Here is a 54,841-nt window from a genome sequence, read left to right on the forward strand (position 1 = left end):
TCGGTGATCGTCGGCATGTCGCGCAGCTCGATGGTGCCGTCGACCGGCGCCTCGAGGTTCGACACTTCGTTGAGCTGGGCCGCGCCCCCGATGTGGAAGGTCCGCATCGTCAGCTGGGTGCCCGGCTCGCCGATCGACTGGGCGGCGATGACGCCGACCGCTTCGCCGATGTTGACCGGCGTACCGCGGGCAAGGTCACGCCCGTAGCACTTGGCGCAGACGCCCTGCTTGGAGGCGCAGATCAGCGGCGAGCGGATCTTGATGCCCTGCAGGCCGATTTCCTCGAGTTGGGCGACCATCGCCTCGTCGAGCAGCGCACCCTCGGGAATGAGGGTCTCGTTGGTCTTCGGATCGATGATGTCCTCGGCCGTGGTGCGGCCGAGCACGCGGTCGGCCAGCGAGGCGATGACGGCGCCGCCCTGAATGATGGCGCGCATCTCCAACGCACGGTCGGTACCGCAATCCTCCTCGATGATCACCGCGTCCTGCGACACGTCGACCAGGCGGCGGGTCAGGTAACCCGAGTTCGCCGTCTTGAGCGCCGTGTCGGCCAGGCCCTTGCGGGCGCCGTGGGTCGAGTTGAAATACTCAAGGACGGTCAGGCCTTCCTTGAAGTTCGAGATGATCGGGGTTTCGATGATCTCGCCCGACGGCTTGGCCATCAGGCCGCGCATGCCAGCCAGCTGCTTGATCTGGGCCTGCGAACCACGCGCGCCCGAATGGGCCATCATGTAGATCGAGTTGATCGGCAGCTCGCGGCCGTCGTCACCCTTCTTCACCGACGAGATTTCCTTCATCATCTCGCTCGCGACCTTGTCGCCGCAACGCGACCAGGCGTCGATCACCTTGTTGTACTTTTCCTGCTGGGTGATGAGACCGTCCTGATACTGCTGCTCATAGTCCTTCACCAGCGCGCGGGTCTCGTCGACCAGCCCAACCTTGGTGTCGGGGATCACCATGTCGTCCTTGCCGAACGAAATGCCGGCCTTGAACGCGTGGCGGAAGCCGAGACCCATGATGGCGTCGGCGAACAGCACCGTCTCCTTCTGGCCGGTGTGGCGATAAACGGTGTCGATGACGTCGCCGATTTCCTTCTTGGTGAGAAGTCGGTTGACCGTCTCGAACGGCACCTTGTGGCTCTTCGGCAGAGTCTCGCCGAGCAGCATACGGCCCGGGGTCGTCTCGAAGCGCTTCATCTCCTCTTCGCCGGCCTCGTTCGTTTGCGGAACGCGGCTGATGATCTTCGAATGCAGCGTGACCGCACCGGCAGCGAGCGCCTGGTGAACCTCGGTCATGTCGGCCAGCAGCATGCCCTCGCCGGGCTCGCCTTCCTTCAGCATCGACAGATAGTAAAGGCCGAGCACCATGTCCTGCGACGGAACGATGATCGGCTTGCCGTTGGCGGGCGACAGGATGTTGTTGGTCGACATCATCAGGACGCGCGCTTCCAGCTGGGCTTCGAGGCTCAGCGGGACGTGCACGGCCATCTGGTCACCGTCGAAGTCGGCGTTGAACGCCGAGCAGACCAGCGGGTGAAGCTGGATCGCCTTACCCTCGATCAGCACCGGCTCGAACGCCTGGATGCCGAGACGGTGGAGCGTCGGCGCGCGGTTCAGCAGCACCGGATGTTCGCGGATCACCTCGTCGAGGATGTCCCAGACTTCCTTGCGCTCCTTTTCGACCCACTTCTTGGCTTGCTTGAGGGTCATCGAGAGACCCTTGGCGTCGAGGCGTGAGTAGATGAACGGCTTGAACAGCTCGAGCGCCATCTTCTTCGGCAGGCCGCACTGGTGGAGCTTGAGTTCCGGACCGGTGACGATCACCGAACGGCCCGAATAGTCGACGCGCTTGCCGAGCAAGTTCTGGCGGAAGCGGCCCTGCTTGCCCTTGAGCATGTCGGAAAGCGACTTCAGCGGACGCTTGTTGGCGCCGGTGATGGTGCGGCCGCGGCGGCCGTTGTCGAACAAAGCGTCGACCGCTTCCTGAAGCATGCGCTTTTCGTTGCGGACGATGATGTCCGGCGCGCGCAGCTCCATCAGCCGCTTCAAGCGGTTGTTGCGGTTGATGACGCGGCGATAGAGGTCGTTGAGGTCCGACGTCGCGAACCGGCCGCCGTCGAGCGGCACCAATGGGCGCAGTTCGGGCGGAATGACCGGAATGACTTCGAGGATCATCCATTCCGGGCGGTTGCCGGAATCGATGAAGCTCTCGACGACCTTCAGCCGCTTGATGATCTTCTTGGGCTTCAGCTCCGACTTGGTCTCGCTTAGCTCCTTCAGCAGCTCCTCGCGCTCGCCGACCAGGTCGAGGTCCATCAACATGAGCTTGACGGCCTCGGCGCCGATCCCGGCCGAGAAGGCGTCCTCGCCATATTCGTCCTGCGCAGCGAGCAATTCGTCTTCGCTCAGCAACTGGTACTTTTCGAGCGCGGTCAGGCCCGGCTCAACCACCACATAGCTCTCGAAATAGAGGATCCGTTCAAGCTGCTTCAGCTGCATGTCGAGCAGCAGGCCGATGCGGCTCGGCAGCGACTTCAGGAACCAGATGTGGGCGACCGGAGCAGCCAGCTCGATATGGCCCATGCGCTCGCGGCGAACCTTGGAAACGGTCACCTCGACGCCGCACTTTTCGCAGACGATGCCCTTGTACTTCATCCGCTTGTACTTGCCGCACAGACACTCATAGTCCTTGATCGGACCGAAGATGCGCGCGCAGAACAGGCCATCACGCTCGGGCTTGAACGTGCGGTAGTTGATCGTTTCGGGCTTCTTGATCTCGCCAAACGACCAGGAACGGATCTTGTCGGGCGACGCGATGCCGATCTTGATCTGGTCGAAGGTCTCCGGCTTGGCCACCGGGTTCGCGAAGTTGGTCAGCTCGTTCATATTCATCTTTCTCCATTCCCCTCCCGCGGTCGGGAGGGGCGAGGGAATTTCAGTTACTCGGCGGCGATGGCGGTCGGCTCTTCGTCCTCGTCAACGATCGAATCCAGTTCGACGTTGAGGCCCAGAGAGCGCATTTCCTTGACCAGCACGTTGAAGCTTTCGGGGATGCCGGCTTCGAACGTGTCGTCGCCCTTGACGATCGCTTCGTAGACCTTGGTGCGGCCGATCACGTCGTCCGACTTCACGGTCAGCATTTCCTGAAGCGTGTAGGCAGCGCCATAAGCCTGCAGCGCCCACACCTCCATTTCGCCGAACCGCTGTCCGCCGAACTGCGCCTTGCCGCCCAGCGGCTGCTGGGTGACCAGGCTGTACGGTCCGATCGAGCGGGCGTGGATCTTGTCGTCGACCAAATGGTGGAGCTTCAGCATGTAGATGTAGCCCACGGTCACCTTGCGGTCGAAGGCATCGCCGGTGCGTCCGTCGAACAGGGTTACCTGGCCCGACCTGTCGAGCCCGGCCTTGTCCAGCATCGCCGACACGTCCGCTTCGCGGGCGCCGTCGAACACCGGGGTGCCCATCGGCACGCCGCCGACCAGGTTCGAGGCGAGCTCGAACAGCTGCTCGTCGCTGCGCGCGTCGATATCCTTGGCATAGGCGGCGCCATAGATGTCCTTGAGCTTGGCCCGGACGTCCTTGGCTTCCTTGCCGGCGAAATCGGCACCGCGAGCATGAATGCCTTCCAGCATCTCCTGAATCTGTTTGCCGAGGCCGCGTGCGGCCCAGCCAAGGTGAGTCTCGAAGATCTGACCGACGTTCATGCGGCTCGGCACGCCCAGCGGATTGAGTACGATGTCGACCGGAGTCCCGTCTTCCAGGAAGGGCATGTCTTCCTGCGGCAGGATGCGGCTGATGACGCCCTTGTTGCCGTGACGGCCGGCCATCTTGTCGCCCGGCTGAAGCTTGCGCTTCACCGCGACGAACACCTTGACCATCTTGAGCACGCCCGGGGCGAGCTCGTCGCCGGCCTCGACCTTCTGGACGCGGTCCTCGAACTTGCGGTTGATGACGCCGACGGCCTCATCATACTGCGCCTTCAGCGCCTCGAGATCGGCCTGGCGCTTGTCGTCCTTGACGGCAATTTTCCACCAGTCGTGCTTCTCGGTCGCGTCCAGCGCAGCCGCGTCGATGGTCGAGCCCTTTTTGATGCTCTTCGGCGCCGCGGTCGCGGTCTGCTTCAGAAGCATTTCCGACAAGCGGGCGAAGGTTGCGCGGTTGAGGATCGCCTTTTCGTCGTCGGCGTCCTTCTTCAGCCGCTCCTTCTCCTCGCTCTGGATGGCGCGGGTACGGTCGTCGATGTCGATGCCGTGGCGGTTAAACACGCGCACCTCGACGACGGTGCCCGACACGCCCGGCGGGAGCCGCAGCGAGGTATCGCGGACATCGGAAGCCTTTTCGCCGAAGATGGCGCGAAGCAGCTTTTCTTCCGGAGTCATCGGGCTTTCACCCTTCGGCGTGATCTTGCCGCACAGGATGTCGCCCGGCTCGACTTCGGCGCCGATGTAGACAATGCCTGCCTCGTCGAGGTTGCGCAGCGCTTCCTCGCCGACATTCGGGATGTCGCGGGTGATGTCTTCCGGCCCGAGCTTGGTGTCGCGGGCCATCACCTCGAATTCCTCGATGTGGATCGAGGTGAAGACGTCGTCCTTCACGATGCGTTCGGATATGAGGATCGAGTCCTCATAGTTGTAGCCGTTCCACGGCATGAACGCGACAAGCACGTTACGGCCCAGCGCCAGCTCGCCGAACTGGGTCGACGGGCCGTCGGCGATGATCTCGCCGGCCTCGACCGTGTCACCGACCTTCACCAGCGGGCGCTGGTTGATGCAGGTGTTCTGGTTCGAGCGCTGGAACTTCATCAGCGTGTAGATGTCGACACCCGATTCACCGGCGCGGAGGTCGCTGGTGACGCGCACGACGATGCGGGTCGCGTCGACCTGGTCGACGATGCCGGTGCGGCGGGCGGCGATGGCTGCGCCGGAATCGCGCGCAACCGTCTCTTCCATGCCGGTGCCGACCAGCGGCGCATCGGCCTGGAGGAGCGGCACAGCCTGGCGCTGCATGTTCGAGCCCATCAGCGCGCGGTTGGCGTCGTCATTCTCCAGGAAGGGAATGAGCGAGGCGGCAACCGACACCAGCTGCTTGGGGCTGACGTCCATCAGGGTGATGCTGTCGCGCTGTGCCATCAGGAAGTCGCCGTTGCGGCGGCTCGAGACGATTTCCTCGACGAAGCCGCCCTTCTTCGGGTCGAGCTCGGCGTTGGCCTGCGCAATGGTGTGCTTGGCCTCTTCCATCGCCGACAGGTAGACGACCTCGTTGGTCACCTTGCCGTCGGTCACCTTGCGGTACGGCGTCTCGATGAAGCCATATTTATTGACCCGGCTGAAGCTGGCGAGCGAGTTGATCAGGCCGATGTTCGGGCCTTCCGGGGTCTCGATCGGGCAGATGCGACCATAATGGGTCGGGTGGACGTCGCGGACTTCGAAACCGGCGCGCTCGCGGGTCAGGCCGCCCGGTCCAAGCGCCGACACGCGGCGCTTGTGGGTGACTTCCGACAGCGGGTTGGTCTGGTCCATGAACTGCGACAGCTGCGACGAACCGAAGAACTCGCGCACTGCGGCGACTGCGGGCTTGGCATTGATCAGGTCGTTCGGCATCACCGTCGACACGTCGACCGAGCTCATTCGCTCCTTCACCGCGCGCTCCATGCGCAGCAGGCCGACGCGGTACTGGTTTTCGAGCAGCTCGCCGACCGAACGGACGCGGCGGTTGGCGAGGTTGTCGATGTCGTCGATTTCGCCCTTGCCGTCCTTCAGGTTCACCAGCTCCTGGACGACCGCCAGGATGTCCTCGCGGCGCAGCGTGGTGACGGTGTCCTCGGCGTCGAGGCCAAGGCGCATGTTGAGCTTGACGCGGCCGACCGCCGACAGGTCGTAGCGCTCCGGATCGAAGAACAGGCCGTAGAACAGCGCGTCCGCGGTCTCGCGGGTCGGCGGCTCGCCAGGGCGCATGACGCGGTAAATGTCGGCCAGGGCGCTATCGCCGTCTTCCGACTTGTCGGCCTTCAGCGTGTTGCGGATCCACGGACCGGTGTTGATGTAGTCGATATCGAGCAGCTCGAGCCGGTCGACACCGGCCTTGTCGAGCTTCTCCAGATTCTCGGCGGTAACCTCGTCACCGGCCTCGATGTAAATCTCGCCGGTCTTCTCGTTGATCAGGTCGAACGCCGAGAAGCGGCCGAAGATTTCCTCGGTCGGGATGATCAGGTTCTTGAGACCGTCCTTCGCGGCGGCATTCGCCTTGCGCGGCGTGATCTTCTCATGCGCCTTGAACACAACCTCACCGGTCGCGGCGTCGACCACGTCATGGGTCGGCTTGAGGCCGCGCCATGCGTCGGCGGCATAGGGGACCTGCCAACCGTTCTTGCCGCGGACATAGGTCAGGCGGTTGTAAAAGGTGTTGAGGATTTCCTCGCTCGACAGGCCGAGCGCGTGCAGCAGCGCGGTCACCGGCAGCTTGCGCTTGCGGTCGATACGGACGTTGACGATGTCCTTGGCGTCGAACTCGAAGTCGAGCCAGCTGCCGCGATATGGAATGACGCGGGCAGCAAAGAGATATTTGCCGCTGGCGTGGGTCTTGCCGCGGTCATGGTCGAACAGCACGCCCGGCGAACGGTGCATCTGCGAGACGATGACGCGTTCGGTGCCGTTGATGATGAAGGTGCCGTTCCCGGTCATGAGCGGCATGTCGCCCATGTAAACGTCCTGCTCCTTGATATCGATCACCGACTTGGCCTCGGTGTCGGGGTCGATCTCAAAGGAAGTCAGGCGCAGCGTGACGCGCATCGGCGCGGCAAAAGTCAGGCCGCGTTGGCGGCACTCGTCGGTGTCGAACTTGGGCTCTTCAAGCTCATAGCGGTCGAAGTCGAGGTGGGCGGTGCCGGCGAAATCCTGGATCGGGAAGACCGAACGCAGGGTCTTTTCGAGGCCGGAAACATAGCCGACCGATGGATCGGAACGGAGGAATTGTTCGTAGGACTCGCGCTGAACCTCGATCAGGTTCGGCATATCGCTGATTTCGTGGATGTTTCCGAAAATCTTGCGGATGCGGCGCGAATTGGTGTTGCGGGCCATGGTCGGCACGTCTTTTTGCTTGGTCGCCATCTTATTCCCTGCGCTCCGGGCGCGCGTCGAGGCACGCGGCCCTTGATCAAGTCCGGCGCGGCTCCCGTGATTTCCTCACCATACGTTCGGACCGTTGCGCTGGATCGGTCCGTGTCCCGGTGAGGACAGGAAAAGCCCCGGGCGCACGCTACCGTGCGGCGGAGCCGATATTTGTTGGATAGGGCCGATATAAAGCTTTTCAACGCCGTTGCAAGAGGGCCGGCGCGGTGCCAGTCGCAACGCGGCGAAAAATCCCCAATGGCTTGAAATTGCGACGCCCATTCCGAACTAGCCGGGGTAGGAGCCATTATGTCCGAGCCTCAAATCCGCGATTTTCACGCCCATATCTATTTCGATCCCGAACAGCTTGACCAGGCGCAGGCCCTGGCCGCGGCGACCCAAAAAAGGTTTGGGATTGCGGTTGGGCATTTCCATCAGCGGCCGGTCGGTCCGCATCCGCGCGGCAGTGTCCAGATGACCGTGCCGACCGGGCAGTTCGGCGAAGTCGCAACCTGGCTGGCGGTCAATCGGGCGGGTCTCATCATTTTCGCCCATGCGTCGACCGACGACCACAAGCGCGACCACAGCCATAATGTCGTCTGGTTCGGGCCGAGCGAGACGCTCGACCTGTCGCTGTTCGACTAGCGCTTAGCCGGTCGCGGTTGAGACGGCCTGGGCCGCACGCTGCTGCGCAGTGGCCAGCGATCCGGCGTGGAGCGTTTGCTGGGTGGGCCGCGGCAATGCCATCTGGAAGATTAGCTGGTCGAACATGTGATAGAGCGGCCAGCGGTTGCTGAGCGTGATTTGGTCGCCGCCCAGCTTGGCGAGATCGACGCGCGTCTGCTGAATCAAATGGGCATAGGCTGGAAAGCCCGCATCGTCCGTGCCGAAATGCGCCCATGCGGCCGCCCAGGTATCGATAAACTGTTCAACGCGACCAAGCACCGAGGGAAGCAGCGGATCCTGGTTCACTTGCCCGACGAGAAAGGCGAGATGGCAGCGCATCTCCCACGGCGACATCACCTTGGGCGCATTGACCTGTTCGAACAGCAGCGAAGTGCCGCGGCCCTCACCGGGACGAACCAGCCGTGCCTCCTGGGCTCCGTCTTCCGCCGCCGCCATGAGCGCGGGCAACCGCCCGCCGCCGACGGTATCGATCACCAAATGGATGCGCTGGGCATCGCCCTGGTTCTCGACCCGGTGCCATTGAAAACTGTCGAACAGCCAGCATTCACCGGCCGCCATATGGACGGTTTCCTCGCCGCAGGTGAATCGCACGCCTGGATTGGTAATTACCGGGATGTGGATGCGAAGGTGGGTGCGCCAGTAATAATGGGTGTCGACGTGCAGCGGCACTTCGCGGCCGGCGGCCAGCCCCATCAGGCGGCTGCGGCCCCAGACCGCGCCCAATTCGGCCATGATTTCGCTGATGTACGGGCAGGCGGCGAGATTTTCGGTCGGTCCCATCGGACCCTCGATCTCGTCGGTCGGCTGGCCGCCAGGAGTTACGAGCCGCACCGCCTCATTGCCGACGAACCCGGTCGGATGCGGGACCCAGGCCGATTGCGGCAGTGCTCGCACCTCGGCTGCCAGCGCTTCCGCGTCAAAACGGATCGGGAGCTTCAAGAACGGGCGGGTCATCTGCATGGCGGTGTCATCCCGCCATCGGCCACCATAATCAAGCGCTTAGGCGCGAATAGAAAAAGGGCGACCCCTTGCGAGGCCGCCCTTCCCCTCCACCGGCGCTTCAAGACACCGGCAAAACGCTCAGATCTAGATCCCGGCCTGCGCCGGGATAACTCTACGCAGCCCTGGCGGGTTGCTCGGTTACTTGAGCTCGACGGTGCCGCCGGCTTCCTCGATCTGCTTCTTGATCTTCTCGGCCTCGTCCTTGTTGACGCCTTCCTTGACGGCCTTCGGGGCGCCTTCGACGAGCGCCTTGGCTTCGCCCAGGCCCAGGCCGGTGATGGCGCGGACTTCCTTGATGACGTTGATCTTCTTGCCACCGTCGCCGGTGAGGATCACGTCGAACTCGGTCTGCTCTTCAGCAGCCGGGCCAGCGGCGGCGGCACCAGCGGCCGGGCCAGCGACGGCGACGGCAGCGGCGGCCGAAACGCCCCACTTTTCTTCGAGCAGTTTCGAAAGCTCAGCAGCTTCGAGGACGGTCAGAGCCGACAGTTCGTCGACGATTTTGTTCAGGTCAGCCATTTTAGTCTCCTAGTGGGGCACAAGCCCCAAATGTCGTGCGTGGTTTGAAACGAAAAACTTAAGCTGCGGCCTTGGCGGCGAGAACGCGCGCCAGCTGGCCACCCGGCTCCTTGGCGATGCGGGCAATCTTGGTCGCGGGCGCCTGGATGAGGCCCACGATAGTGCCGCGCAGCTGGTCGAGCGACGGAAGCGCGGCAAGCGCCTTGATCCCGTTCAAATCGAGCAGCGTTTCGCCCATCGCGCCGCCAACGATCTCAAGCCGATCATTGGACTTGGCGAACTCCACTGCGACCTTTGCCGCCGCGACGGGATCGATCGAGGTAGCCAGAGCGGTCGGGCCGGTCAGCATGTCGCCGATCGATCCGTACCTGGTGCCCTCGAGCGCGATCTTGGCAAGCCGGTTCTTCGCAACTTTGAACTGGGCACCGGCATCGCGCATCTTCATGCGCAAGTCGGTCGACTGGGCGACCGACAGGCCGAGATTGCGGGTGATCACCACCACGCTGGTCTCGTTGAAGACGTTCTTCAGCTCGGCAACCAGATCGGCTTTTTGCGAACGATCCATGCCATACTCCTAGTCATTCCCCTGGCCGGACCATCCGGCAAAGGGTTGGAGCCACGGAAAAATCCGTGTCTCCGAGATGTCCGGGGGATGGATCGAGAGGCGTCGGTTAGGCCGACGCACGACCGGGACGACAAGGCGACCCGTTCTTGAATTCCTTATCCCCGTCTAGGCCGCAAATTAAGCCCTCGCGAAAGCGGGGGCAGCGACTGTCTCGGACGAGCGTCTTGTCCCTTGAGGAACGCGACCGCGCGGCCTCTACAGTTTAGTCGGGGAATGTCAAGGCGATGGGGCTAGCGGACGACGATCGTGCCGCTCATCCCGAACATCTTGTGGAAGGCATGGGAGCATTTGAGCTTGTAGCTCCCGGCCGCCGGTGCCGTCAGATGGATCTCGACCGTCTTGCCGGCCGGGACCTCGATCCCGCCCTCGATGATCGATTTGCGATCGGCCGACTCGACATTGGCGGCATCGAAGAATGACTCCGCCACAAAGTCATGGCCGCCATCGGCAACGTTTGTCAGCCTGAGCACATAGGGCTGCCCGTGATCCAGCACGATCGAGTTGGGGGCAAATTTATAATTGGAAAGCTGGACATTGATCGCGGTCGCGGGGGTCTGGGCCGGAACCGAGGTGGCCGCCAGCAGGCCGAGCGGCAGGGTCAGGAAAATGGCAGTGCGCATGGTTCGCTCCTTTGGCCTCTGCCAACGCATAGTCGAGATTAATGGTAGATTGCCGGACGCTTGACAAATCGGGCCGTCGAGTGCCCCTTCGCCACCTGTCTGCCAGGGAGTGCCGATGCCAAGGCTTTGGATCTGGCCCTTGTTCGTCCTTGTTGCGGCCCTGTTTCCCGCTGCGGCCCCGGCAAAGCCCGATCCGGCGCGCATTGTCGCGGTCGGCGACCTTCACGGCGACTATGACGCATGGGAAGCCATCGCGCGTGCCGCAGGCGTGGTTGATGCCAGGGGGCGCTGGTCCGGCGGCTCCGTCACGCTGGTCCAGATGGGCGATGTCGCAGACCGCGGGCCGGACAGCCTCAAGATCATCCGCCAGCTGATGAAGCTGCAGAAGGATGCGCCGAAGCGGGGCGGCAAGGTCATCGCGCTGGTCGGCAACCATGAAGCGATGAACATGACCGGGGACCTGCGTTACGTTCATCCCGGCGAGTATCGGGCCTTTGCCGATCAGGATTCCGAAGCCCGGCGCGACCGCGTTTATGAAGCGAACAAGGCGGCCATCGAAACCGCCTACAAGGCGCGCTACCCGCAGATGAAGACCGATGCTATTCGCGATGCCTGGATGAAGGAGTATCCGGTCGGCAAGCTGGAACATCAATTTGCCTGGAGCCCGAGCGGTGACGTCGGCAAATGGGTCATGGCCAATCCGGCGGTCGTGAAGGTCGGCGACAGCCTGTTCGTGCATGGCGGGATGAGTGCCGCCTACACCCAGTTTTCACCCGAGCAGATCAACCAACGGGTGGCCGGCGCGCTCAAGGCGCAGGACCAGACGCCCACATCAATTATCAACGATCCCGCCGGGCCGCTTTGGTATCGCGGGCTGGTGACTCGCGAGCCCGGTGACGAGGCAACGGTCGCGCCGGTCGGTCCGAGCGGGCAGCCATTGTCGATCGAACAGGAGATCGCCCTGGTTCTCGAGGCATTTCATGTGCAGCGGATTGTCGTCGCGCACACGCCGTCGACGACCGGCATCATAACGGCCGACAAGGGCACGCTGTGGCGGATCGATAGCGCCATCAGCCGGGCCTATAACGGCAAGCTGACCTATTTGGAGATCATCGGCGACAAGGTCACGGCGCATGAAGTGCCGCGGCCGCCCGCCAAGCCATGGGGGTAACGGGATGAAGCATCTGATTGCGCTAACCGCATTGCTGGCGGCTCCGGCCGCCGCCCAGACCACACCCTTGTTCGCCAGCGACGACCCGATCCACGTGACCATTCGCGGGCCGATAGGGGCCATTGCCCGCAATGCCGAGAATTCCACCGAACCACGCGATGGGCAGCTGGTCCTGGCTGGGTCGCCGGAAGTCTATCCGATCCAGCTGTCAGCCCGGGGCATTACGCGGCGTACGAGGGATGTCTGCAGCTTTCCGCCTATCCGCGTTGAATTCATGCAGAAGCCCGCGGCGACATCACTGTTTGCCCACCAGGGCCGCCTCAAGCTGGTGACCCATTGCCAGCCGTCGGAAAATTATCAGCAGCAGCTATTGCTCGAATATTCCGCCTACCGGATTTTCAACCTGCTTAGCCAGACCAGCTTTCGGGCGCGCCTGGCGACCGTCGATTATCAGGAGCCAAACGGTAAGGCCGTCGTGACGCGGTGGGGCTTCTTCCTTGAGGATATCGACGATGTTGCGCACCGGAACGGCATGACCAGGCCTGTGCTCGGCGCCCGGATCCAACCGTCTCAGCTCGAGCCGCGCCAGGCAGCCCGCGTCGGCCTGTTCGAATTTATGATCGGCAACCTCGACTGGTCGATGCGGGCCGGTCCGGAAGGGGAACCCTGCTGCCACAACAGCCGCCTGATCGCCGCCAAGGGAGTCAGCGCTTTAACGTCCGTCCCCTACGACTTCGACTATTCGGGGTTGGTCGACGCTCCCTATGCCGTTCCTCCCGAAGGCTTCCCGATTAACAGTGTGCGAAATCGGTACTTCAACGGCTTTTGCCGGTTGAATGCGGAGACGCTGGCGGCCGCCGCCGAGTTTCGCGCCAAACGGCCAGCGATCGAGGCGCTATACGGCACCATTCCAGGGATGTCCGACCGTATTCGCGCCAAGGCGCTCGCCTATATATCAAGCTTCTATGAGGTCATCGCCACGGACGATTCCGTGAGGACCAAAATCCTCAAGAAATGTGCCGACGAGACTAAGTAGCGGGACCGGATGGCGGCGTTGAAGCGTCAGAGGCGGACGCACTGCCAGGTCCGCGGTCGGGATTGAAGTCGCTCATGTAGCGCTTCATTCCCTCACGCTCGCCATATTCCGTGGTCCACAGCGCCACGAAACAATAGTTGAAGGCCAGGCTCATCACGAGTGCGAGCTCGACCGCACCGATGCCCGACGCCAGGCCGATCCCGACCGAGAGCAGGATGTAGAGCGCGTCGCCCGAGCTCTTGAGGCTGTTCTTGAAGCGAACCGCGCCGGCAATGCCGCCGAGTGCAAACGCCAGCGCCAGGCTGTGCTGCACGACCACCACGATCGAGGTCACGACCGACGGCAGGATCAGGATCGTGCTGATGATCGACTGGTCATATTCGTCGGAGGTACGTGTCGCCATATAGACCCAGGTCACCGGCAGCGACGTGATCAGCGCCCCGATGATGGCCACGAACATCCAGCCGAGGCTTTGTCCCAGCGTCTTGACTTCCGCGACCTTGGCAGCCGCCTCAAAGGCGTTGGATTTGCCTCCGCCGGAATTGATCAGCGCTTCCGCCCCGCCGATCGGCAGGTAGGACTGCATCTCGGGATTGTTATGGATGACCAGCCACGCGCCGCCGAACAGGATCGCATAGTAGACGGTCAGCTGGATAAGTAATTTGGTCGCCCGCATGAGATGCCCCCCCCACCAAGACTCGGTTAGCTTAGGTCAATCATCCCTGTCATGCCAGCGGTAGGACGGAAGCGGCTTCATCACCCCGTAGCGCTCCTTGATCGGATCGTGACCAAGCTTGGGCCAGGGGATGTTCTCCACCGGCAATTTGGTGTCCGGCAGCCGGTCTAGCAGGTCGCGAAGCAACGTCAGGCGGCCAAGCCGTTGGTCGTTGAAATCGACCAGGGTCCAGGGCGCATGCGGCGAATCCGTCGCCGCCAGCATCCGCTCGCGGGCCTCGGTATAGGCGTCATAGAGCGCGCGTGACTTGATATCGACCGGCGACAGCTTCCACCGGCGCAGCGGATTGTTGAGCCGGTCGGCAAAGCGCTCCTCCTGCCGTTCCTGGTCGCAGCACAGCCAATATTTGAACAGGTAGATGCCATCGTCGACGAGCTGCTTTTCAAAGTCCGGCACGGCCTTCAAGAAAGCCGTGACCTGCTGCGACGAACAAAATCCCATCACCGCTTCGACCCCGGCCCGATTGTACCAGCTGCGGTCGAACAGGCTGATTTCTCCCCTGGCCGGCATATGCTCGACGTAGCGTTGGAAATACCATTGGCTCTTCTCCCTCTCGGAGGGTGAAGGCAGCGCGACGACATGGCATTGCCGGGGATTGAGAATGCTCGCGAACATATGGATCGAGCCGCCCTTGCCGGCCGTGTCACGGCCTTCGAATACGACCACCAGGCGCTGCCCGGTTTCCTGGATCCAGCGCGCTGCGTCGCTGAGCTCGTGGAGCAATGGCCCCAGCGCTTCCTCATATTCCTTTTGGCTGAGATGAGCCATTTACGTCCCCCTGCAGCAAGTGCGGGGACCTTATCGTTAATCTCGGATAAGAAAAGGGCCGGGGATTTCGCCCCAGCCCCAAACTCTTGCGCTAAGGCTGCGGCCTAGGCGCCGGCAACCTCGGTCGTGTCGAGGCGAACGCCCGGGCCCATGGTCGAGCTGATGGCGATCTTCTTGACGTACTTGCCCTTGGCGCCCGACGGCTTGGCCTTGACGATGGCGTCGACGAACGCATCGAAATTGGCCTTGAGGTCGGCTTCGGGGAAGCTCGCCTTGCCGATGCCGGCGTGGATGATCCCCGCCTTCTCGACGCGGAACTCGACCTGGCCCGACTTGGCGTCGGAGACGGCCTTGGCGACGTCCATGGTGACGGTGCCGAGCTTCGGGTTCGGCATCAGGCCCTTGGGGCCCAGCACCTTACCGAGGCGGCCGACGACGCCCATCATGTCCGGCGTCGCGATGACGCGGTCATAGTCGAGCTTGCCGGCCTGCATCTCTTCCATCAGGTCCTCGGCACCGACCTTGTCGGCGCCCGCCTTGGTCGCTTCCTCGGCCTTGGCGCCCTTGGCGAACACCGCCACGCGGACGTCCTTGCCGGTGCCCTTGGGCAGGTTGACGACGCCGCGGACCATCTGGTCGGCGTGGCGCGGGTCGACGCCCAGGTTGATGGCGACTTCGACGGTCTCGTCGAACTTGGCGGAGGCCAGGCTCTTCACCAGGCCGATCGCCTCGTCCACGTTATAGTGGGCGTTCGGATTGACCTTGCCGTCGGCGGCCTTCTGCTTCTTGGTCAGCTTCGCCATGTCTTAGCCCTCCACAACCTGGAGGCCCATCGCGCGGGCGGAGCCTTCAATGATCTTGATCGCGGCCTCAAGGTCGTTCGCGTTGAGGTCCTTCATCTTCGCGGTGGCGACTTCGGCCAGCTGCGAGCGGCGGATGGTCCCGGCCGAAACCTTGCCCGGCTCCTTCGAGCCCGACTTGAGCTTCGCGGCCTTCTTCAACAGGAAGCTCGCCGGCGGCGTCTTGGTGGTGAAGGAGAAGCTGCGGTCCGCATAGACGGTGATCACCGTCGGGATCGGAGCGCCCTTTTCGAGGTCCTGCGTCGCGGCGTTGAACGCCTTGCAGAATTCCATGATGTTGACGCCGCGCTGGCCCAGGGCGGGGCCGATCGGCGGTGACGGGTTGGCAATGCCAGCCGGCACCTGGAGCTTGATATAGCCCGTGATTTTCTTAGCCATTTTTCTCACTCTGTAGTGGCCAGGCGGGGCGAACCCCACCCAAGCCGTTCAAGTTTAGCGGTCCAAGCGGCGAGCCGAAGCGCACCTCCCGCAATCCAGTGCTAATGCCTTGGAAGGCGGCGCCTGTAGCAGAAATCAGCGGGGAAGCAAGGCAGGCGACTGGAGAGAGGGGGCCCTAAACTTCACTATTTTCATCGAGACAGGCGCCATTTTTGTGAAGTTAGCGCGGGTTTGGAGATTGGGGTGACTGAGCTGGACGGTGAGACAGAGCCAGAGCTGAGAGGCGTGGCATAGGTTGGGTGCTGTAGGACAGCAGATTCAGCTTCGGCTCGGCGGCTTATGGGTTCAGCTTCTTGCCCAGCTCATCGATCGCCGACTGGATCTCGGTGCGGTCCTCGTCGCCGCATTTGCTGGCGCACTTGGCGAGCTTCCTCTGCAGCGCGGCATATTGCTTGGTGGCGAGGTCCTTGTCGCCCAGCTCGATCGCTACCAGGCCTAGCTGGAGATAGGCCGGGATCGGCGCGTTCTGGGAGCGAACCGCGCCCTGGAACGCCTTCTTGGCCTCGGGCTTCTGGCCGCTGAGGGCATAGGCCATGCCCAGCGCGTAGGGGATGTTGCCGTCGATCGAATTGGCATCATAGGCCTTGCGCAATTCCTTGATCGCCGTCGGGAAATCGCCCGCCTGCAGGGCGGTCACGCCGTTCCGGTAGGGCACGGTCGCGTCGGCCTGGACGGGGGTGGATTCCGGCGCCATGCCGCCGCCCATTTGCGCATGGGCCTGGGAGGCAATCGCAAGGCCGAACGCGGCCGCGGAAATCTGGAGCTTGGACAGTCGCATTGTCGGGGCACCTCTCGAAGAGATCAGGCGGGGGACGATGCTGGCCAACAGGCGGCCTGTCGCGAGCCTTGCCGGTGGAGGTGCGGTTTTTGCCGGTGAATGAAAGCGGGATCCCGGATCAAGTCCGGGATGACGAAAGGTGGGAAGTAAGTGCCGGCGCTAATCGAGAGTGGTGCGGTACTTGGTAACAGCCACGGACGCGACGACGAGGACGAACAGCAGCAGGGCGAGGAGGCTGGGTGCGGCCTCGGCGATGCCGACGCCCTTGAGCATCGCGCCGCGCACAACGCGCAGGACGTGCGTGACCGGGATGACGGAGCCGATCCATTGCGCCCAGTCGGGCATGCCGCGGAACGGGAACAGGAAGCCCGACAGCAGGATCGACGGCAGCATGTAGAAGAAGCTCATCTGCATCGCCTGGAGCTGGTTGCGGGCGAGGGTCGAGATGAGGAAGCCGAGGCTCAGCGAGCCGATGATGAACAACAGCAGGCCAAGGATCAGCGCCGCCCAGCCGCCGGCCATCGGTACCCCGAACAGGATGCGCGCGACGGTGATGATGACGGTCGCCTGGATCGTCCCGACCATGACGTAAGGAGTTAGCTTGCCGATCATCACCTCGATCGGGCGGAGCGGAGTGGCGAGCAATGTCTCCATCGTGCCGCGTTCGGATTCGCGGGTGACGCCGAGCGCGGTCATCATCACCAGGGTCATCGACAGGACGATGCCGAGCAGGCCGGGGACGATATTGTAGCTGGTGATGCCTTCGGGGTTGTAGCGACGCTGGACGACCACCTCGAACGGTTGGGCGGCGGGTTTTGCAGGCGCGATAACGCCCTTCAGATCATGCTTCAGCGCCTCGGCCGGGATGCTGGCCAACGCGCCAACGGCGGGGCCGGTCGCGGCGGGGTCCGAAGCATCGGCCTCGACCAGGATTTGCGCCTTCTCGTGGCGGACGACGCGGCGGGTAAAATCGCCGGGAATGGTGATGGCGAACTGGACCCGGCCGCGCTCGATCAGCGCATCCATTTCGGCCGGCGAGCGGGCGACATAGTCGATCGAGAAATAGTCGCTGCGTTTGAGGGCGCCCAGGACCGAGCGCGAGAATTGGCCCTGGTCCTGGACCAGCACCGCGGTCGGCAGCTGCTTGGGATCGCTGTTGATGGCATAGCCGAACAGCAGCAGCTGGATGACCGGAATGCCGAGCATCATCGCATAGGTCAGCCGGTCGCGGAGGAGCTGCGTGAACTCCTTCTGCAGCACCGCCAGGATGCGCGAGAGCGAAATGCCCATCATGCCGCTTCGTCCACGGACCGCGCACCCTGCTGTCGCATGAGGTGGATGAACACGTCTTCGAGGGTCGGCTCAGCCTCGCGCCACACGTAAGGATCGCGACGCCAGGGCTGGATCGCGGCTTCGAGCTTGCGGCGATCGGTGCCGCTGACGTGGAGCGTCTGGCCGAACGGGGCGACCATATCGACGCCCGGCTTCTGTTCGAGCTCGGACATTAGTTTGTCAGCGCGCGGGCCCTCTGCCTCGAAGGTAATCAGACCCGACTGCTTGATCAGTTCGTCGCCGGTGCCGCGAGCGATGAGGTCGCCGTTGAAGATGTAGGCGATGTCGTGGCAGCGCTCGGCCTCGTCCATATAGTGGGTCGAGACCATCACCGTCATGCCGCCGTCGGCGAAGCGGTGGATCTGGTCCCAGAAATCGCGGCGGGCCTGCGGGTCGACGCCGGCGGTGGGCTCGTCGAGCAGCAGCAGCTTGGGTTCGTGCATCACCGCCGCGGCCAGCGCCATGCGCTGCTTCCAGCCGCCCGAGAGCTGGCCGGCGAGCTGCTTGCGGCGGTGCTGGAGGCCGAGTTTTTCGAGCGATTCATCGACCCGCTGTGCGACCCGATCGAGGCTGTAGACGCGGGCGACGAAGGTCAGATTCTCCGCGATCGTCAGATCCTCGTAGAGCGAGAATTTCTGGGTCATGTAGCCGGTCTGGCGCTTGATTGCCGCCGCCTCACGCGGGAAGTCGAGGCCCAGCACCTGGCCGCTTGCTCCGGGGTCGGGAGTCAGCAGACCGCACAGCATGCGGAGGGACGTGGTCTTGCCCGACCCGTTGGGGCCGAGGAAGCCGGTGATATGACCCTGCTCGATCTGCAGCGCGACGTCCTTGACCACGCGCCGGTCGCCGAAGCGCTTGTTAAGGCCCGCGACGTCAATCGCGAGACTCACGGCAAAGGCTCCACGTCCACGGGAAGGCCCGGCATCAGGCTGGCGGGCTTGGCGGGCAGCGCCTCGACCATGAACACCAGCCGGTCGCGGCTGTCGCGGCTGAAGATCACCGGCGGAGTGAATTCCGAGCGCGGGCTGACATAGCTGATCCTGGCCGTGAGGCCCGAGGCGCAGCTGTCGCAGGAGAAGCGGACCGTCTTGCCGGGCCGGTAGCGGGCGACCTGATGTTCGGGGACGTAGAAACGGACCTTGATCCGCTCGTCGGGCAGCAGGCTGACCACCGCCTGGTTGGCGGCGACCCATTCGCCGGGCCGGTAGAAGATCTCCTCGACGCGGCCGGCGGAAGGGGCCGGTGGGGCCAGCTGGCCGACGCGGATCGCGACTTCGCGCTCGCCGCCCCTGGCGTTGCTCTCCTGGGCGCGGGCGGCGGCAATCTGGGCGTAGCGCGCAGCGGCGGTCTGGCGGGCGGCGTTGAGCCGGGCGCTGGCTTCCTTGAGCGCCGCTTCGGCCGCGTCGATATCCTTGTTGGCGACCGCGGCCGGTTCGTCGCGCTTGACCGACTGCAGGCGATTGAGGTCGCGGCGGGCGCGGTCGGCATCGGCGGCGGCAGCGCGCGCTTCGGCTTCGGCCTGCTCGGCGTTCGCGGCGGCGGACGCGATCTGGGTGCGGGCTTCCGACACCTGGGCACGGGCCTGCTCGCCCTGCGCCGACAATGTTGCCGGATCGATGGTGAACAGCGTGGCTCCGGCCGCGACCCGCTGACCTTCCTCGGCGGTGAGGGTGGCGACGGTTCCCGCCACCGGCGCGGCGAGGAACAGGCTTTCGCCCTCGATATAGCCGGAGAGAGTCCGTTCGCGCTTCTGGCCGCTGATCAGATACCATGCGAGCACCGCCGCGCCGAAAGCCAAGGCGAGGATGAAGATCGGCCGCGCGCGGTTCATTGTCCCGTCTCCGCCAAGTTGCTTTCTGGCCAGCCGCCACCAAGCGCTTTCACCAGCGCCACCGTGTCGCGCGCCAGGGCGCCGCGGGTCTCGATCATCTGTTCCTCCAAGGATAGGCGGCGCTCCTGCGCCTGCAGCACGTCGGCCAGCGTCACCAGCCCGCCGTGGTAACGTGTCTCGGCAATCTCCTCGGCACGAGCGGCATTGGCCCGCGCCTGTTCCAGCTCGGCCAGCTTGCGCCGGCCGCCGTCGACGTTGCCCAGCGCGTCTTCGACGTCCTTGAGGGCGGTGAGGATCGCCTTGCGGTAGGCGATCATCGCCTGCTCCTGCCGGGCGTTCTTGACCTCGATAGTGGCCCGGCGCCGGCCGCCGTCGAAAATCGGCCAGTCGAGCGCGGCGCCGATCGAGAAGCTGCGGCTGCCCCATTCGAGCAGCGAGCCGAGGGCCGTGCTGACCAGTGCCGGGGCGGCGGTCAGGGAGATGCGCGGGTAAAGATCGGCGGTCGCAACACCGATGTCGGCGGTGGCCGCCGCCAGCTCGCGCTCGGCGGAGCGAATGTCCGGCCGCCGCCGGAGCAAGTCCGACGGCAGGCCGGGGGGCACCGAGAGGGCTGGGGGCAAAGTCCCCGGTGCCGCCAACTGATTGGCAAGGGTTTCTGGCTGCTGTCCGGTGAGCACGCCGAGCACATGAATTTCGGCCTTGGCGTCAGCTTGCAGCCCCGGAATCGCGGCCGCGGCGGCAAAGCGTTCCGATTGCTGCTGCTCGAGGATTTGCCCGGTGACCAGTCCGCCCTTGGCCTGGGCGCGGACCAGCTGTTCGTAACGAGCCAAGCGGGCCAGCTCGGCCTCGGCATTGGCGATGCGGCCCTGCAGCGTGCGAAGGCGGAGATAGGCGCTGGCGACCTCGGCCGCGACCGTGACCTCGGCGTCGTGGCGGTTCCAGATGGCAGCGCCGGTGCGGGCCGCCGCAGCCTCGCGCTCGCGCCGGTTGCGGCCGAACAGGTCGAGTTCCCAGCTAGCATCGAAGCCGGCGCGCCAGCTGGTGAATGCGGTGCCGGGGAGGCCGATCGATCCGCCGCCACCCGTACCGGAACCCGGGGTCACGGGAATGGCGTTCTCGCTGATCCGCTGGCGGGTTACGGAGGTCTCGGCGCCAAGTTGGGGAGATGAGCTCGCTCCAGCGACGCCCTCCTCAGCCCGAGCCTCGCGAATCCGCGCCGCGGCCATTTCGATGTCGAGATTTTGCCGAAGCGCCTGCTCGACCAGCGCGGTCAGCTGGGTGTCACCGAAGCCCTGCCACCAGGCGGCAAGATCGCCCTGCTCGGCGTTGCCTGCCTCAAGGTAGCGATCCGGTACCGGCGTTTCGGGCTGCGTGTAGTCCGGCCCGACCGTGGTGCAGCCGGCGAGCAGCAGGGAGAGGAGGAGCGCGCGCCTCATGATGCCTTCTCCAGCAGCAGCCCGGCCAGCGCGGTTTCGGCATGCTGGCGGGCCAGCAACTGCAGATCGAGCGGTTCGCCCCCGGCCGGCTGCAGCACCTCGCGATAGAGCAGGCCCATCAGCATCGGCCCCATCAGGCTGAAGGCATGGTAGCGCGGGTTGCCCGGGCGGACCTCGCCGCGCTGCTGGGCGCGCTCGATCAGCCCGGTCATGATGGCGAAGGCCTTGACCGCGATCTGGTCGTGCCAGACCTTTGCCAGCTCGGGGAAATTGCCGGACTCGCCGATGACCATCTTGACCACGCGGCCGAGCGGCGTGCGGGTGGCCATTTCGGACATGCGGGCGAGGAACATCGGCGCGAGCTGGGCGAAGGGCAGGTCGGCGGCCATGATTGCATCGCGGACCGCGTCGATGTTCGGCGCGATGGTGTTCTTGACGACCGCGCGGAACAGCTCCTCCTTATCCGTGAAGTAGAGGTAGAGCGTGCCCTTCGACACGCCGGCGCGCCGGGCGATGTCGTCCAGCTTGGCCGCCGCGAAGCCTTTTTCAGCAAACACCTCCAACGCCGCCGCGCAAATCTCGCGTGGGCGGTCTTCGGCGCGTCGCTGGAATTTGGGTTGCTTCACGAGTCGTTTCTAACTGACCGGTCAGTTAGTTAAATGGCATTTCAAATGCAAGCGGAATCAACTTTTGGAGGTAGAGCCGGGGGGGCTAGCTCTTCGCTTGTTGCAGCAGTTCGCCCATGCGGCGGTGAACGACTTCGATTGCCTTGAGCGGCCGGACCATGACCTTGAAATAGGCGATCTGCCGTCCGCCAGGCGTGCAGCGAATGATGTCGACGCCATTGACCCTGATGCCGTCGATCTCGCTCTCAAACTCCAGTACCGCCCCCGACGCGTTGCGCCATTCGCCGGTGTAACGGAAATGTTCATTCCCGATCACCTGCATCGCGCCAAGCAGATAGGCCATGGTGATTTCGCGGCCGCGCTGAGGAGTGTGGACGACCGGGCTTTCGAAGGTAACGTCAGGCGCCAGCAACTCTACCAAGAGCGTAGTGTCCCGGGTTTCGACGAAGCGGTGCCAAGCCTTAATTGCATCCATCTGCTGGAGGCTAGGCAAATGCACGCCAAAGAAAAAGGGCCGCCTCTCGGCGACCCCTTTGAAATTCGGTTGCTTGGATCCCGGATCAAGTCCGGGATGACGACCTTAAGGGGTCGTCATTTGACCCGCTCGACCTGCTCGAACTCGAGCTCGACCGGCGTGGCGCGGCCGAAGATCGAGACGCTGACCTTGACGCGGGCACGGTCGAAATCGAGCTCCTCGACGACGCCGTTGAAGCTGGCGAACGGGCCGTCCAGCACCTTGACCGCGTCGCCGATCTCATAATCGACCTTGACCTTGTGCTTGGGCTGCGCGGCGGCCTCTTCCTTGGTGTCGAGCATGCGATGGGCTTGCGCGTCGGGGATCGCCTGCGGCTTGCCGTTCGGGCCGAGGAAGCCGGTCACCTTGGGGGTGTTCTTGACCAGGTGATAGACGTCGTCGTTCAATGCCAGCTTGGCGAGGACATAGCCGGGCATGAACTTGCGCTCGGCCTGGACCTTCTTGCCGCGCTTGATCTCGGTCACGGTCTCGGTCGGGACCTCGACCTGCTCGACCAAGCTTTCGAGGCCGAGGCGCTTGGCTTCGGACATGATCGCGTCGCGAACCTTGTTCTCGAAGCCGGAATAGGCGTGGATGATGTACCAGCGGGACATTGGTTAGCCTTTGAAAATTCTCTAGCCGAGCAGGCCGAGGAGGGATTTGACGATCGCGCTGAAAGCCGAATCGACCCCGAAGAAGAAGATGGCGAGCATGGCGGTCATGATCATCACCATGATGGCGGTGGTGCGCGTTTCCTTCAGCGACGGCCAGACGACCTTGCTGCCTTCGGCGCGCACCTGCCGGATGAATTCGCCTGGATTGACCTTTGCCACTGTTTCGATGCCTTCAAACGGATAGAAAAACGAGGTCCGCGGGCAACCCCGCCGGACCTCGTAACGGGCGGGACTTAGCGCGGGCCGTCACGGGAGTAAATCCCGCGACGTCGATCGGGTTCGCTCACGCGACCCGTCGGCCGGCCTTCGGCGGCTCTTCGCGCTGCTACGCTGCGCTCGGCGCCTTAGGCTTGGCAGGGGCAGAGGGACTCGAACCCACGACCCTCGGTTTTGGAGACCGATGCTCTACCAACTGAGCTATACCCCTAGGCCGTGGCGCGACCTAATGCGCTGAGCTAATGTGCGCAAGGGCCGTCACGGAGTAAATCCGTGACGTCGGTCCTGTCGCTACGCGCAGGCCGTCCGGCTTTCGTGATCTCTGCGCGCTGCTGGCGATTGCGAGCAATCGCGGCGCTGCGCTCGGTCACTCAAGCAGCGATATCGTAGGGGATAATCTCGCCGCTGAGGTAGAGGTTGCGGGCCTTGGTCCGCGACAGCTTGCCGGAGCTGGTGCGGGGCAGGGTGCGTGGTGGGATCAGCTCGACCACCGGCGAGATGCCGGTGATGGCCCGGACCCGCTCGCGGATGTCGTCGCGAAGCTTGCCGCGCTCTTCCGGATCGCTGACCCGGCAATGGACCAGCACCGCCGGCGTTTCCTCGCCTCCGGAGCCGGTGATGGCGAAGGCGGCAATGTCGCCCGACTTGAAGCCCGGCAACTGCTCCACGGCCCATTCGATATCCTGCGGCCAATGGTTCTTGCCGTTGATGATGATCATGTCCTTGGCGCGGCCGACGATGAAGATGTAGCCACCCGACATGTAGCCCATGTCGCCGGTGTCGAGCCAACCGTCCTTCATGCAGGCCTCGGTCGATTCCGGGTCGCGGAAATAGCCGACCATCACGCTCGATCCACGGACCCAGACCTTGCCGATCGACCGGTCGGCCAGCGGGTCGCCGCTAGCGTCGCGGATCTCGATTTCCATGCCCTCGACCGGCTTGCCGCAGTTGACGATCGCGCGGTAACGGCGCGGCCGCTCCTGGGCCGGCGTGCCGGCGCCCGAAAGTTCGCTTTCCTCAACCAGCTCAAGGCGAATGCCCTCGCCCGGCGGCATGATCGACACCGCCAGCGTTGCTTCGGCGAGACCGTAGCTGGGGCAGAAGGCGCCGGCCTTGAAGCCCGCATCGGCAAAGCTGTCGACGAACGCCTGCATCACGTCCGGGCGGATCATGTCGGCGCCGTTGCCGGCCAGACGCCAGCGCGACAGGTCGAAGCGATCGGCGGCGCGAGTTTGTGACGACATGCGGCGCGAGCAAATATCGTAGCCGAAGGTCGGCGAATAGGAGAGGGTGGTGCCGGGGTTGCGACTGACGAGGTCGAGCCAGGCCAGCGGCCGGCGCGCGAAATCCTCGGTCTTCAGAAAATCGACCGATACCTGCATCGCCAGCGGCGACAGCATGCAGCCGACCAAGCCCATGTCATGGTACCAGGGCAGCCAGGAGATGACCCGGTCGGTCGGCTGGATGTCGGTGCCGATGCCATGGGCGTGCAAATTGTCGAGCAGCGCGCGATGCGTGATTGCTACGCCGTGCGGGAAGCGGGTCGAGCCGGAACTGTACTGAAGGTAAGCGATCTCATGCTCGCCGGCTGACGGGAGCTCGCCAACGGTGGGCTCGATTTCGAGCAGGCTCTCCCAGTTGCGGACCTCAATGCCGCGCTTTTCGGCGGCCGCGGTGGCGAAGTCGGTCAGCTCGGCCGGATAGAGGAACAGCTTCGGATCGCTGCTGGTCAGCATCACCACCAGCTGCTCGACATAGGCGTCACGCCCGCCGAAGCTGGTCGGCAGCGGCAGTGGAACTGGCCACAAGCCGGCACAGATGGCTCCGAAAAAGCAGGCGGCGAATTCGGGGCCGGTCTCCGCGATCAGCGCCAGCCGGTCGCCCTTTTCGAGACCCAGTGCGACAAAGCGGTGAGCATGGCGCATCGCATCTTCACGCAGCTCGGCATAGGGATAGGCGCGAACCAACGTGCCCCGCGCGTCGTGGAAGTTCATTCCACGGTGGCCGCGAGCGGCATAGTCGAGCGCATCGCCGAGCGTCGGAAAATCGGCAATGCGCCGCTCCAGCCGATCAAGGGTGGGCGTGTATCCGTCGAGCGTCAGGGTAGCGTCGATCCTGTCGTTGCGGTCGAGCACGCAGCAATTCCTGTCTGTTGGTCCACGGCGCGGCCACAGGCCGGCGAACCCGCCTCAGGCGGGTCTTTTTGCCTGATGCTGGGCGAGTGTGGCACAAACATGGCCATGGCTGCCATGGGGTTCAGTCCCCACTACCAGCGAGGCCGTGATGGAAACGAAAAGGCGTTCTGGGAGTGAGCGAGTGCAGCCAGATAGTCGGCGCTATCTGGCAATTGAGCGAGCGTGCCGGGGCGACTTTGCGTCCCACGCTCTGGGCATGGCCCTGCCGGCGCATTGCTTCGTCGAAGCGCTCGACCGGTGGTCCTGCACCGCTCTTCGCACTTCTCCTAGCCCTGCAACCGGCAGGAGCCATGTCACGACTCTCGCTGGTAGTGGGGACTGAACCCTAATGTCCCGCAAGCCCATCGACCCGGCGCGGCTCGACGAGCTGGCGCTTTCATACGTCAGCCGCTTCGCGACCAGCCGGTCAAAGCTAAAGAGCTACCTGGTTCGAAAGCTGCGCGAACGCGGCTGGACCGGGGAAGGCGAACCGCCGATCGATGCGCTTGCCGACCGGATGACGCGATTGGGTTATTTCGACGATCGTGCTTATGCGCTTTCCAAGGCCCGCTCGCTGACCGCGCGAGGCTATGGCGCCGGCCGGGTCAGGCAGGCGCTGGCGCAAGCCGGCATCGCGGACGAACATTCCAGCGATGCGCGCGAGCTGGCCGCGAGCGAAGCCCTTGACGCGGCGCTCCGCTTTGCGCGCCGGCGATCGCTGGGCCCCTACGCCGCGGCCAGGCCAGAAGGCCGCGACCGGGAAAAGGCCATCGCCGCCATGCTGCGTGCCGGCCATGAATATGGGATTGTCCGCACGCTGATCGACCTCGGACCCGGGGAATTCCCCGAAAATGACGCCGTTAAACGCTCGGATTAATCACGTTAATGTCGGTTTCCCGACAGAAATGTCCGTGGTAAGGAAATGGCGTGCAGCGTTTGAGTGCCGAAACGACTCAGGAGGTCGGCCCGGAGCTTATGGCAACGGGCGAGGAAACTCTTCCTGAAGGTCAGCAGTGTTCGGGTCGGGTCAAGTGGTTCGACGCGACGAGGGGTTTTGGATTCCTCGTATCGGAGGATTGCGAAGGCGACATCCTGGTCCATTTCAGTGTCCTGAAGGAACATGGCCGGCGCTCGCTGCCCGAAGGCGCGACCATCGAATGCATCGCCGAGCACCAGGACCGCGGCTTCCAGGCGCGCAAAATTTTGTCGATCGACCTCAGTACGGCCTTGCCCATGCCGGTGCGGCCGGTCCAATCAACCGGCGAGCGCGCGGACCGCAGGGCCTTGGCCGATGCCGCGGGCGAGTATGAGCCGGTGGAGGTCAAATGGTTCAATCGGGTGAAGGGCTACGGTTTCCTCAATCGCGCCGGGGAAGCGGAGACGGGCGAGGACATTTTCGTCCATATGGAAACGGTGCGGCAATCGCAGATCATCGACCTCCAGCCCGGCCAGCAGCTGGAAGCCCGGATCGCCGAGGGGCGCAAGGGGCTGACCGCCGTCGAACTTCGCGAAGTCTGATCATCCGGGCAGTCGCTTTTGGCCTGGTGGCGTCGCTCGCCGCCTGCCAGCCATCGGCGTCCAGCGCGGTCGAACTGGGCCAATCGCCCGCCGGCCTTGAACAGATGCGGATCACGATCGACTCCCATGGCAAGAAGCACCCGTTTACGGTCGAGGTGGCGCGCACCCTCGAACAGCAAGCACAGGGTTTGATGTTTCGCTCCGCCCTGGACCCCGATCGCGGCATGATCTTCCCGTTCGAGACGGCGCGGCAGGCGAGCTTCTGGATGAAGAATACGCTGATCCCGCTCGACCTGATTTTCATTCGCACCGACGGCAGCATTGCAAATATCGCGGCCAATGCCGTGCCGCTGTCGCTCGAGCCGATCTATTCCGACGGCGAAGTGGAGGCGGTGCTCGAAATTGCCGGCGGGCGCTCGGCCGAGCTTGGTGTCCAGGCCGGCGACAAGGTCGAGTGGAAGCGCTGATACAAGCCTTGCCTAGCCACACGTAAAGCGGCAAAGGCCCGTGCCATGGGAATTTTCGCCAACGCCTTCACCTGGTGGAACGGAGCCTCCTGGGGCACGATGATCAATTCGCGCCGCAACGGCGAGGAAGTCGGCCGCGACGATGCCGGCAATGTCTATTTCCGCCATCGCAAGGATCCGCGCCGCCGCTGGGTCATCTATGACGGATCGAATGACGGCAGCCGGGTGCCGCCGGGCTGGAACGCATGGCTCCGCGGAACCATCGATGAGCTGCCGGAAAAGGGGCTGCCGCCACGCCGCAAGTTCGAACAGGCGCCGGTGCCAAACCTGACCGGGACCATGGCCGCCTACCGCCCGGGAGGGTCGCTGGCGTCCAAATCGATCCGCCCGGCCAGCACCGGCGATTATGAGGCGTGGAAGCCCGAATAAGCGTGAAGCCGTCGGCCACCACATTCGTATTGCTGCCGCTACTGTTGGCGGCTGCCTGCAACAAGGGCGATCAGGCCGACAATCAGGCGTTGACCGAGGAAATTCCGCGCGCGTCGGCCGACCAACCCGGCGTCACGCCGATGGCCCAGCGGGTCGCAGTGATCGGCCTGCTCAACAAGCGCAACGGCATCGTTCGTGACCTGACCCTGAAGCCGGGCCAGGCGATGCGGGTCAAGGATGTCGCCGTCCGGTTGAAGGCGTGCGAGACCAGCGCTCCGTGGGAGCAGGAAAAGTTGACGGGCGCCTTCGTCCAGGTCGATGTCCGCCGCCCGGACGGCCAATGGGTCAGGAAATTCTCGGGCTGGCTCTACAAGGAAAGCCCGTCGCTCAACGTGGTCGAGGACCCGGTTTACGACGTGTGGCCCAAGAGCTGCGCGATGAGCTGGCCCGGCGGGCCCGCGGCGCCGGCCGCATCAAGCGATACCAGTAGATCGTCGAGCGCTTCGAACGACGGCGAATCAAGCGGCGAGCTGCCCACCGGCAACGAAGCGTCGCCGACGGTAGCCGTTCCGCCGCCGGCCGATGACAATGCGGAGGTCAACAACCCGACATAATGATCGCGGCTGACGGTAACCGCCCCCAGGGATTCAAGGTGGGGCGTGATGAACTGGCAATCGAGCAAAGTGAAATGGCCGACCCTGAGCCGCGCCACCAGCCAGGCCAGCGCCACCTTTGAGGCGTCGGTCATCCGGCTGAACATCGATTCCCCGAAGAAAGCGCGGCCCAGCTTGACGCCGTAAAGCCCGCCGACCAGCTCGGTCCCCCCATTTTCATTGGCGTGCCAGCATTCGATCGAATGGGCGTGGCCGACGGCGTGCAGGCCGAGCGTGGCCCGTTCGATCACCTGGTTGATCCAGGTCTCGTCGCGGTCGGCGCAGGCCAGCAATACCTCTTGGAACGCCTGGTCGCGGGTTACCGTGAATTTGCCGGACCGGACCTTCTTGGTCAGCGACCTGGACAGGTGAAAATCGTCCAGCGGAATGATTGCCCGGCTGCGCGGCTCGACCCAGAAAATGTCGCCGGCACTGCGACTGTCGGCCATGGGGAAGATGCCGGCGGCATAGCCCCTCAGCAACATTCGCGGATCCAGGCCCTCGCTCATTTCCTGGCGCTCACAGAATCTGCCGCACCTCATCCTGCGGGCGGCATAGGCGCACGCCCTTTTCGGTTTGTACCAGAGGACGCTGGATGAGGATCGGATGTTCCATCATCGCGTCCAAAATTTGTTCGTCGCTGGTCGCCGGGTCGGTCAGGCCAAGCTCCTCCGCCAGCGGCTCTTTGTCGCGCAGGCCCTGCCGCGGGGTAATTCCGGCGCGTGCGTAGAGTCGCATTAGCTCTTCACGGCTCGGTGGGGCCTTGAGATATTCGACGATTTCGACGTTGACCCCTTCATTCTCCAGGATTTCCAAGGTCTTGCGGGAAGTCCCGCACATCGGATTGTGATAGATTGTTGCCTTCATTTCCATTCCGTTCATTGCGCCATTTAATCGTGCCACAGAGACGCCGCCAGCAACAGCGGTAACGGCCAGATGAGGCTTCCGACCGTTGGACTGCCGGAACCTCCTCCCCCCAATGTCGTTAGGCGAGCGTGACATGTGCACTGCTGCCGGGGGCCCGGGTCCTGGGGCACGGTCCGTTACAGACAACAAATGGGAGTCAGAAGATGCGTAAGTCGATGATTGCAGTTCTGCTCGCCGGTACCCTTTCGCTTGGCGCCTGCGCCGCCAACAGCGGACAAGCGGGCAATATTGCCCAGGGTGCGGCGGTCGGTGCGGCCGGTGGTGCGGCGGTTGGCGCCGTGGTTCCGGGCGTGAACGTGATTGAAGGTGCCGCGGTTGGCGCGGCGATTGGCGGCCTGGCCGGCGCGGTATGGGCCGACAACAACAATGACGGCTATGCCGACGGCTATGTGCAGAACGGTACTTATTATGCCGGCACGCCGCAGGGCTATGACCCGACCCTGCGTCGGGTTGCCACGGGCGCAATTGGTGGCGCGGCGCTGGGCGCGGTCGCCGGCGCGGTGATCCCGGGTTTGAGCCCGATCGAAGGCGCCGTTATCGGCGCAGCGATCGGCGGCCTGGCCGGCGCCGTGTGGGCCGATAATGACCGTGACGGACGAGCCGATGGCTATGTTTACAACGGCCAATATTATCAGGGCACGCCGTCCGGCTACTCGTCGGCGCCCCCGCCGCCTCCGCCGCCGGGCGAGCGTGGCTAATGAGGTTACGGACCAATAGATTTTGGTCCGGAAAGCCCGCCGGACGCCCCCTGCGTCCGGCGGGCTTCGCCTTGGTGCTCCTGGCGGGCCTGCTGGCGGTTGCACCGTTGCAGCCGGCAGTGGCGTCCGCCGCGACCGTCGCGGCAAATGCGAACCAATTTTCATCCGGCCCGCAATGGGTGACGTCCGACCAGCGCGCGGCGACCAAGCTGATCGCGTTGTTGCAAGGTTCCGACCTCGACGGTCTCGATCCCCGGCAATTCAAGACCAAGCAATTGCTTAAGGCGTTGCGCTCGGCGTCGGGCGGGAATTTGAAAGCCGTCGATAAGGCCAATGCGGCCTTCAACCGCGCGCTGGTCAGCTACGCGACCGCGCTGCGGTCCGCTCCATCGAAGGAATGGGCTTTTGTCGATCGCGCCGCGGTCCCGGAGACGCCATCCGCCGCGGCGTTGCTTGCCGAAGCGGCAGGCGCTCCCTCGCTGGAGAGCTGGGTCGATGCGATGCCGTTCATGCACCCGAGCTATGCGCAGCTGAGACGGGGGCTGGTCGCCGCTCGGAGCAGCGGCGGGGCCCGCACCGAGGCAGTGCTGCGGGTCAATTTGAACCGCGCGCGGCTGCTCCCCGCGACCGGGCGCTATGTGGTGGTCAATATCGCTGCCCAGCGGCTCTACATGTTCGATGGAGGCCGGCAGTTGGACTCGATGAAGGTGGTCGTCGGCCAGGGCCGCGACGACCGCAAGACGCCGATGATGGCCGGGACGCTGCAATATGCGTCGCTCAATCCCTATTGGAACGTGCCGGTTGACCTGGTCGGTGACGATGTCGGGATTTACGTCCAGAAATACGGCCTCGGTTATTTGAAGTCGCGCGGATACCAGCTGCTGTCCGACTGGGGCGACAATGCCGCGGTGGTCGATCCAGCGACCATCGACTGGCGAGCCGTGGTGGACGGGAAAATCCAGGTCCGCGTTCGCCAGCTGCCTGGCCCGCGCAATGTGCTGGGGAAGGTCAAATTTAGCTTTCCCAACCCTTACGGCGTCTACCTCCACGATACGGCGCAGCCGCAGCTGATGACGCAGGAAGTCCGCCTCTTTAGCGGCGGATGCATCCGGCTCGAGGACGCGGCGCGGCTCGGGCAGTGGCTGTTCGGGCGGAACCTCAAGGCGACATCCAATACGTCCGACATCGAGGTGCCGCTCGACAGACCGGTGCCGATCTATGTCGCTTACCTGACGGCGGTGCCGGAAGGCCAATCGATCACTTATTTTGAGGATGTCTATGGCTGGGATGCCAAACGCCTGGCCGAGTCCGGTGGCGGCGCGGATCGCGGTGCCGCCAATTAGGGTCTGGACCCTAGTAACGGCGAAAGTTGATCCCCCAGGTGTAGTCGCTGCCCAATTCGCTCTGGATCGGCGCGCCTGCATTGTTGGTGGCGGGACTGAAACGCAGCCGTTCGGTCAGGATGCGACAGGTGGTTGCATCGAGCAGCGGGCTGCCGCTCGATGCGGTAATCCGGCAATTGGCGATGCGGCCGCTGACCAGCACGGTGAAGCGAACGCTGACGCGGCCCTGCAGGCGATTGCGCAGCGCTTCGCGCGGATAGTCGCCATTCTCGAGGCCGCCGGAAATCCATTGGGCGGCCGATCCACCGCCGCCACGGCCAGTCCCGGACCCTCCCGCCCCAGGTCCAATGCCCGCGTTGGCCGCGCCGGCGGAAGGCGCAGTGCCGGCTCCGGCGACCGGCGCTGCAGCAACCGGCGTTATGGCCGGCAGCCTCGGTTGCGGAGCGACGATTTCGGTCGGCTCGGCCTTCTTGCCCGCGGCTCCTTCATCTTCCTTCGCCTTGGCGGTCTTTTCCTGCGGCAAGGGCTGCGGCTTGGGCAGCTCGTTTATGTCGATGAGGACGGTGGGCGCTTGCTCGGCGATCCGGAACGGCGAATTTTTGGGGATCAGCAGCCCAGCGCCGATCACGACCGCATAAACCGCGACGACGCCGGCAATGGCCTTGGCCTTGTCGGGACGGGTCGGTTCGGAATGATAACCGGGCATGGCGGCCTCACAACGCGCCGCGCCGGCCGAAGGGTGCGGTTAGCCGGCCGAACTCATTCAGAACCCGTCCCCCGGACGGGCTCCTCCTTCGTTTCATCCAGCCAGCGCTCGAGCCACTTGATCGTATAGTCGCCGGACTTGAAGGCGTCGGTGGCGATGATCCGCTGTTGCAGCGGCACCGTTGTCTTCATCCCCTCAACAACGAACTCTTCCAACGCCCGCTTGAGGCGGCGAATGCAGCTTTCGCGGTCGACGCCATAGACGATCAGCTTGCCGATCATGCTGTCGTAATAGGGCGGTACCTTATAGCCGGCGTAGAGGCCGCTATCGACGCGGACGTGCATGCCGCCGGGCGCGACATAATTCTTCACCAGGCCGGGAGAGGGAGCGAAGGTCTGCGGATCCTCGGCGTTGATGCGGCACTCGATCGCATGGCCGTGCAGCTGGACCTGATCCTGTGTCACCGACAGGCCGTCGCCCTGGGCCACGCGAATCTGCTCGGCGACCAGGTCGATGTCGCTGATCAGCTCGGTCACCGGATGCTCGACCTGCAGCCTTGTGTTCATCTCGATGAAGTAGAATTTGCCGTCCTCGTAGAGGAACTCGATGGTGCCCGCGCCGCGATAGCCCATTTCGGCCATGGCCTGGGCGACGATTCCGCCCATTTCCGCGCGTTGATCGGCCGAGATGACGGGGGAGGGCGCTTCTTCGATCACTTTCTGGTGGCGGCGCTGGATCGAGCAGTCGCGCTCGCCCAAGTGGATAGCCTTGCCATTGCCGTCGCCGAATACCTGGAACTCGATGTGGCGCGGGTCGCCGAGGTATTTTTCCATGTAAACGGTCGGATCGCCGAAGGCGGCGTTGGCCTCGGACGAGGCCTGTCCCATCAGGCTTGCAAGCTCATCCTCGCTCGGCACGACTTTCATGCCGCGCCCGCCGCCGCCCGACGCGGCCTTGATCAGCACCGGATAGCCGATTTCGGCGGCGATTTGCTTCGCCTCCGCGACGCTGTTGAGCGGGCCCGGCGATCCGGGGACCAGCGGCAGGCCGAGCTTCTGGGCGGTATTCTTGGCCTCGATCTTGTCGCCCATGATCCGGATATGCTCGGGCTTGGGCCCGACCCAGATCAAATTGTGGCTCTCGACGATCTCGGCGAACTGGGCATTCTCCGAAAGGAAACCGTAGCCGGGGTGGATGGCGTCGGCGTGGGTGATCTCGGCCGCCGAAATAATGTTGGCGATGTTGAGATAGCTGTCCTTGGCCGGCGGCGGGCCGATGCACACCGCTTCGTCGGCGAGGCGAACGTGCATCGCGTCGGCGTCGGCGGTCGAATGGACCGCCACCGTCTTGATTCCCAGCTCGTGGCAGGCGCGGTGGATGCGCAGGGCAATCTCGCCGCGATTGGCGATCAAGAGCTTTTGAATGCTCATGCCAATCTACTCGATGACGACCAGCGGCTGGTCGAACTCGACCGGCTGGGAGTCGCTGATCAGGATCTGCGACACCTTGCCGCCCTTGGGCGCGGTGATCGGGTTCATCACCTTCATCGCCTCGATGATGAGCAGCGTGTCGCCCTGTTTGACCGGCGAGCCGACGGCGATGAACGGCTTGGCGCCAGGCTCAGCCGACAGATAAGCGGTGCCGACCATCGGCGACTTGACCGCGTCGACCGGAGCGGCCGGGGCAGACGCTTCGGCCGCGGGCGCAGCAGCCAAGGGATTGGCGATCGCAGCCGCGGGTGCTGTCGCCGGCGCATAGGACACGACCGGCGCGGACTCGCGCTTGACCTTGATCTTGCGGTCGCCGTCTTCGACCTCAATCTCGGTCAACTCATTGGCGGACAGCAACTCGGCGAGCTCTTTCACCAGCGCGGTGTCGACGCGCATCGCCTGCTGTTCCTTGTGATCGCCCATTTCAAAACCCTTTGAATTCCAGCGGCGCTCCCTGTCAGAGCCGGGCCGCCGCGTCCAGTGCTAGCGAGTATCCGCGCGCGCCTTCGCCTTTGATCAGCCGGGTCGCGGCGAGCGCGACAAGATCGGTGTGCCGGAAGGATTCCCGGTCTTCCGGATTGCTGAGATGCACCTCGATCACCGGAGTCGCAATCGCCTTGACCGCGTCATGCAGCGCCACCGACGTGTGGCTATAGCCGCCCGGATTGAGGATTACCGCCTTGGCGCCCCTGGCCTGTGCCTCGTGCAGCCAGTCGATCAAATGCCCCTCATGGTTCGACTGGCGAATGTCGAGCGTGACGCACAGTTCGCCTGCCTGCTCAATGAGCCGGTCGGCAATGTCATCGAGCGTGTCCGAGCCGTAGATCTCGGGTTCCCGGCTGCCCAGCAAGTTGAGATTCGGCCCGTTGAGGACGAAGATCAGCGGTGGCGTTGCCATGGCGAGCCCCTATATGGGGCTTTCTTCAGGCTCACCACCCCGCTCGTCCTGAGTAGGGCCTGAGCTTGGCGAAGGCTCATATCGAAGGACGGTCCTTCGATACGCCATTTCGACTTCGCTCAATGGCTACTCAGGATGAGCGGAGTTGGGGAGTTTGAATGAGTTTGGACGGTACCGCAGGTGTGATGATCAACGGCGAGCACCGCCGGGTGCCCGCCGGTACCAGCCTGGCGCAACTGATCGCCGAGGTCGGGCTTGACCCGGTTCGTGTCGCGGTCGAGCGCAATCTGGAGATCGTCCCGCGCTCGACCTTCGGCGAGGTGATGGTCGAGGACGGCGATGCCTATGAAATCGTCCATTTCGTGGGAGGCGGTTGAGTGAACCTGCAGAATAAGGTTTCCGCGGATACATGGACCGTTGCCGGCCGCACCTTCTCGTCGCGGCTGATCGTCGGCACCGGAAAATATAAGGATTTCGAGCAGAACGCGGCGGCGGTCGAGGCGTCGGGCGCGGAGATCGTCACCGTTGCGGTGCGGCGGGTCAACATCAGCGATCCCAAGCAGCCAATGCTGATGGATTATATCGATCCCAAGAAGATCACTTACCTGCCCAACACGGCCGGCTGTTTCACCGCCGAGGAAGCGATCCGCACCCTCAGGCTGGCGCGCGAGGCGGGCGGCTGGGAGCTGGTCAAGCTGGAAGTGCTGGGCGAAGCCAAGACGCTCTATCCCGACATGCGCGAGACGTTGCGCGCGACCGAGACGCTGGCCAAGGAAGGCTTCCAGCCGATGGTCTATTGCGTCGACGATCCGATCGCCGCCAAGCAGCTGGAAGAGGCGGGCGCGGTGGCGATCATGCCGCTGGGCGCGCCGATCGGCTCGGGCCTCGGTATCCAGAATTTGGTCACCATTCGCCTGATCGTTGAAGGCGCCAATGTGCCGGTGCTGGTCGATGCCGGGGTCGGCACGGCCAGTGACGCGGCGGTGGCGATGGAACTGGGTTGCGACGGCGTGCTGATGAACACCGCGATCGCCGAGGCCAAGGACCCGATCGGGATGGCGCGGGCGATGAAGCTGGCGGTGGAGAGCGGCCGGCTGGCCTATCTGTCCGGGCGCATGGCCAAGCGGCGTTACGCCGATCCTTCGAGCCCGCTGGCGGGATTAATCTAAGCGAGGACAAGCCATGCGTTTCAGTCACGCCATCATGTTTTGCGCCTTGGTAGCGAGCGGGTGCCAGGCCGCACCGCACAAGGCCAAGGATTGCCAGGGCTCGGAATGTTCGGTCCCAAGCGAGGCGGCGAAGCCGGTCATGCTCACCGCCTCCGACGGCGTGAAGGTCCACGGCTCGCTGTATGAGGCGGCGAAGCCCAAGGCCCTGATTTTGCTGTTCCACCAGGCCGGGTCAAGCAAGGACGAATATGCGACGATCGCGCCTCGGCTGCGTGATGCCGGCTACAGCGCCCTGGCGATCGACCAACGGTCGGGCGGCGGGCTGTTCGGCACCAACGAGACCGCCAAGGGGCTCGGCCGCGAGGCGGACTATCTGGAGGCTCGGCCCGACCTGAAGGCGGCGCTCGACTGGGCGCGGCAGCAGAAGTTGCCGATCGTCCTGTGGGGCAGCAGCTATTCCTCGTCGCTGATTTTCCCGCTGGCGGCGGGCGATCCGGACGGCGTCATCGCGCTGCTATCCTTCTCCCCGGGCGAGTATTTCGACGACAAGCATATGATCCGTGCCGCGGCCGCGAAGATTAGCGTGCCGGTGTTCATCGCGTCGACCAACTCGCCGGATGAAGTCAGCGAGGCCGACCCGATCTTGGCGGCGCTGCCGAAGAATGCCGCCAACGTGCGCTACATCCCCGAACATGGCGTGCATGGATCGTCGACGCTGATCGCCAAGCGAAATCCCGAAGGTGCCGAAGACGGCTGGCGCGCGGTGCTGGCCTTTCTCGGCAATGTCACTCCGACGAAATAGGCCGGCCTATTTGATCGCCGTCACCAGCCGCGCCGACATCGGCGCGTTGAACCCGCTCGGCCCTCCAAACCGGCGCAGGGCAGCCTCGGCCGCGTCGGTCGCTTCGCCGAGCCGGCTGGCATCGATCTGCTCAATGTCCGCGCGCATCGGCGTGCCCTGGACCAGGGCGATCGCCGCGTCGCGCGCCGACGGTGCGTGACTTGTCAGCTCGACCGTTTCGATCTCGATATCGGTGAAGCCGGCGTCGAGCAGGTCCTGCTCGATCTGTCCGATATCATGGTAACGGAACGGCACGCGCTCGTAGAAACGCAGCTCTTCGCCCGGAAACAGTTCGGCGACCGCGCGGCCCGCGGTCATGGTGGCGAGGTTGCGCTCGACCTGGTCCCAGATGACCAGCATGTAGCGGCCGTTTTCGCGGAGCACGCGATGGGCCTCGCTGTTGCCGCGAACCTTGTCCGGGAAAAACATCACCCCGAACTGGCAGACGACCAGGTCGAAGCTGGCGTCGGGGAAGGGCAGGGACTGCGCGTCGGCGACTTCGAACTGGACGCGATCACTGCTGACGCGCCGCGCTGCCTGCTCAAGCATCGGTTCATTGAGGTCGGTGGCAATGATTTCCGCGTCCGGAACGGCCTCGCTCAAGGCAGCGGTCACGACGCCGGTCCCCGCTGCCGTTTCGAGGATTTTCAGGGGGCCGTATTGCGCGGCCCGCTTGGCGACCAGCCGCGCATAGGGCTCAAACACCAATGGCACCATGTAACGGTCGTAGATGGCCGGGATCGACCCGGCGAACACGGTATCGGCAGCAGTCATTCGCTCTCCTAACGCCCCGCCGGAGCCCCTAGCAGGAACGTTGCGCCAAGCCCAAGAGTTTGCATGGCTGGAGGGACTCGATGGGCGACTTCACCGCGCTTCGCGAGGAAATGATCGAGCAGCAGATCGCGGCTCGCGGGCTCGATGACCCGGCGCTGCTGGCGGCGTTCCGGGCCGTGCCACGAGAGGAATTCGTCAGCGCCGACTATGCCCAATATGCCTATCAGGATTCGCCGCTGCCGATCGAAAGCGGGCAGACCATCAGCCAGCCATATATTGTCGCGCTGACCATCTATGCGGCCGGCATCAAGGCGGGCGACAAGGTGCTCGAGGTCGGCGCCGGCTCGGGCTACGCGGCGGCGGTGATCGGCCAGATCGCAGGCGAGGTGATCGCCATCGAACGGCACCACAAGCTGGTTGAGGCCGCGCAGGAGCGGATGGCTCGCCTCGGTTACGACAACGTCTGCATCGTCGAGGGCGACGGCACGCTCGGCTGGCCGGAAGAAGCGCCGTTCGACGCGATTGTCGCCGCGGCGAGCGGCAGCCATGTCCCGCCAAGCTGGATCGCGCAGCTGAAGCCTGGCGGGCGCATCGTCATGCCGCTGGGCGAACCGCACGGCGTCCAGTCGCTGGTCAAGGTGACCAAGGCGCTCGACGGGACGCTCAAGCTCGAGGATCTTGGCGGCGTACGCTTCGTGCCGCTGATCGGTGCAGAGGGTTTCGCGCCCTAGCTCAGCTTCTTTTCGAACCAGTGGTGGGCATAGGGCTCGTCGTTGAATGGCGGGACCTCAGTATAGCCGCTGCTGCGATAGAGTTGCTGCGCTTCCGTCAGTGATTCCTGGGTTTCCAGGCGGACGATCCGATAGCCGACCTCTCGGGCGCGATGTTCAAGTTCGTGAAGCAGCCGCCGGCCTAGCCCGAGGCCGCGCACGGTTCGCGAAATCCACATCCGCTTGATGTAGGCGGCTTCCGGCGAAATGGATTTGAAGCCGCCGCAACCAACCGGCTCGCCATCAAGCCGAACGACGATGAAGGTGCCGTGCGGGGGCGCGAATTCATCGAGTGTCGGCGCAGAGCTATTGGCGGGATCGAAGCCACCTTCGAAGCGCTCTGCTAGTTCGCGGAAATAGTGCGACAGGCAAAATACGGCGACCGCGCTGGTTGGCGGGACCTCTACGATCTCGATCGTTGGGTTCGCCATGGCGCTATCCGTCACCTTGCCTTTGCGTGCAGCCCGCTAATCGTCGTCTGGTTGGTAATGACCTCGACGTCGGTGACGCAGTGGAGCAGGCGGATGCCCTTGCGCTCCATCGCCCGGGCGAGGGCGGGGGCGAACTGATCGGTCGCCTCAATCCGTTCCGCCCAGCCGCCATAGGCCTCGGCCAGCTTGGCGAAGTCGGGATTGGCGAGTTCCGTCGCGCTGATCCGCTTGGGATAGTCGCGCTCCTGGTGCATGCGGATGGTGCCATAGGCCCCATTGTCGACCAGGATGACAAGCAGGTCGGCGCCATATTGGGCCGCCGTCGCCAGTTCCTGCCCGTTCATCAGGAAATCGCCGTCGCCGGCGACGCACACCACCGGCCGGTCCTTGAAGCGGAGCGCGGCAGCGACCGAGGCGGGCAGGCCATAGCCCATCGTCCCGCTGGTCGGCGCAAGCTGGGTCGGCATCACGCCATAATGCCAATAGCGGTGCCACCAGCCGGAGAAATTGCCGGCGCCGTTGCAGATGATCGTGTTGTCAGGGAGCGCATCGCGCATCGCCTTGACGCACGGCCCGAGGTCGAGCGCCACGCCCTCGCGTGGGCTCGGCTCGCTCCATTCGAGCCACTCCTTGTGCGCTTCCTCGCCGTCCTTGAACCGGACCAGGTCGGGATCGGCCCAATCGGCCGCCATTTCGGCGAACTCGCCCATGTCGGCGCAGATCGGCAGGTCGGCCTTGAACACCCGGCCGAGCTCGTTGGGATCGGGGTGGACATGGACCAGCAGCTGGTCGGGGTGGTCGGGCGTGACCAGCTTGTAGCCGTCGGTGGTGGATTCGCCGAGCCGGGCACCGACCACCAGCAACAGGTCTGCCTCGCGGATGCGTTGCTGCAGCCTGGGGTTGGGGCCGTAGCCCAGCTGGCCGGCATAGACGGCGCTGTCGTTGTCGATTGCGTCCTGGCGGCGGAAAGCGGCGGCGGTCGGGATGCCGTAGCGATAGGCAAAGGTGGCGAAGTGATGCGCCGCGTCGCGGTCCCATCCGGCGCCGCCGATAATCGCCACCGGATTGGTCGCGTCCTTCAAGAGGCCAAACATGGCGTCCATCGCGCCGGCGCAGGGCGGCTGGGCGATCGGCGCGATCTTCGGCCGGTCGAGGGTCTCGACCTCGTCGCGCAGCATGTCTTCCGGGATGGCCAGCACGACCGGCCCGGGCCGGCCGGCGGTGGCGACGCGCCAGGCGCGGGCAACATATTCGGGGATGCGCCGGGCATCGTCGATCCGCGCCGCCCATTTGGCTACGGGACCGAAGAAGGCGGCCATGTCGACTTCCTGGAAGCCCTCGCGGTCGCGGTCGGCGCGATCGAGGTCGCCGACAAACAGGATCATCGGGGTCGAATCCTGGAAGGCGACATGAACCCCGGCGCTGGCATTGGTTGCGCCTGGGCCGCGGGTGACGAAGGCAACACCGGGCTTACCGGTCATCTTGCCGTCGGCGTCGGCCATGTAACTGACCCCGCCTTCCTGGCGGCAGACCACCACGTCGATTTCCGGTGCGTCGTGGAACGCGTCCAATACGGCGAGGAAGCTTTCCCCGGGCACGGTGAAGATGCGGTCGCAGCCCTGGATCTTGAGCTGCTCGACAAGGATCTGGCCGCCTGTGCGTGTCGTCATGGCGACGCGCCTTAGCCTCTCAATCCGGCGTTGTGGAGTGCCCGCTTGCTTTGCCATCTCATTCGGGCCAGACGAGCGGCGGGGTACGGCGCTTAAATCCCGAATGACGGGGGCGCATATGGGGATCTTGATTGCCGCGATGCTGGCGGGCGCTGCCGCGCCCGCGCCGCTGGAATATCATTTCGAAATCGCTCGGGCTCAGGGCACGATCTACAATCCCTGGACGCTCAGTGACGACAAGGTCGAGTTGCGCTCATTCATTGGTTCAGGAGAGAAGCCTGGCGATTTTGTCGCACCGACCATCCGGGTCGCGCCGGGGCAGCAGCTGAATATCGAGATCAACAATAAGCTCGAGCCCTGCACCGACAAGCAGCGTGCCGATCACGCTTGCTTCAACGACACCAATCTTCACACCCATGGCCTTTGGGTCTCGCCCATGGGGCATAGCGACAATGTGCTCGTCTCGATCGCTCCCGGATCGAGCTACCAATATCAATACGAAATCCCAGCCGACCATCCGGCGGGAACCTTTTGGTATCATCCGCACAGCCATGGCTCGGGCTTCGTCCAGATCGCCAGCGGCATGGCGGGAGCGCTGATCGTCACCGGCAATCGCGCGCCGACTGAGACGGCACCGGGCGATATTGATATCCTGCTGAAGGATCGGCGCGGCCGGCCTTTCCCGGAGCGTGTCATGGTGTTCCAGCAGATCGAATACGGCTGCCTGAACGACAAGGGCGTGATCGAGGGCGAGCGAGACAAAGACGGAGTCCCTATTCGCCCCTTCACCTGCTCGCCAGGCAAGATCGGCCGGATCGAAAGCTTCGACAATGACTGGGGCTGGCGGCGGAGCGGCCGCTATACCGGCATCAACGGCAAGGTGGAGCCACGTCTGGACGATGCAAGGACAGGCGAGTTCGAACGCTGGCGCCTGATCGCTGCTGGAAAAGGTGAGTCGATGCATATGCGGCTCTACCGGCTCGATCCCTCCGCGCCGCCGCTGCGGACCATCAAGGCAGAGCAACAGATTGCCTGGCGTCGGCAATATTGCACCGGCCGGCCATTGCCGATGTGGCAGATCGCGCTGGACGGACTGACCCGCTCAGACGTCCGCAAAGTCGATGAGGCCGTTCTCAACGCCGGCGAGCGGATGGACCTATTGGTGCGACTACCCGAGCCGGGCGCCTACTGCATGGTCAATGACAATGTCAGGAACGGCGGTGAAGAGCAGAACCCTTCGCGAATTGTCGCGCTGGTCGGAGCCAAAGGTGTCGGTGACGAAGGCGTCGACCCGGAGGCGCTGCTGCGGACCGAGCTGATCGCTTCGGCGGAGAAATCGCTAGCGACCAGCGGGCAGGCTACGGTCAAGGCGCGCGTGATCGCCGATCTCAATGACGGCCTCAAGCTGACGTCATTTGCCTGGCACAAACCCATCCCCCAAGCGGAGGTCAGCGGATACCGCGAAGCGATCCTCAATATCATAGAAGAGACGCCAACCTCGGCGTCGTTCCGGATCAACGGCAGAACCTATGAGCATGGCCGCATCGATGCTGTGCTCCCACTGGGCAAGACGGAGGAATGGCGGGTGACGGCGTTGATCGACGAACATCCGCTCCACATTCACATCAACCCGTTCCAAATCATCTCGATCGAAGATCCGGAAGGGCACGACCTCACCGACCCGAAAGGCCCGGCATATGACGCGGACTATGCAGGGCTAAAGGGCGAGTGGAAGGACACAATCTTCATCAAGGATAATGTGCGTATCGCCTTCCGCACCCGGTACGAGCGCTTCACCGGCGACTTCGTCATCCACTGCCACATTCCGTACCACGGCGACCATGGCATGATGCAGAATCTGCGCATCGCTGCGGAGGAGGAACCGGCGGCGGCGCATTCGGGGCATTAGCTGGAGTCGTCGGCGGCACTTCAGAATCTGTAGTGTTTTGGTTCAAAAGCTGAACTAGCTGGCCGCCCGGTCACGCCACTAGCTTCCCTCCATCCCGAAACAATTGCAGGATGGAGGAACGCCGATGCTGGCGCTTGTCGAGAAGCCAATGACGACCAACTGGAAAGCCAAGGCCGAGGAAATTGCGGCGAGGATTGCCGAGCACGCCGCGACGCATGACGCGGACGACAGCTTCGTCACCGAAGGTTTTGCCGCGCTGGATGAGGCAGACTTTTTTGCCGCGCTGGTGCCGGAGGAATTCGGCGGCGGCGGCGCGAAGATCAGCGAAGTCGCCGACGCGCTCAAGATCATCGGCGCCGCCTGCGGGTCGACGGCGCTGGCGGCGTCGATGCACAGCCATATCGTCGCCCTGGCGGCGTGGCGTTTCAAGCATCAGGCTGCACCGACCGACGGGCTATTGAAGCGCGTCGCGGCCGAGCGGCTGAGGCTGGTGTCGAGCGGCGGCTCGGACTGGCTGAAGAGTGCCGGCACGATGGAGAAGGTCGAGGGAGGCTATCGCCTGACCGCGCGCAAGGCATTCGCCAGCGGGTCGCCGACCGGTGACCTGATGTCGACCAGCGCCGTATATGATGATCCGGCGGACGGCCCGACCGTGCTCCATTTCTTTGTGCCGCTGAAGGGCGAGGGTGTCAGCATCGAGCCGACCTGGCGCACGCTTGGCATGCGCGGCACGGGATCGGACGACGTCGTATTCGATAGAGCGTTCATCCCCGACGCGGCGATCGCCGGCAAGCGGCCGCAAAGCCAGTGGCACATGCTGTTCCACATGATCAGCATGATCGCCTTCGGAATCATCTATTCGGCCTATCTCGGCGTTGCCGAGGGCGCGCGGAACCGGGCGCTGGAGATCATCAAGAAGCGGCCGGTCGACCCGATCCTGGCGCAGCTGGTCGGCGAGATGGAGAACCGCCTGCTCGTCGCCAAGCTGGCGCACCGGCGGATGATCGAGATTGCGGAGACTGGAACGCCCGGCCCGGAAACAACCAGCGAGGCAATGCAGTGCCGTACGCTGGTTGGCCAGGCGTGCATCGACACCGTCACCAAGGCGATGGAAGTCGCTGGCGGCGCGGCTTTCTATCGCAAGACGGGCCTTGAGCGAGCGTTCCGCGACATCCAGGCCGCGCGCTTCCACCCGATGCAGGAAAAGCAGCAACTCGACCTCACCGGACGGACCGTGTTGGGCTGGCCGATCGACGCCAACTAAGCTGGCAGGCCGCCGCCAAACCGGCTAGGCGGCGGCCATGTACATCATCACGATCCACTATCCGAACAGCGACGGCGCGACCTTCGACCATGAATATTACCGGACGAAGCATTTGCCGGAAGTCGGCAAGGCGTTCGGGCCCTATGGGCTCGGCTATGCCAGCGTGCTAAAGGGCGAGGAGAGCGTTGACGGCACGCCGCCGGCCTATTTCATCACCACCATCCTGAGCTTCCGCGAGGAGCAGGGCGCGCGCGAAGCCATCGCCAGCGACGGCGGCAGGGCGCTGGCCGCCGACGTCCCCAATTTCACCAGAGTCAGGCCGCTGGTGCAGTTCAATACAGCGGTGCCCTAGGTCGCGTATTTCGCCGCCTCTTTCCGGCAATCGTAGGGAAGCGTCGGATCGTTACAGAAGTCGGGCCATTGCCCGCTCGCCTTCCAATATTTGAGGAATCCCAGGTGCGCGGCGGCGGCGATCGACCGCGGGTCACGCCATACTTCTCGCATTGCCGGCCGGAACAGTACCTCGGCGTTCCACCCGATCGCCGGTCCGCCAGAGTAGTGCACGAGCAGGTCGATCGCCTCGTCCTTGCGGCCAAACTGACCAAGCGCCTGGATCAACCCGACCATATCCCTTGGATCCCGGACGTAGATCGCGCGCACCTCATCGATGGCGCGCTGGACGTTGGCGGGCGTGGGATCGATGCTGGCGAGGATGAAGCTTTCCTGCTGGGGAAAATCGGCGCCTGACAGGCTCGTGCGATAGATTTTCAGGGCTTCCTTCGGATCGCCAAATCGCAGGTCGAGGCGATATCTTGCGAAGAGGAGGTTGTTGGCGGACGGCCACATCGCTTCGGCCTTGCGCAGCTGGTCGTAGGCGGTGTCTACTTTCCCGGCATAGGCCAGCGCAGAAGCATAACTGTCGAGTATGGCCGGGGAGAGCGGGTCGAGCTGAACCGCCCGTGCTGCGTATTCGACCGAGTCTGCCATTCGGCCGACCCGTTGGGATAGATCCCCATGGACGCGGTAGACGAGCGGATTGTCGGGGTCGGCCCTGACTGCCTGCTGGTAGAGGCGCGATTTGCCAAGAAAGTCATTTGACGGCAGCAGCGCCGCCCTAGCGACATAGATCTCTCCAATATCAGGGCCCAGCTTCTCCGCCTGCGCAAGATGCCTCCGCAGGGAAGCGACGAGCGAGGGCGGCGAATCGGCATTGGCTGCGCGCTCAGACTCGATTGTTAGCAACTTCGCCCAGGCACCCCCGAAATGCGGAGCGCTGGTAACGACCTGCTCGAACAGCTTGGCTACCGCGGGATCGAATTGACCGGTGCCATAGATGTCTTCGAGGCGGGAGCAGGCACCCAGATAGAGTTTAAGTGTCTCCGGCTTGATCCGGTCTCGAACGTCCGACAGCGCTTCGATCCCGCACGTCAGCAAGCGCTTGGAGGTCAGGGTGAGCTGCTGCGACAGCGCGTCAGCCTGTCCGATTGGCTGCTGAAGCGATGTCGACCACAGGATGGAATGATTCTTGCCGGAAATCACACTGAGGTCGCGGCGGAGGACCTTGGCGTCATCATTCGTCGCAACCTGGAGAACGATGTCGGCATCGCCTTCGCCCGAGATTAGCTGAAAGGCGGCGCCGCGGGCCGACTGGAGGTCGCCAAGACGCACCGCCAGTTGCCGCGCAACCTCTTGCGATGGTGCCGATCCGCCTGCTGCTTCCACGGCCACAACCGGTGTGCGTGCGGTGCTTTGCACGGTCCACCACCATCCGACGCCAGCGATCGCCAAGGCGAGCAGGGCGAAGGCGATCGTCCCACGACGCCGCAAGGGCCACGGAGAGCTACTTGTTACGTGAGATGCCGTTGCGCGAGGCAGTCTTGCTCCCCCGCTATCGGCTATCGCATCCAGAATGTCCTGCACGTTGGATGGGGGCGATGGGCCCTTCCATTTGATCAGGTCGATGGTCTGGAACTGGCGAAAGCCGAGGGGTGGCAGGGAACGGTCGAGCGCTATTGGAATGAGGCGGTTGTCGTCGCGCCCGGTCGCGGCCTCGTCGCGGACCCAGGTCGAATGGATCGACCGCTTCGACCACAGGACGATGATCTTGTCCGCGTCGGCAAGCGCGGCTTCGATTTCATCGGAGAACTCGCGGCCCCCACGGATGTGCCGGTCCCACCAGACGCGATGACCGGCCGCATCCAGGCACGCCGCAAGCGCAGCGGCTTTTCCCACATCATCGTGAACGTAGCTGAGGAAGATGCTGGCCAACGGCTGCCCCCCGTGGTGCGGGAGGTTAGCCGAGGCTTGAGGGGTTAGCTAGCGCCGCAGCGTTCAAGCCTGGTGGATAGCTTTGACGACTTGATACGACTCCAAGCCCTCTTTCCCGCCCTCGGAGCCGAACCCGCTGTCCTTGACCCCGCCGAACGGCGCGTCGGCGACCGAAATGGCAAAGGTGTTGATGCCGACCATGCCGCTCTCGATCAGATCGCCGATCAGGTTCGCGCGGCGGCCATTCTCGGTGAAGGCGAAGGCAGCGAGGCCGAATGGCAGGCGGTTGGCCTGTTCCATCACTTCGTCGAAGGTCGAGAAGCTCTTGGTTACCGCGACGGGCCCGAACGGCTCGTCGTTCATGATGTCGGCGGTGTTGGGGACGTCGGCCAGCAGCGTCGGCTGGAAGAAGAAACCGCCGTCACCCTTGGACCCACCGGCAAGAATGCGCGCTCCCTTGGCCTCCGCATCCGCGACCAGCGCGCCGACCGCATCGGGCCGCCGCGCATTGGCGAGCGGACCCATGCGGGTGGCCTCGTCGAGGCCGTTGCCGATCTTCACCTTGGCGGTGCGCTCGGCGAAACCCTTCAAAAAGGCATCGTAGATCGATTCCTGGACATAGAAGCGGGTCGGGGAGACGCACACCTGGCCGGCGTTCCGGAATTTCTGCGGGACGACCATGTCGAGTGTCTTTTCGAGGTCGCAATCGTCGAAAATCAGCACCGGGGCGTGGCCGCCGAGCTCCATCGTGATGCGGGTCATGCTGTCGGCGGCGAGGCGCATCAGATGCTTGCCGACATTGGTCGAGCCGGTGAAGCTGACCTTGCGGATTTCCTTGCTGCCGATCAACGTGGTGCTGATCAGGTCGGCATCGCCGTGGACCAGCTGGGCAACGCCCTTGGGAATGCCGGCATCGGCCAGCGCGCGGAACAGTTCGGTGGCGACGCCCGGCGTGTCGTGCGGCGGGCGCGAGATGACGGTGCAGCCGGCGGCGAGCGCGGCGGCGACCTTCTTGGCCAGCAGATAGATCGGGAAGTTCCACGGGCTGAAGGTTGCGACCGGCCCGACCGGCTGGCGGATAACCCGCGACAGTTGGCCCGCCGGGCGGACCAGGGTGCGGCCATAATCGCGCTTGATGTCCTCGGCATACCAGTCGAACAGCTGGGCCGAGCCCAACACTTCGAGGCGCGCCTCGTTCAAAACCTTGCCCTGCTCCTGGGTCAGGGTGGCGGCGATCTGGTCGGCGCGCTCGCGCAGCAGCGAGGCGGCCTTGTGCAGGATGGCGCCACGCTTCTCGACATCGGTCGCGCGCCATTCCGGGAAGGCGCGGTCGGCGGCAGCGAGTGCCTCGTCCAGATCGGCCTTGGTGGCATAGGGCACTTCGGCGATGCCGCTGCCGTTGGCGGGATTGACGACCGTGTGGGCGTCGCGGCCTTCGCCGCTTTTCCACACGCCGTCGATGAAGAGTTGGAGGTCGGTGTCGTAGCTCATTCCCGGTCAGATAGGCGCGCCGGAGCTTGTCGCCAAGCCCGTCTTGAATGCTTCTTGGCCAGTCGCTACTCGCAACTTAAATCAACGGGAGAGTTTCGATGACCAAGGCGGATCTGCTGGCCAAGATGCAGGATGCGGGGGCTTGGCTTCCGGGCAAGACGATCAAGATCGATTTCGGCGGCGATGATGGCGTGATCCTGATGGACGGCGCCAACAGCCTGGTCAGCGACGCCGACATGGGCGCCGATACGACGATCAAGGTCAGCTGGGACGATTTCCAGTCGCTCGCCTCGGGCGCGCTCGACGGCATGACCGCCTTCATGACCGGCAAGCTCAAGGTCGAGGGCGACATGGGCAACGCCATGCAGCTCCAGGGCATTTTTGCGAAGCTGCGGGGATAGTCACTTGAGCGGCGAGCGCGACCTGACGCGGCTGCTCGCCGCGCTCGAGCCGCAGCTTTATCCGGAACGTTACAGCTTCACTACGACGGTGGACCCGACGCTCGAGGACGGCGACTTTGCCATCGTCAGGGAGGTCGAAGGGCTGACGGTGGTGCGGCTCGATCCCAGCGGCGAGTGGGCAAGGATCAGCCTCGGTGTTCATTCCAGCCTCGATGCGGTCGGGCTGACGGCGGCGCTATCCGCGCGCCTCGCCGATATTGGAATCAGCGCCAACATCGTCGCCGCCTACTACCACGATCATATTTTCGTGCAGTGGGACCGGCGGGATGAAGCGATGGCCTGCCTGCGCCCTGCATAAGCGCGGCTTATCCAGCCGGCCTCTGATTTTGCCGGACAGGGCAGCCGGGCCAAGCTAATGGATCGGCGGGAGAACGATCGATGCTGAAGCTGTTTTACTCGCCTGGCGCCTGCTCGCTGGTGCCGCACATCGCGCTGGAGCAAGCCGGCGCCGATTATGAGCCGGTTCGGGTGGTGCTGCTGCAGGGCGAGCATCTGAAGCCCGAATATCTCGCGATCAACCCGCACGCCCGGGTTCCCGCGCTGGTCATCGACCAGGGCACCATCACCGAGAATATCGCGATCCTGAACTATATCGCCGACCGCTTCAGTGCGGCGGGATCGGTGCCGCGCGGCGATGCTTATGTGACGGCCAAGTGCAACGAACTGCTCGGCTGGTTTGCCTCGACAGTGCACATCACCTTCGCCCTCATCTGGCGCGCCAGCCGCTTTTCGGACGAGGAAAACATCCATCCGCTGATCCAGGACTATGGCCGCAGAATATTGGTCGCGCAGTTCGAGGAAATTGAAGGGCTGGTCGGCGACGGCTGGCTGGCCGGCGACCATTTTTCGGCGGCCGACACCTATGCCCTGACCTTCTTCCGCTGGGGGCGGCGGATCGGAATGGACATGCGCGACTATCCCAAATGGGCGGCGCTCAACCAGCGGCTGCTGGCCGAGCCGTCGGTGCAGCGGGTCGTGGACATCGAGGAAATAGGTTTCGAGCTATTCCAGCCGGCCGCCTGACCGTTAGTCGAAGCGTCATTGCGAGGCCCGCAGGGCCACGGCAATCCAGACTGGATTGCTTCCCTCGGAACAGGTCCGGGGTCGCAATGACTGGAGGCAAAAAATGCGTCCAATTTTATTCTTGGCTGCGCTGCTCGCTTCGACGGCGACGGCCCAATCCGCGCCCACACTCGATGCCGCATCCGCCCAGGCGATCGTCGGCGGCTGCGTGGCGCATTCGACCGCAAAAATGCAAAGCCATGCGATCGTCGTGGTCGATAATGGCGGGCATATCGTCGCCGCGCTGAGGATGGACGGCAACAGCACCGGCATTTTCGATTTTTCGCTGGCCAAGGCGCAGGCGTCCGCCGCCTGGGGCTTTTCGACCGCGCAGATGCTGGAGAATGCACGGGGCACGCCGGGCTTTGCCGACGCGCCGCATGTGGTGATTGTGCCCGGCGGCGTGCCGGTGTTCAGCGCCGACGGCAAGACCCGCATCGGCGCGGTCGGCGTGTCGGGCGAGGCGCCGGCCGATGACGCTGCCTGCGCCGAGGCCGGCATCGTCGCGGCAAAGCTTCGCAGCAGCCGCGCAGACTAACCCGGCTTGACCCTTGGACATGCGGACGGCAGAGCCGCGGCCAAGGAGTCTGGCATGCAGAAAATCTATCCGAATGCCGAGGCCGCGCTCGACGGGCTGCTGTTCGACGGCATGACCATCGCGGCGGGCGGGTTCGGCCTGTGCGGCATTCCCGAGCGGCTGATCGATGCGATCGTCGCCTCGGGGGTCAAGAACCTGACCATCGCCTCCAACAATGCCGGAATCGACAATGAGGGACTCGGCAAGCTGCTACGGACCCGGCAGGTCAAGAAAATGATCTCCTCCTACGTCGGCGAGAATAAGGAGTTCGAGCGGCAGTATCTGGCCGGCGAGCTGGAGGTTGAATTCTGCCCGCAAGGCACGCTGGCCGAGCGGATGCGGGCCGGCGGCGCGGGCATCCCCGGATTTTACACCAAGACCGGCGTCGGCACCCAGGTGGCCGAAGGCAAGGAAGTGAAGAACTTCGATGGCGAGGATTATATCCTCGAGCGCGGTATTCGCGCCGACCTCTCGATCATCAAGGGCTGGAAAGCCGACGAGAGTGGCAACCTCATGTTCCGCAAGACGGCGCGCAACTTTAACCAACCGGCGGCGAGTGCGGGCAGGATCTGCGTTGCCGAGGTCGAGGAAATCGTGCCGGTCGGCAGCCTCGATCCCGACTGCATCCATGTGCCGTCAATCTATGTGAAGCGGCTGATCCTCGGCGCGCCCTACGACAAGAAGATCGAGTTTGTGACCACCCGCGAAAGGGAAGTGGTCTAAGGCGATGGTCATCAAAGATCATCCTTACGCAATCGAGTTGGACGACCACGGCGAACCGCTGAGCGACGAAGCTGGAGAAATTGCGCGAATCTGGATTGATGGGCACGCTCGAGTTTGGATCGCTGCTTACAGGCTTGAAGAAGCGCAAGAATTCGGACGACTGATGGCCGACGCGGTGCGCCGCGCTGCTGTCGCTTATAGCGCGACTTTGTCGCTCGATGAGCATGAGACGCTGCAACAGATAGTCGATGGTTTCACGCAGGAACTGCGGGAACAGATTGACGATATCATCACGATCGAGAAGGGCGGGTTGAACTGATGGGAACCGCTGTTGAAGCCAAAGGCTGGGATCGCAACCAGATGGCGGCGCGGGCCGCGAAGGAGCTGAAGGATGGCTATTACGTCAACCTCGGCATCGGCATCCCGACGCTGGTCGCCAACAATATTCCAGCCGGCATGGAAGTGACGCTGCAGAGCGAGAACGGCATGCTCGGCATCGGTCCTTTCCCCTATCCGGACGAGGTCGACCCCGACCTGATCAACGCCGGCAAGCAGACCATCAGCGAGCTGGCGAGCTCCAGCTATTTCAGCTCTTCGGACAGCTTCGCCATGATCCGCGGCGGGCATATCGACCTGACCGTGCTCGGCGCGATGGAGGTCAGCGAGAAGGGCGACATCGCCAACTGGATGATCCCCGGCAAGATGATCAAGGGCATGGGCGGGGCGATGGACCTGGTCGCGGGGGTCAAGAAGATTATCGTCGTGATGGAGCATAATTCGAAAGCCGGCGACCCCAAGTTCATCCCGGAGTGCACCCTGCCGCTGACCGGCAAGAATGTGGTCGACATGATCATCACCGATCTCGCCGTGTTCCAGCGGCCGGATCACCAATCGCCGTTCAAGCTGATCGAGCTGGCGCCCGGCGTCACCGCCGAGGAAGTCCGCGCCAAGACCACGGCGAACTACGTCGAGTGAAGGCATTAGCTGCCTATGTCGCGCTCATCTCTGCCCCGGTGGCGGCGGAAGTGCCGATCACGATCGCGCCGACCGGCCATGCGACTGTGCCGGTGGAGGGTAGCTTCGGCGTCCGCCAGTTCGTGTTCGACACCGGCGCCGAGGGCAGCGCGGTTTATGCCAATTTCGCCGACGAGGCGGGGCTGAAGGCGGCGGGCAGCGAGCAGTTGCGGGGCCAGACCGGCGCGGCCGATGTGCCGCTGGTCGAACTGACCAAGCTCACGCTGGATGGACTGACCAAGGCACCGCTCAACGCGGTAAAGCTCGACCCGCGCGTCGACGGCGTGCCGCTGGCGGGGATTGTCGGGCTCGACCTGTTCGGCGAGCGGACAGTGGACTTTGACCTGCCGCGCAAGCGCCTCGCCTTGCTTCCGGCGGGCGACCGCCCGATCGCGGGGAAGGGCCTGGCCGCCGCCCCGACCGCCGGCAATCTGCTGACCATCCCGGTGATGATCGGCGGCGTCACAAGCACGGCGGTAATCGACACCGGCGCGCGCAAGACCCGGATCAACTGGAAGCTCGGAACCTTGCTCGGCCTCGACCCGTCCAAGGTCGCCAAGGGCGACACCATCCAGGGCGCGACCAACAAGGCAATCGAGACCGGCGCGGCCTCCGTATCCAACGTCCATTTGGGCGCCCGCGTCCTCGCCGAAGCGCCGGTACTGGTCGCCGACTTGCCGGTGTTCGAGGCATTCGGAGTCGCCGACCGGCCGGCGATCATCCTCGGCCTCGACTGGCTGACCGAGACCCGCATGGTGATCGACTTTCCCGCTCGCCTGGTGTGGTTCGAGGCGGCTGGCCGCCAGTGAACGCTGACGCGTTCACGCCCAAGCTGATCACGGCCCTTAGGGAGGGTTATGGCTGGTCGAAGTTGCGAGCAGACGCCTTCGCCGGCGTAACCGTCGCCATTGTCGCCTTGCCGTTGGCCATGGCGCTGGGGATCGCCAGCGGGGCCGGACCCAGCGAAGGACTGATCACCGCAGTCGTCGCTGGTTTCCTGATTTCGGCGCTGGGCGGATCGCGCGTCCAGATCGGCGGCCCGACCGGGGCATTTGTGGTCATCGTTGCGGGCGTCATTGCCGAACATGGCTTTGCCGGGCTGCTGCTTGCCACGTTCATGGCCGGGCTGATGCTGGTCGTGGCCGGCTATGCCGGCATCGGGCGGCTGATGCGCTTTGTCCCCATGCCGGTCGTGACTGGCTTCACCGCCGGCATCGCGGTCATCATCGCATCGAGCCAAATTGCCGATTTCCTGGGGCTGCATGCGGGCGCCGTACCGGTTGATTTCGCCGAGAAATGGTCTGCCTATTGGCACGCCGCCGGCACGGTGAACCAGGCCGCGGTCGGCCTCGGCGCCGCGACCCTGGCGCTGATCATTTTCGTCCGGCGCATGGTGCCGCGTTGGCCCGCCTATTTGATCGCCATCGTCGTTGCATCGGCTGTTGCTGCCGCGTTTGCGCTTCCGGTGGAAACGGTCGGCCAGCGCTTCCCCGAGATGCCGACCGGCCTGCCACAGCCGGCCTTGCCCCATTTCTCGCTGGCGCTGGCCCGTGAGGTGCTGCCCAGCGCCTTCGTCATCGCGTTCCTCGCCGGGATCGAGGCGCTGTTATCGGCGGTGGTCGCTGACGGCATGACTGGCCGCCGCCATCGTTCGGGTCAGGAACTGGTCGGGATGGGCGTCGCCAACATGGCGTCGGCGCTATTCGGTGGCCTGCCCGCGACCGGCGCGATCGCCCGCACCGCAACCAACATCCGGGCCGGCGCGGCAACCCCGATGGCCGGCATCTTCCACGCCCTGTTCCTGCTGCTGTTCATGGTCGCGGCGGGCGGCTGGCTGGCCTATGTGCCGATGGCGGCGCTTGCAGCCGTTTTGCTGATGGTCGCCTGGGGGATGAGCGAAGCCGACCGGTTCGTGGCGGTTGTCCGGACCGATCGCGGCGAGGGCAGCCTGCTTGTCCTCACCTTCCTCCTGACCATTTTCGTCGACCTGACGGTTGCCATCGGGGTCGGCGTCACGCTGGCCGCATTGCTGTTCATGCGGCGGATGAGCGAGACCGCCGGACTGGTCGCCATCGATGTCGCCGAAGAGCCGCAATTGCGCGAGGCGTTGCCCGAAGGGGTCGAGGTGTTTCGCTTCACCGGCCCACTGTTCTTTGGCGTCGCCAGCGAGATGCTTGAGGCGCTCCGCCGCATGGGACAGCGGCCAAGAGCCATCATTGTCAGGATGGAGCGCGTGCCCTACGTCGACACCACTGGAGCCAACGCGCTGGCGACCTTCGTCCGCCAGGCGCGGAATAATGGAACCGACGTCTGGTTGTGCGGATTGCAGCGCGAGCCACGAGAATTCCTGTCGCGCACCGAACCGCCATTCGCCGGCGCGCGTCATGTTGCCAAATGGGCCACGGCATTGAAGACGTTGAGAAAGGTCAGCGGCAAATGAGGATTGCGGCAGTACTTGCGCTGTGCCTCATAAGCGCTTGTTCGAATGCCCCGACGGTGATCGACGGGTCGAGCCCTCAGGCATTTGAGAAGACGGCCGAGCAGGCGCGGCGCGACCTGTCGGTGAAGGACCGGCTGACGTTCGATACGGCACTCAACACGGTCGGTGGGCGGCGCTATGCCGATAACGATCCGGACGCGACCGCACGCCAGATCTATAATGGCATGACCGCCGAGGATGTGGTCGCGGATGCCCATGCGCGGGGGATCGAGTGAGGGAAATGCGATGAGAAAATGGATTGCAGCCGCTCTGATGTTCGCCCTTGCCGCGCCGGCGGCCGCACAAGCGCCAAAGATGCAGCTGTGGCGGCTCGATTGCGGCCAGATCCTGATCAAGGAATTCAACAGCTTCTTCTCCGACACGCTCGAATATAGACCAGGTCCCCGGACCATCCCGGCGAGCTGCTATCTGATCCGCCACGGCGATGATTACCTGCTGTGGGACACGGGCTATCCGGCTTCGTTCAAGGGCAAGGAGGTCGATCGCGGCGCGGCGGTCGCATCGCTCAGGGTGACGATCGTTGAGCAGTTGGCTCAGATTGGATTGAAACCGGCCGACATAGATGTGGTCGGGATCAGCCACATGCACGGCGACCATACCGGTCAGGCCGCCGAGTTTCCGCAGGCCAAGCTGGTCGTTGGCAAGGGCGACTTCGAGCTAACCAAGGGCGAGCGCGATCCGTTCGGCCCGTGGCGGGCGGATGGCGCCAAGCTGGAGCTGATGCATGGCGCGGACATTGATATGTTTGGCGACGGCAGCGTGGTGGCGCTGAACCTGCCGGGCCATACGCCCGACCATATGGCGCTGCTGGTCAAGCTGGCATCGGGCAATGTGCTGCTCTCCGGCGACATGTATCATTCGACCGAGGCGCGGCAGATCAAAGGCGTCCCGCCATTCAACACCAGCCGGGCAGAAACGCTGGCGTCGATCGACCGGTTCGAGCGGCTGGCCAAGCATTGGAATGCCAAGGTCATTATCCAGCATGAGCCCGCCGACATCGCCAAACTGCCGGCTTTCCCGGAGGCCGCGCAATGAAGGCGCTGCTGTCGCATGATCCGGGCGGACCCGAGACGCTGCGGGTGACCGAATTGCCCGACCCAGTTCCCGGGCCAGGCGAACTGCTGGTCCGGGTCCGCGCGGCGGCGGTCAATTACCCCGACGTATTGATCATCGAGGACAAATATCAGTTCAAACCGCCGCGGCCGTTCGCGCCGGGCGGCGAAATCGGCGGCGAAGTGGAAGCGGTCGGCGAGGGAGTTGAAGGCTGGAAGGCTGGCGACCGGTTGATCGCGGTTCCCGGATGGGGCGGGTTTTCGGAGAAAGTCGTCATTGCCGCAAAGACGGGCATCCCGCTGCCGGCCGAACGAAGCTTTGTTGACGGTGCGGCATTGCTGTTGACCTATGCCACCTCGATCCACGCGCTATACGATCGCGGCCGCTTGCAGGCCGGGCAGACCCTGCTGGTGCTCGGCGCCGCGGGTGGCGTGGGCCTTGCCGCGGTCGAACTGGGGAAGGCCAGAGGGGCGCGGGTCATTGCTGCCGTCTCGTCGGAAGAGAAGGCGGCCGCGGCGCGGCAGGCCGGTGCCGACGAGGCGATCGTCTATCCGCGCGGGCCGTTCGACAAGGACGGCCAGAAGGCG

The 54,841-nt window shown here is 64.2% G+C and carries 57 protein-coding genes, 1 tRNA gene and 2 pseudogenes (1 of these 60 cut by a window edge); 28 read left to right on the plus strand and 32 right to left on the minus strand.

Annotation, left to right across the window (positions count from 1 at the left end):
- Both rpoC and rpoB read right to left on the minus strand, forming a co-directional pair.
- Positions 1 to 2,885, minus strand: a 2,885-nt coding sequence (rpoC, locus tag Q0C64_RS00455) for a DNA-directed RNA polymerase subunit beta' (protein ID WP_294120055.1), incomplete at its 3' end; no start/stop codon positions are given.
- 53 nt (positions 2,886 to 2,938) lie between these two features.
- A complete protein-coding gene (rpoB, locus tag Q0C64_RS00460; protein WP_294120057.1) occupies positions 2,939 to 7,105 on the minus strand; it encodes a DNA-directed RNA polymerase subunit beta in 4,167 nt (1,388 codons plus the stop codon).
- Positions 7,106 to 7,414: 309 nt separating this feature from the next.
- Between rpoB and Q0C64_RS00465 the strand changes: the two genes are divergently transcribed.
- Positions 7,415 to 7,750 (plus strand): DOPA 4,5-dioxygenase family protein, encoded by a 336-nt coding sequence (locus tag Q0C64_RS00465; RefSeq protein WP_294120059.1) that lies wholly within the window; start codon positions 7,415 to 7,417, stop codon positions 7,748 to 7,750.
- Between the two features lie 3 nt (positions 7,751 to 7,753).
- On the opposite strand, the gene Q0C64_RS00470 is transcribed toward Q0C64_RS00465, so the two are convergent.
- From Q0C64_RS00470 to Q0C64_RS00485, 4 genes are all read right to left on the minus strand, one after another.
- Complete coding sequence (locus Q0C64_RS00470; protein ID WP_294120061.1) at positions 7,754 to 8,752, minus strand: aspartyl/asparaginyl beta-hydroxylase domain-containing protein; 999 nt, start codon at positions 8,750 to 8,752, stop codon at positions 7,754 to 7,756.
- A 180-nt stretch (positions 8,753 to 8,932) separates the two neighbouring features.
- Positions 8,933 to 9,313, minus strand: a complete 381-nt coding sequence (rplL, locus tag Q0C64_RS00475) for a 50S ribosomal protein L7/L12 (RefSeq protein ID WP_294120063.1) — start codon at positions 9,311 to 9,313, stop codon at positions 8,933 to 8,935.
- Positions 9,314 to 9,371: 58 nt separating this feature from the next.
- Positions 9,372 to 9,878 (minus strand): 50S ribosomal protein L10, encoded by a 507-nt coding sequence (gene rplJ / locus Q0C64_RS00480; protein WP_294120065.1) that lies wholly within the window; start codon positions 9,876 to 9,878, stop codon positions 9,372 to 9,374.
- 290 nt (positions 9,879 to 10,168) lie between these two features.
- Positions 10,169 to 10,558, minus strand: a complete 390-nt coding sequence (locus tag Q0C64_RS00485) for a cupredoxin domain-containing protein (RefSeq protein ID WP_294120067.1) — start codon at positions 10,556 to 10,558, stop codon at positions 10,169 to 10,171.
- A gap of 115 nt (positions 10,559 to 10,673) precedes the next feature.
- Between Q0C64_RS00485 and Q0C64_RS00490 the strand changes: the two genes are divergently transcribed.
- Together Q0C64_RS00490 and Q0C64_RS00495 are read left to right on the plus strand one after the other, a co-directional pair.
- Positions 10,674 to 11,729 (plus strand): metallophosphoesterase, encoded by a 1,056-nt coding sequence (locus Q0C64_RS00490; protein WP_294120069.1) that lies wholly within the window; start codon positions 10,674 to 10,676, stop codon positions 11,727 to 11,729.
- A 4-nt stretch (positions 11,730 to 11,733) separates the two neighbouring features.
- Positions 11,734 to 12,765 (plus strand): hypothetical protein, encoded by a 1,032-nt coding sequence (locus tag Q0C64_RS00495; protein WP_294120071.1) that lies wholly within the window; start codon positions 11,734 to 11,736, stop codon positions 12,763 to 12,765.
- On the opposite strand, the gene Q0C64_RS00500 is transcribed toward Q0C64_RS00495, so the two are convergent.
- The 15 genes from Q0C64_RS00500 to Q0C64_RS00570 all read right to left on the minus strand — a co-directional run bounded on the left by Q0C64_RS00500 (position 12,758) and on the right by Q0C64_RS00570 (position 25,109).
- Positions 12,758 to 13,441, minus strand: a complete 684-nt coding sequence (locus Q0C64_RS00500) for a hypothetical protein (RefSeq protein ID WP_294120072.1) — start codon at positions 13,439 to 13,441, stop codon at positions 12,758 to 12,760. The genes Q0C64_RS00495 and Q0C64_RS00500 overlap by 8 nt on opposite strands.
- 36 nt (positions 13,442 to 13,477) lie before the next feature.
- A complete protein-coding gene (gene ppk2 / locus Q0C64_RS00505) occupies positions 13,478 to 14,269 on the minus strand; it encodes a polyphosphate kinase 2 (protein WP_294120074.1) in 792 nt (263 codons plus the stop codon).
- 104 nt (positions 14,270 to 14,373) lie between these two features.
- Positions 14,374 to 15,072, minus strand: coding sequence for a 50S ribosomal protein L1 (rplA, locus tag Q0C64_RS00510; protein WP_294120076.1), 699 nt, complete (start codon positions 15,070 to 15,072; stop codon positions 14,374 to 14,376).
- 3 nt (positions 15,073 to 15,075) lie between these two features.
- Entirely contained in the window at positions 15,076 to 15,507 is a 432-nt protein-coding gene (rplK, locus tag Q0C64_RS00515; protein ID WP_294120078.1) for a 50S ribosomal protein L11, read from the minus strand.
- Between the two features lie 337 nt (positions 15,508 to 15,844).
- Positions 15,845 to 16,345 carry a tetratricopeptide repeat protein gene (locus Q0C64_RS00520; protein ID WP_294120080.1) on the minus strand — a complete coding sequence of 167 codons (501 nt, stop codon included), beginning with the start codon at positions 16,343 to 16,345 and terminating at the stop codon, positions 15,845 to 15,847.
- A 159-nt stretch (positions 16,346 to 16,504) separates the two neighbouring features.
- Positions 16,505 to 17,638, minus strand: coding sequence for an ABC transporter permease (locus Q0C64_RS00525; RefSeq protein ID WP_294120083.1), 1,134 nt, complete (start codon positions 17,636 to 17,638; stop codon positions 16,505 to 16,507).
- Positions 17,635 to 18,567, minus strand: coding sequence for an ABC transporter ATP-binding protein (locus Q0C64_RS00530; protein ID WP_294120084.1), 933 nt, complete (start codon positions 18,565 to 18,567; stop codon positions 17,635 to 17,637). The genes Q0C64_RS00525 and Q0C64_RS00530 overlap by 4 nt, the downstream gene beginning before the upstream one ends.
- Positions 18,564 to 19,508 (minus strand): HlyD family efflux transporter periplasmic adaptor subunit, encoded by a 945-nt coding sequence (locus Q0C64_RS00535; protein WP_294120086.1) that lies wholly within the window; start codon positions 19,506 to 19,508, stop codon positions 18,564 to 18,566. The genes Q0C64_RS00530 and Q0C64_RS00535 overlap by 4 nt, the downstream gene beginning before the upstream one ends.
- Positions 19,505 to 20,944 carry an efflux transporter outer membrane subunit gene (locus Q0C64_RS00540; RefSeq protein WP_294120087.1) on the minus strand — a complete coding sequence of 480 codons (1,440 nt, stop codon included), beginning with the start codon at positions 20,942 to 20,944 and terminating at the stop codon, positions 19,505 to 19,507. The genes Q0C64_RS00535 and Q0C64_RS00540 overlap by 4 nt, the downstream gene beginning before the upstream one ends.
- Positions 20,941 to 21,570 (minus strand): TetR/AcrR family transcriptional regulator, encoded by a 630-nt coding sequence (locus Q0C64_RS00545; protein WP_294120089.1) that lies wholly within the window; start codon positions 21,568 to 21,570, stop codon positions 20,941 to 20,943. Before Q0C64_RS00545 ends, Q0C64_RS00540 begins: the two co-directional genes overlap by 4 nt.
- Positions 21,571 to 21,655: 85 nt before the next feature.
- Positions 21,656 to 22,045: a nuclear transport factor 2 family protein gene (locus Q0C64_RS00550; protein ID WP_294120090.1), complete on the minus strand. Its 390-nt coding sequence runs from the start codon at positions 22,043 to 22,045 to the stop codon at positions 21,656 to 21,658.
- A gap of 116 nt (positions 22,046 to 22,161) precedes the next feature.
- Complete coding sequence (nusG, locus tag Q0C64_RS00555) at positions 22,162 to 22,698, minus strand: transcription termination/antitermination protein NusG (protein WP_294120092.1); 537 nt, start codon at positions 22,696 to 22,698, stop codon at positions 22,162 to 22,164.
- Positions 22,699 to 22,719: 21 nt separating this feature from the next.
- Positions 22,720 to 22,917, minus strand: a complete 198-nt coding sequence (secE, locus tag Q0C64_RS00560; protein ID WP_294120093.1) for a preprotein translocase subunit SecE — start codon at positions 22,915 to 22,917, stop codon at positions 22,720 to 22,722.
- Between the two features lie 192 nt (positions 22,918 to 23,109).
- Positions 23,110 to 23,185 (minus strand) — tRNA-Trp (locus Q0C64_RS00565).
- A 160-nt stretch (positions 23,186 to 23,345) separates the two neighbouring features.
- Positions 23,346 to 25,109, minus strand: a complete 1,764-nt coding sequence (locus Q0C64_RS00570) for a fatty acyl-AMP ligase (protein WP_294120094.1) — start codon at positions 25,107 to 25,109, stop codon at positions 23,346 to 23,348.
- 388 nt (positions 25,110 to 25,497) lie between these two features.
- Here Q0C64_RS00570 and Q0C64_RS00575 point away from each other — a divergent pair, with 388 nt between their 5' ends.
- From Q0C64_RS00575 to Q0C64_RS00595, 5 genes and pseudogenes are all read left to right on the plus strand, one after another.
- Positions 25,498 to 26,025: a regulatory protein RecX gene (locus tag Q0C64_RS00575; protein WP_294120095.1), complete on the plus strand. Its 528-nt coding sequence runs from the start codon at positions 25,498 to 25,500 to the stop codon at positions 26,023 to 26,025.
- 50 nt (positions 26,026 to 26,075) lie between these two features.
- A complete protein-coding gene (locus Q0C64_RS00580; protein WP_294120096.1) occupies positions 26,076 to 26,666 on the plus strand; it encodes a cold shock domain-containing protein in 591 nt (196 codons plus the stop codon).
- 26 nt (positions 26,667 to 26,692) lie between these two features.
- Positions 26,693 to 27,133 carry a DUF192 domain-containing protein gene (locus tag Q0C64_RS00585; protein WP_294120097.1) on the plus strand — a complete coding sequence of 147 codons (441 nt, stop codon included), beginning with the start codon at positions 26,693 to 26,695 and terminating at the stop codon, positions 27,131 to 27,133.
- Between the two features lie 45 nt (positions 27,134 to 27,178).
- Positions 27,179 to 27,562: an NADH:ubiquinone oxidoreductase subunit NDUFA12 gene (locus Q0C64_RS00590; protein WP_294120099.1), complete on the plus strand. Its 384-nt coding sequence runs from the start codon at positions 27,179 to 27,181 to the stop codon at positions 27,560 to 27,562.
- Between the two features lie 140 nt (positions 27,563 to 27,702).
- Positions 27,703 to 27,936, plus strand: a pseudogene (locus tag Q0C64_RS00595) (DUF2155 domain-containing protein); the annotation flags it as partial.
- Between the two features lie 35 nt (positions 27,937 to 27,971).
- On the opposite strand, the gene aat reads toward Q0C64_RS00595, so the two are convergent.
- Together aat and arsC are read right to left on the minus strand one after the other, a co-directional pair.
- Positions 27,972 to 28,724 (minus strand): leucyl/phenylalanyl-tRNA--protein transferase, encoded by a 753-nt coding sequence (gene aat, locus Q0C64_RS00600; protein WP_294120100.1) that lies wholly within the window; start codon positions 28,722 to 28,724, stop codon positions 27,972 to 27,974.
- A 10-nt stretch (positions 28,725 to 28,734) separates the two neighbouring features.
- Complete coding sequence (gene arsC / locus Q0C64_RS00605) at positions 28,735 to 29,082, minus strand: arsenate reductase (glutaredoxin) (protein WP_294120142.1); 348 nt, start codon at positions 29,080 to 29,082, stop codon at positions 28,735 to 28,737.
- A gap of 203 nt (positions 29,083 to 29,285) precedes the next feature.
- Here arsC and Q0C64_RS00610 point away from each other — a divergent pair, with 203 nt between their 5' ends.
- Together Q0C64_RS00610 and Q0C64_RS00615 are read left to right on the plus strand one after the other, a co-directional pair.
- Complete coding sequence (locus Q0C64_RS00610) at positions 29,286 to 29,840, plus strand: YMGG-like glycine zipper-containing protein (protein ID WP_294120101.1); 555 nt, start codon at positions 29,286 to 29,288, stop codon at positions 29,838 to 29,840.
- A gap of 74 nt (positions 29,841 to 29,914) precedes the next feature.
- The gene (locus tag Q0C64_RS00615) at positions 29,915 to 31,183 is read left to right on the plus strand and encodes a L,D-transpeptidase family protein (protein WP_294120143.1); all 1,269 of its coding nucleotides are present in this window, start codon (positions 29,915 to 29,917) and stop codon (positions 31,181 to 31,183) included.
- Between the two features lie 10 nt (positions 31,184 to 31,193).
- On the opposite strand, the gene Q0C64_RS00620 is transcribed toward Q0C64_RS00615, so the two are convergent.
- Genes Q0C64_RS00620 through Q0C64_RS00635 form a run of 4 tightly spaced genes read right to left on the minus strand, consistent with a single transcriptional unit; the run spans position 31,194 to position 34,277 of the window.
- The gene (locus Q0C64_RS00620; protein ID WP_294120102.1) at positions 31,194 to 31,889 is read right to left on the minus strand and encodes an energy transducer TonB; all 696 of its coding nucleotides are present in this window, start codon (positions 31,887 to 31,889) and stop codon (positions 31,194 to 31,196) included.
- Between the two features lie 53 nt (positions 31,890 to 31,942).
- Positions 31,943 to 33,319 carry an acetyl-CoA carboxylase biotin carboxylase subunit gene (gene accC, locus Q0C64_RS00625; RefSeq protein ID WP_294120103.1) on the minus strand — a complete coding sequence of 459 codons (1,377 nt, stop codon included), beginning with the start codon at positions 33,317 to 33,319 and terminating at the stop codon, positions 31,943 to 31,945.
- 6 nt (positions 33,320 to 33,325) lie between these two features.
- A complete protein-coding gene (accB, locus tag Q0C64_RS00630; RefSeq protein WP_294120104.1) occupies positions 33,326 to 33,802 on the minus strand; it encodes an acetyl-CoA carboxylase biotin carboxyl carrier protein in 477 nt (158 codons plus the stop codon).
- Between the two features lie 34 nt (positions 33,803 to 33,836).
- The gene (locus Q0C64_RS00635) at positions 33,837 to 34,277 is read right to left on the minus strand and encodes a type II 3-dehydroquinate dehydratase (RefSeq protein WP_294120105.1); all 441 of its coding nucleotides are present in this window, start codon (positions 34,275 to 34,277) and stop codon (positions 33,837 to 33,839) included.
- A 158-nt stretch (positions 34,278 to 34,435) separates the two neighbouring features.
- Between Q0C64_RS00635 and thiS the strand changes: the two are divergent.
- Positions 34,436 to 35,446 (plus strand): annotated as a pseudogene (thiS, locus tag Q0C64_RS00640) (sulfur carrier protein ThiS).
- 13 nt (positions 35,447 to 35,459) lie between these two features.
- Positions 35,460 to 36,248: an alpha/beta hydrolase gene (locus tag Q0C64_RS00645; protein ID WP_294120106.1), complete on the plus strand. Its 789-nt coding sequence runs from the start codon at positions 35,460 to 35,462 to the stop codon at positions 36,246 to 36,248.
- Between the two features lie 6 nt (positions 36,249 to 36,254).
- On the opposite strand, the gene Q0C64_RS00650 is transcribed toward Q0C64_RS00645, so the two are convergent.
- Positions 36,255 to 37,061 (minus strand): methyltransferase domain-containing protein, encoded by an 807-nt coding sequence (locus Q0C64_RS00650; RefSeq protein ID WP_294120107.1) that lies wholly within the window; start codon positions 37,059 to 37,061, stop codon positions 36,255 to 36,257.
- Between the two features lie 80 nt (positions 37,062 to 37,141).
- On the opposite strand from Q0C64_RS00650, the gene Q0C64_RS00655 reads away from it, so the two are divergent.
- Entirely contained in the window at positions 37,142 to 37,792 is a 651-nt protein-coding gene (locus Q0C64_RS00655; RefSeq protein WP_294120108.1) for a protein-L-isoaspartate(D-aspartate) O-methyltransferase, read from the plus strand.
- Here Q0C64_RS00655 and Q0C64_RS00660 read toward each other — a convergent pair.
- Positions 37,789 to 38,262: a GNAT family N-acetyltransferase gene (locus Q0C64_RS00660; protein WP_294120109.1), complete on the minus strand. Its 474-nt coding sequence runs from the start codon at positions 38,260 to 38,262 to the stop codon at positions 37,789 to 37,791. The genes Q0C64_RS00655 and Q0C64_RS00660 overlap by 4 nt on opposite strands.
- An 11-nt stretch (positions 38,263 to 38,273) precedes the next feature.
- Positions 38,274 to 39,932 carry a thiamine pyrophosphate-binding protein gene (locus tag Q0C64_RS00665; RefSeq protein ID WP_294120110.1) on the minus strand — a complete coding sequence of 553 codons (1,659 nt, stop codon included), beginning with the start codon at positions 39,930 to 39,932 and terminating at the stop codon, positions 38,274 to 38,276.
- Between the two features lie 118 nt (positions 39,933 to 40,050).
- Between Q0C64_RS00665 and Q0C64_RS00670 the strand changes: the two genes are divergently transcribed.
- The 3 genes from Q0C64_RS00670 (at position 40,051) to Q0C64_RS00680 (ending at position 43,457) form a co-directional block, all read left to right on the plus strand.
- Positions 40,051 to 41,841 (plus strand): multicopper oxidase family protein, encoded by a 1,791-nt coding sequence (locus Q0C64_RS00670; protein WP_294120111.1) that lies wholly within the window; start codon positions 40,051 to 40,053, stop codon positions 41,839 to 41,841.
- A gap of 124 nt (positions 41,842 to 41,965) precedes the next feature.
- Complete coding sequence (locus tag Q0C64_RS00675; RefSeq protein WP_294120112.1) at positions 41,966 to 43,105, plus strand: acyl-CoA dehydrogenase family protein; 1,140 nt, start codon at positions 41,966 to 41,968, stop codon at positions 43,103 to 43,105.
- 37 nt (positions 43,106 to 43,142) lie between these two features.
- Positions 43,143 to 43,457, plus strand: a complete 315-nt coding sequence (locus Q0C64_RS00680) for an EthD family reductase (protein WP_294120113.1) — start codon at positions 43,143 to 43,145, stop codon at positions 43,455 to 43,457.
- Here Q0C64_RS00680 and Q0C64_RS00685 read toward each other — a convergent pair.
- Together Q0C64_RS00685 and Q0C64_RS00690 are read right to left on the minus strand one after the other, a co-directional pair.
- Positions 43,454 to 45,373, minus strand: coding sequence for a toll/interleukin-1 receptor domain-containing protein (locus tag Q0C64_RS00685; RefSeq protein WP_294120114.1), 1,920 nt, complete (start codon positions 45,371 to 45,373; stop codon positions 43,454 to 43,456). The two genes, Q0C64_RS00680 and Q0C64_RS00685, sit on opposite strands and share 4 nt — an antisense overlap.
- Positions 45,374 to 45,436: 63 nt before the next feature.
- On the minus strand, positions 45,437 to 46,864 hold the full coding sequence (locus Q0C64_RS00690; protein ID WP_294120115.1) for an NAD-dependent succinate-semialdehyde dehydrogenase: 1,428 nt from the start codon (positions 46,862 to 46,864) through the stop codon (positions 45,437 to 45,439).
- Positions 46,865 to 46,962: 98 nt separating this feature from the next.
- Here Q0C64_RS00690 and Q0C64_RS00695 point away from each other — a divergent pair, with 98 nt between their 5' ends.
- The 12 genes from Q0C64_RS00695 to Q0C64_RS00750 all read left to right on the plus strand — a co-directional run.
- Positions 46,963 to 47,265 (plus strand): SCP2 sterol-binding domain-containing protein, encoded by a 303-nt coding sequence (locus tag Q0C64_RS00695; protein ID WP_294120116.1) that lies wholly within the window; start codon positions 46,963 to 46,965, stop codon positions 47,263 to 47,265.
- Positions 47,266 to 47,269: 4 nt separating this feature from the next.
- A complete protein-coding gene (locus Q0C64_RS00700; protein WP_294120117.1) occupies positions 47,270 to 47,623 on the plus strand; it encodes an ACT domain-containing protein in 354 nt (117 codons plus the stop codon).
- A gap of 80 nt (positions 47,624 to 47,703) precedes the next feature.
- Complete coding sequence (locus Q0C64_RS00705) at positions 47,704 to 48,348, plus strand: glutathione S-transferase N-terminal domain-containing protein (protein ID WP_294120119.1); 645 nt, start codon at positions 47,704 to 47,706, stop codon at positions 48,346 to 48,348.
- A 121-nt stretch (positions 48,349 to 48,469) separates the two neighbouring features.
- Positions 48,470 to 48,925 carry a heme-binding protein gene (locus tag Q0C64_RS00710; RefSeq protein ID WP_294120121.1) on the plus strand — a complete coding sequence of 152 codons (456 nt, stop codon included), beginning with the start codon at positions 48,470 to 48,472 and terminating at the stop codon, positions 48,923 to 48,925.
- A gap of 54 nt (positions 48,926 to 48,979) precedes the next feature.
- Positions 48,980 to 49,687, plus strand: coding sequence for a CoA transferase subunit A (locus Q0C64_RS00715; protein WP_294120122.1), 708 nt, complete (start codon positions 48,980 to 48,982; stop codon positions 49,685 to 49,687).
- Positions 49,688 to 49,691: 4 nt separating this feature from the next.
- Positions 49,692 to 50,006 carry a DUF5076 domain-containing protein gene (locus Q0C64_RS00720; RefSeq protein ID WP_294120123.1) on the plus strand — a complete coding sequence of 105 codons (315 nt, stop codon included), beginning with the start codon at positions 49,692 to 49,694 and terminating at the stop codon, positions 50,004 to 50,006.
- Positions 50,006 to 50,662 carry a 3-oxoacid CoA-transferase subunit B gene (locus Q0C64_RS00725; RefSeq protein WP_294120124.1) on the plus strand — a complete coding sequence of 219 codons (657 nt, stop codon included), beginning with the start codon at positions 50,006 to 50,008 and terminating at the stop codon, positions 50,660 to 50,662. Before Q0C64_RS00720 ends, Q0C64_RS00725 begins: the two co-directional genes overlap by 1 nt.
- A complete protein-coding gene (locus tag Q0C64_RS00730) occupies positions 50,659 to 51,510 on the plus strand; it encodes a pepsin/retropepsin-like aspartic protease family protein (RefSeq protein WP_294120125.1) in 852 nt (283 codons plus the stop codon). The genes Q0C64_RS00725 and Q0C64_RS00730 overlap by 4 nt, the downstream gene beginning before the upstream one ends.
- Positions 51,507 to 53,141, plus strand: a complete 1,635-nt coding sequence (locus tag Q0C64_RS00735; protein ID WP_294120126.1) for a SulP family inorganic anion transporter — start codon at positions 51,507 to 51,509, stop codon at positions 53,139 to 53,141. Before Q0C64_RS00730 ends, Q0C64_RS00735 begins: the two co-directional genes overlap by 4 nt.
- Positions 53,138 to 53,416, plus strand: coding sequence for a hypothetical protein (locus Q0C64_RS00740; protein ID WP_294120127.1), 279 nt, complete (start codon positions 53,138 to 53,140; stop codon positions 53,414 to 53,416). The genes Q0C64_RS00735 and Q0C64_RS00740 overlap by 4 nt, the downstream gene beginning before the upstream one ends.
- A 10-nt stretch (positions 53,417 to 53,426) precedes the next feature.
- The gene (locus Q0C64_RS00745; RefSeq protein ID WP_294120128.1) at positions 53,427 to 54,236 is read left to right on the plus strand and encodes an N-acyl homoserine lactonase family protein; all 810 of its coding nucleotides are present in this window, start codon (positions 53,427 to 53,429) and stop codon (positions 54,234 to 54,236) included.
- On the plus strand, positions 54,233 to 54,841 hold the 5' portion of the coding sequence (locus Q0C64_RS00750) for an NADPH:quinone oxidoreductase family protein (protein WP_294120129.1). It continues 390 nt past the right edge of the window; the window shows 609 of its 999 coding nt (coding positions 1-609); its start codon is at positions 54,233 to 54,235; its stop codon lies off the right edge, out of view. Before Q0C64_RS00745 ends, Q0C64_RS00750 begins: the two co-directional genes overlap by 4 nt.

The organism is Sphingomonas sp., assembly GCF_023266535.1.
In the GTDB taxonomy this organism is placed as follows: domain Bacteria; phylum Pseudomonadota; class Alphaproteobacteria; order Sphingomonadales; family Sphingomonadaceae; genus Sphingomicrobium.

Bases quoted from the DNA above. Each gene is read 5' to 3' on its own strand.
- rpoB (WP_294120057.1), bottom strand. From the start codon at position 7,105: ATGGCGACCAAGCAAAAAGACGTGCCGACCATGGCCCGCAACACCAAT.
- Q0C64_RS00465 (WP_294120059.1), top strand. From the start codon at position 7,415: ATGTCCGAGCCTCAAATCCGCGATTTTCACGCCCATATCTATTTCGAT.
- Q0C64_RS00470 (WP_294120061.1), bottom strand. From the start codon at position 8,752: ATGCAGATGACCCGCCCGTTCTTGAAGCTCCCGATCCGTTTTGACGCG.
- rplL (WP_294120063.1), bottom strand. From the start codon at position 9,313: ATGGCTGACCTGAACAAAATCGTCGACGAACTGTCGGCTCTGACCGTC.
- rplJ (WP_294120065.1), bottom strand. From the start codon at position 9,878: ATGGATCGTTCGCAAAAAGCCGATCTGGTTGCCGAGCTGAAGAACGTC.
- Q0C64_RS00485 (WP_294120067.1), bottom strand. From the start codon at position 10,558: ATGCGCACTGCCATTTTCCTGACCCTGCCGCTCGGCCTGCTGGCGGCC.
- Q0C64_RS00490 (WP_294120069.1), top strand. From the start codon at position 10,674: ATGCCAAGGCTTTGGATCTGGCCCTTGTTCGTCCTTGTTGCGGCCCTG.
- Q0C64_RS00495 (WP_294120071.1), top strand. From the start codon at position 11,734: ATGAAGCATCTGATTGCGCTAACCGCATTGCTGGCGGCTCCGGCCGCC.
- Q0C64_RS00500 (WP_294120072.1), bottom strand. From the start codon at position 13,441: ATGCGGGCGACCAAATTACTTATCCAGCTGACCGTCTACTATGCGATC.
- ppk2 (WP_294120074.1), bottom strand. From the start codon at position 14,269: ATGGCTCATCTCAGCCAAAAGGAATATGAGGAAGCGCTGGGGCCATTG.
- rplA (WP_294120076.1), bottom strand. From the start codon at position 15,072: ATGGCGAAGCTGACCAAGAAGCAGAAGGCCGCCGACGGCAAGGTCAAT.
- rplK (WP_294120078.1), bottom strand. From the start codon at position 15,507: ATGGCTAAGAAAATCACGGGCTATATCAAGCTCCAGGTGCCGGCTGGC.
- Q0C64_RS00520 (WP_294120080.1), bottom strand. From the start codon at position 16,345: ATGCGACTGTCCAAGCTCCAGATTTCCGCGGCCGCGTTCGGCCTTGCG.
- Q0C64_RS00525 (WP_294120083.1), bottom strand. From the start codon at position 17,638: ATGATGGGCATTTCGCTCTCGCGCATCCTGGCGGTGCTGCAGAAGGAG.
- Q0C64_RS00535 (WP_294120086.1), bottom strand. From the start codon at position 19,508: ATGAACCGCGCGCGGCCGATCTTCATCCTCGCCTTGGCTTTCGGCGCG.
- Q0C64_RS00540 (WP_294120087.1), bottom strand. From the start codon at position 20,944: ATGAGGCGCGCGCTCCTCCTCTCCCTGCTGCTCGCCGGCTGCACCACG.
- Q0C64_RS00550 (WP_294120090.1), bottom strand. From the start codon at position 22,045: ATGGATGCAATTAAGGCTTGGCACCGCTTCGTCGAAACCCGGGACACT.
- nusG (WP_294120092.1), bottom strand. From the start codon at position 22,698: ATGTCCCGCTGGTACATCATCCACGCCTATTCCGGCTTCGAGAACAAG.
- Q0C64_RS00575 (WP_294120095.1), top strand. From the start codon at position 25,498: ATGTCCCGCAAGCCCATCGACCCGGCGCGGCTCGACGAGCTGGCGCTT.
- Q0C64_RS00590 (WP_294120099.1), top strand. From the start codon at position 27,179: ATGGGAATTTTCGCCAACGCCTTCACCTGGTGGAACGGAGCCTCCTGG.
- aat (WP_294120100.1), bottom strand. From the start codon at position 28,724: ATGAGCGAGGGCCTGGATCCGCGAATGTTGCTGAGGGGCTATGCCGCC.
- arsC (WP_294120142.1), bottom strand. From the start codon at position 29,082: ATGAAGGCAACAATCTATCACAATCCGATGTGCGGGACTTCCCGCAAG.
- Q0C64_RS00610 (WP_294120101.1), top strand. From the start codon at position 29,286: ATGCGTAAGTCGATGATTGCAGTTCTGCTCGCCGGTACCCTTTCGCTT.
- Q0C64_RS00620 (WP_294120102.1), bottom strand. From the start codon at position 31,889: ATGCCCGGTTATCATTCCGAACCGACCCGTCCCGACAAGGCCAAGGCC.
- accC (WP_294120103.1), bottom strand. From the start codon at position 33,319: ATGAGCATTCAAAAGCTCTTGATCGCCAATCGCGGCGAGATTGCCCTG.
- accB (WP_294120104.1), bottom strand. From the start codon at position 33,802: ATGGGCGATCACAAGGAACAGCAGGCGATGCGCGTCGACACCGCGCTG.
- Q0C64_RS00635 (WP_294120105.1), bottom strand. From the start codon at position 34,277: ATGGCAACGCCACCGCTGATCTTCGTCCTCAACGGGCCGAATCTCAAC.
- Q0C64_RS00645 (WP_294120106.1), top strand. From the start codon at position 35,460: ATGCGTTTCAGTCACGCCATCATGTTTTGCGCCTTGGTAGCGAGCGGG.
- Q0C64_RS00650 (WP_294120107.1), bottom strand. From the start codon at position 37,061: ATGACTGCTGCCGATACCGTGTTCGCCGGGTCGATCCCGGCCATCTAC.
- Q0C64_RS00655 (WP_294120108.1), top strand. From the start codon at position 37,142: ATGGGCGACTTCACCGCGCTTCGCGAGGAAATGATCGAGCAGCAGATC.
- Q0C64_RS00660 (WP_294120109.1), bottom strand. From the start codon at position 38,262: ATGGCGAACCCAACGATCGAGATCGTAGAGGTCCCGCCAACCAGCGCG.
- Q0C64_RS00665 (WP_294120110.1), bottom strand. From the start codon at position 39,932: ATGACGACACGCACAGGCGGCCAGATCCTTGTCGAGCAGCTCAAGATC.
- Q0C64_RS00670 (WP_294120111.1), top strand. From the start codon at position 40,051: ATGGGGATCTTGATTGCCGCGATGCTGGCGGGCGCTGCCGCGCCCGCG.
- Q0C64_RS00675 (WP_294120112.1), top strand. From the start codon at position 41,966: ATGCTGGCGCTTGTCGAGAAGCCAATGACGACCAACTGGAAAGCCAAG.
- Q0C64_RS00680 (WP_294120113.1), top strand. From the start codon at position 43,143: ATGTACATCATCACGATCCACTATCCGAACAGCGACGGCGCGACCTTC.
- Q0C64_RS00690 (WP_294120115.1), bottom strand. From the start codon at position 46,864: ATGAGCTACGACACCGACCTCCAACTCTTCATCGACGGCGTGTGGAAA.
- Q0C64_RS00695 (WP_294120116.1), top strand. From the start codon at position 46,963: ATGACCAAGGCGGATCTGCTGGCCAAGATGCAGGATGCGGGGGCTTGG.
- Q0C64_RS00705 (WP_294120119.1), top strand. From the start codon at position 47,704: ATGCTGAAGCTGTTTTACTCGCCTGGCGCCTGCTCGCTGGTGCCGCAC.
- Q0C64_RS00715 (WP_294120122.1), top strand. From the start codon at position 48,980: ATGCAGAAAATCTATCCGAATGCCGAGGCCGCGCTCGACGGGCTGCTG.
- Q0C64_RS00720 (WP_294120123.1), top strand. From the start codon at position 49,692: ATGGTCATCAAAGATCATCCTTACGCAATCGAGTTGGACGACCACGGC.
- Q0C64_RS00725 (WP_294120124.1), top strand. From the start codon at position 50,006: ATGGGAACCGCTGTTGAAGCCAAAGGCTGGGATCGCAACCAGATGGCG.
- Q0C64_RS00740 (WP_294120127.1), top strand. From the start codon at position 53,138: ATGAGGATTGCGGCAGTACTTGCGCTGTGCCTCATAAGCGCTTGTTCG.
- Q0C64_RS00745 (WP_294120128.1), top strand. From the start codon at position 53,427: ATGAGAAAATGGATTGCAGCCGCTCTGATGTTCGCCCTTGCCGCGCCG.